Raw genomic sequence first — 57671 nt, forward strand, 5'->3', positions numbered from 1 at the left:
AAGTTTGTCAATTGAGTCAGTGGCCTTAAAAACAAAAAAGCGTTGCACCATGGCAACGCTTTTTTAGTATGTTCTCGTAACTCCATCTTAACCAACAAAGAAAGTTGATCCAGTGCAAGAAAAAATTCCAAGAAAAAATAATACTAATCTCAATATTTTGTTTTCAGGCACAGAAGGGATTTTCTGACCTGTATAAGGGGCATATATTATTTTATCAAGAATAAAAGCATATATATATCTATAAAAGTATACAAAGATGCCTAGGCATATTAACAACTTTTCAATTGGCTCGAAACCAATAACAAAAATCACTCCTAATGAGAACCAAATAACACCCAATAAAATRACTAACTTTTCTTTTAATAGCATAGTTAACGCTCTCTTATTTCGGTAAGCCCTATACTTTTGGGCTCTTGAAAGCACTGCATAAAGGGTTCTAGTTAGGTAACTTGTAGATGAACAATATACTTGTTTTAAACCTAAATTTATTCCTATTTTATCTGCTATTTATATAAGTTTGTCAATTGAGTCAGTGGCCTTAAAAACAAAAAAGCGTTGCACCATGGCAACGCTTTTTTACTATGTTCTCGTAACTCGTAACTCGTAACTCGTAACTCGTAACTCGTAACTCGTAACTCGTAACTCGTAACTCGTAACTATCAATTCTGCGCTAAATAGTCCAACACCACCTGATGATGGTCTTTGGTTTTGAACTTATCAAACACGTGTTTGATTTTACCGTCTTGGCCTACAAGGAAGCTAATACGATGAATTCCTTCGTATTCTTTACCCATAAACTTCTTGTAACCCCAAATACCAAAAGCATCAGCAATTGCGTGATCTTCGTCGGCTAGTAAATCAAAGTTAAGCTCTTTTTTGGTTTCAAAATTCTTTAAACGCTTGATTGGATCTGGGCTGATACCCACAACACGCGTGTTAAATTTAGCAAGCTCAGCTTTTTCATCACGTAAGTTCTCTGCTTGTACAGTACAACCTGGTGTTGACGCTTTAGGGTAGAAATAAACCAGTACTTGCTGCTCTTTTAAAAGATCAGCTAGCACGATAGTTTCATCATTCTGATTTTGTAAGCTAAAAGCAGGGGCTGTATCACCTGCTTGTAATGGATTAATTGTTTTCATGCTTTGCTCCTTAGCGAATGCGTCTGAAAATATAATCTACGTTCAAACTACGAGAAAGATCTTCAAAGCTCACTTTAAAGTTATCAATATCGACTTCAACAGGAATATTAAACTCGAGTTCGCAGCGCATTTTAAGCTCGTCATCTTCATCGTAAGTGTCTGACTTGAGAGAACAAATGCTGATGTTGTTATCAGCAAAAAAGCGCGTAACTTTACTTAATGTTCCTGGTGTATCAATACCTGTGTATTCGAGGGTGTAACCGGCACAAAATTCACATGCAACATGACTTGCTGTGCGTTTCATCATGGTTAAAAGGCCAAGCTCCATACCTTTAGTTGGCAATGTATGTTCAATACGGCTAATTGCCGACATATCACCTGCTAATAGCATGATAAAGGTAAATTCGTTGCCCAAAATAGCAATGCGACTGTCAATTATATTGCAATGGCAATCACTCACTAACTGAGTTAATTCGCTAACGATACCGGGTCTATCTTCGCCAATCGCAGTGAGCACTATCTGATGATTTGTAAAAGCAGTCATGGAATTTTAAATACCTAGTAAATAACAATACCAATGGATATAAGCTTAAATAAGCTTTGATTTCACGTGAGTTTAATACCGCACGGCGGCGAAGTTTAACATAATTTGCTCCGTTAACGATAGCGGCGATTAATTAAGCCGTGAATAAAGTGCGCTCTTTCTTGTTTTTAGGGGCATCAGAAAGTACCATAGTTAAAATTTTGCAAGGCGATAAGCAATCAAATACGTTACGCTAGCCCAATCTATTCGGGTTTTTTGCATAAAAACAATAAATGTAAAGTTAAAAGTGATTTTACAGTGAACCAAATCGGCATTACCCACTCATATATTTGTTAAAAAAATTAAGGGTTTGCTAAGGAGAAATATCTGTGCAGTATTGGATCTCAAAGGCGCTTGCTGTAAGCGTAATGGTAAGTTTAACAGGGTGCGGTGTTTTTACCGATGAAGCGCACCACAAACGCAATTATCGTGCTAACGAAGCGGTGAAAGCTCCAGCAGGATTAGCGCAACCAGCTCAAGATCCAACTTATAAAATGGATGTTGCGCAATACGACAACAATCCTGAAGCTAAAAACTATCGTCCGCCAGCGCAAGTAATTACCATTGCTCAAGGTACTTGGGTTGAAGAAGGTGACACAGAAGCACGTGTCTACTTTGATAAAAACGATGGTATCGAAGATTTAGATGTATTTATCTGGGACTCTATTAAAGCTGTTCTAGCAGAAAAAAATACCGCCGCTTTAAAAGAAGACAAAGCCTCAAATTCAATTGAAACAGGTTGGTATGCCATTATTAAACCTGAAGAAGGTTGGTTCTGGGAAACTGAAACTGAAGTATCACAGCAGCGCTTTATCTTCACAATTGAAGAAAAGTCGCATCAGCGTACAGCTTCGTTAACTTCTAAGCTTGCTGATTATAAAAGTGACTCAGTACCGTTAACACCATTACTACAACAACAGCTTGAAGTTCGTGCATTAAACCAAGTGATTGCTGAGTTTGATTATCGTTACCGTCAACTTGAAGTTGATATGCGTAAAAAACAAGGCATTATTTCATTAGAAATGGGCTTTGATAACAAAGGTAATGCGGCATTGGTTACAGAGCAAGATTACAACATGGTGTTTGATCGTTTCTCAGGTTTCTTAGAGCGCTTATCTTTCACTATCGTAGAGATTGACCAAGAGCGTGGTTTGATCACGGCTGATTACAAAAAGCCTGAGTCAAGCGTATGGGATTCAATTTGGGGCGAAGAATTATCTGAACTTCCGATTGAAGATGGCCAATACCAAATTCTTGTTAGCCGCACCAATGATGGCGGCACAAGTTTAACTTGGATGGACTCTGAAGGTTCGACATTAGAGCCTGGTACAATGAATGACCTCCAGCAAGCATTAGAAAATGCACTGCGTCAGCGCGGTATCAATATTTAATAATTAAAAAAGTCAAAACCACCACAAAAAGAGCTTAGCCGCTCTTTTTGTGGTTTTTACAGGTTGAAAATATGTCTAACTTAAACACAGCAAATCGCAGTGACTTGCGAACCTTGTTTACCTTTTTCGTTCCTTCACTTATAGGTGTCTTCTTGTTTATGACGCCGGTACCCATAGGTGAAGCAATGACCATTCCGATTGCTGTTATGGCAAAAGCAGTGCAAGAGTGGATTGGCCCATTTGCACTGGGGTTAATTACCAGCATTGTTTGTATCACCGGTATTTTATCTTTAGTGATAAAGTTGTTTAAACCGCAGCCATTACTTAAGTTCTTTATAATTAAACATTTATTTGATGTTAGTTGGCTGTGGCTGAGTGTTCGATTACTGGGTATGGTTTTTATCGTTCTGACCTACACTAAACAAGGGCCAGAAATGATTATTTCCGGTAATACCGGTGCACTGGTGTTAAACGACTTGTTGCCAGTATTGTTTTCTGTGTTTGTTTTAGCGGGCTTACTATTACCATTATTATTAAACTTCGGCTTGTTAGAGCTAGTCGGTACCTTATTAACTAAAGTTATGCGCCCACTTTTTGGTGTGCCAGGCCGAAGTGCGGTTAACTGTGTAGCATCTTGGTTAGGTGATGGCAGTGTGGGTATTTTGATGACCGCTCGTCAGTATGAAGATAAACATTATACGCAGCGCGAAGCGGCCATTATTGGTACCACTTTCTCAGCTGTATCAATTACCTTTTGTTTAGTTGTGATTGGTCAAGTAAAGCTTGAGCACCTTTTTGCACCGTTTTACTTAACAGTGTGTTTAGCTGGTTTAGCCGCAGCGCTAATTGTGCCTCGTTTACCACCGCTACGCTTTAAAAAAGATCTCTATGTAGATGGAACAGAGCCTGATAAAGACGCAGAGTCAGTGCCTGAAGGTAAAACATTAGTTTCTCATTCACTTGATGTGGCGCTTGCTAAAGCACGCACTGCACCGGGCTTTGCTGGTACAGTAAAAGAAGGCTTACATAACGCATTTGATATGGTATTTGCAGTATTACCTGTGGTTATGGCTGTAGGCACATTTGCCTTGATTATTGCTGAATATACGCCAATTTTTGAGTATATGGGCAAGCCGTTTGTACCATTCTTAGAGCTATTACAAGTACCAGAAGCTGAAGCTGCCGCACAAACAATTATGGTTGGCTTTGCTGATATGTTTATTCCGTCGATTCTTGCCGCTGGTAGTATCGAAAGTGATGTAACACGCTTTATCGTTGCTGCAATGAGTGTGACGCAATTGATTTATATGTCGGAAGTAGGTGCACTGCTTTTAGGTAGCAAAATCCCGGTTAATATTATCGAGTTGTTCTTCATCTTTATTTTAAGAACCTTAGTAACATTACCGGTGATTGTCTTAATGGCACATTGGTTAGTGTAAACTAAGCTGAAGTCTATAAAAGAAAAGCCCTGATTATTCATCAGGGCTTTTTTTATCTTCATTAACATCGCTTTTAGGCACTTTGAAGTCCATTTTTGCTGCATGTTTTAGCAACATAAGGTTACCAATTACTACACCAAATACGGCAACAACAATGGCTATAATTTGCCAAGTTTCCATCTTGAAATCCTGCCGATATACACAGCGATATAGTAGCACTTAAAATCGTCTTGCATAAGACAGTGAAATAAAATCAAGGCCAGGGTTAGGGCTTTTGAACCCCGCATTTGAGTAATGTAAATACCTAAGAGCTAAGGTTGAGTCTTCACCTAGGTCTGCAACCAAACCCAACCTATCCTCAAACTGATAGTGAGTACTAACGTTTTTACCTGCAAAATGGGTGTCATCTAACAGTGAAACCCCGATCCCAAACTCCACATAAACAGGCATGTTTTTCACATTAAATACAGGGTATTGGATCACCGGAGACATAGCTAACACGATATTAGTTTGATGTTTGTTGTCTTTGCCATACTGCCAAATATTAAAACTAGACTCGAAGTACAAACGGGCGTGTTGAAAGGGCAGCTTTTCATTGGGTATATGGTACTGGTAGGCCAGTTTTAAGCCTTTTACATCCCCTTCACCTTGAATGTAATCAACGGCATAGCCATGGTTTGAAGCAGCATAAGTTGGTGTTGCTAGTAGGGCGGCTACACTTAACATAAGTGCTTTTAGTGGGTGTTTTAGTTTCATCTCGGTACTTCTGATTATGACTGTGAGCAAGTAGATAAGGGCGGAGGTAAGAACTTTTCAATGTGCGTAAAAACACAGAAGCTGTGCACATTCTCATATTTTTTAGCAATTAACTGAAAACTATGGGAAAAATCGATTGGTGCTTAAATGGCATTAAAACGGTGTCGGATTGTTTCTTTTTTTATGGATTTAATATCGGTATATTAGCGAAAATTTTCGTTGAGAGGTGAACACGATGACCAAACTAGTTAACTCATTTTTGCTTATAGCTGCGCTTTTTACTGCAACTGCTTTTGCCAGTGAAGACCGCTCGCCTAAGCAACTATTAGAATCAGTCACAGCAGATTTATTTGTTGATATCGCAAATGTAAATGCAAAAGGCGATGCAAGCTCAGAAGCAATGGCGAACATTGTAGAAAAACGCTTATTGCCGCACATGGATATTAAGTTTGTATCGTATAAGCTTTTAGGTAAGCACATTAAAGGCCTACGCCGTGACCAAGCCGTTGATTTTATTGCTGCGGTTGAGCATTACTTAACAGTAACTTATGCCGGCGCACTAATGAAATACACAGGCCAAAAAGTTATTTTTGATCAATCACAACTCATCGACGATGGTTATGCAACAGTTAAAACGCAAATTGTTGATGACAATGCTCCAGCCATCGATTTGCACTTTAAATTACGCCAAGGCAAAGATAAGCAGTGGAAAGTATACGATATTGTTGCTGAAGGCATTTCACTGTTAAGCGCGAAGCAAAAAGAAGTTTTACAGCGCATCAGCCAAGTTGGCATTGATGAAGTGACACACGAATTAGCAAGTAAGTAAGTTATCTTAAAGCTCGATTACCTTCACCTCATCGAGCATTTTAGCTACTTTCAGTCTCCAACCAAGCAGTGAGTACCGTCCATGTGCCGCTGCTTTTCTATTTTCTTTAAAAATCACCTACTTTGCGCTAGCACCTGTAACCCTCTGTGGTAGAATCATGCTACTTTTCTTGTTTACCAAAGTATCTGTTCAGATACTGTGTTATTGGTCGCAATATTAAGCAAACTGTCAGTTAAATTTTGCTATAACTAGTTGCTTAATAAGACATCGAATAATGTGCAGCGGAGTTGTGTTTTTTTAATGGAAAATGTACTGATTTGGCCAAAGGAATACCCGTTACTAATCAAAGGATTAGCTGAGCAAAACGGGGCCTATATTTTAGATGCTTTAGAAGCTTGGCCGGCATGTCGTTCTACTAATGAAGATGACGGTGTGTGTACGACGGTTCTTCCGCCTATTTACTACCTTACTTGGTTGACTCCTCTTGAACCGTTTGAAGAGTGTTATTTCCAACATATTTCTGAGTTTGATGAAGCTGCGTTGCATTATATTAATGCTATGAAAACGCATTTCTTAGAAAACGATTATACCCCTGAAAGTCTTGTTTTAATGTTATGCCAGCGCTTAGAGAAGTACGCTAGCGCATTTGCTCAATCGGCCGTTAAAACCCCTATAACTCTCATCCATCAGTTATTCAATCGTCGCTATTTTACTGTGATTGAGCATGTACTTAATCACGGTGCGAAAATGTCTGCGGACGATGTATTAGAGCTGTGGACCGAAGTTGACTTTAGAGAGCGTTTTAGTGGTTTTATTCCAGATTCTGTGGCTGATCTTGAGCCATTAACAGCGCTTGCGGCTGAAAAAGTTGCTCACGGTGAAGATTACTTCACCTTACTAAAACTTGTATCACCTGATGTTGATTCAGCATCGTTACTTGAACAAGCTTTACTTGCCCACTTAAGCCACGAAAATGCTAAACAAACCATGGCAAAGCGTTTCATTGAGCAAGGCGCAACAGGTGCTTTAGCTGACGAAAACGGTAAAACAGCGTTTATGTGGGCTACTGAAAAAGGCTATGTGAATGTTGTTGAGACAATACTTGAACATCAAGATAAGAAGGCCCAAGACAACAAAGGGAATACAGCATTACATTACGCTGTATTAGCCGAGAATGGACCTTTACTGGTGTTGCTTTTAAAAGCGGGCTATGACTTTAGAGTCCGTAACAACGACGGTCTAAGTTGCTACCGACTAGCAGTTAGCATTAAAGCGGATAACTTAGTAAAGTGCCTTGAGCATGACTTTGGCATTAAGGAACTTTCGCCAGAAGGGCAGTTTGATCGCGTTAAAAAAGTGCACTTACTACATGCGATTGTAACTGTGTTACTACCTGTGCAGCTGTTCTTCTTTTTTGACGATAGCATTGCTATTAAAAGTGAGTTAACGCTGAGCTTTACGTTGGTTTCGATCTTATGCTTTTTCTTTGCCACAAGCTTGAAACGCTGTGCGCTTTACCCGCATATTCGCCATCCATGGGGGCTGTTTATTTTAAGGCTGTTCTCATTATTTAGCTTAATTGGCCAAGTGGGTCTGGCAAGTATTGTCGCACTAGCCACCTTAGCAGAGTTGGTGTGAACGCATAAAAACTATATAAAGTGACATGAAAAAAACGGCAACCTAGATTGCCGTTTTTGTTTCATTTTTTGATAAACGAATCGGTATTATTTATCGTGTTCATGAGCGGCTTTTTCTTCGGCCAGCTCTTCTTTTAATTTGCGTATCTTAAGGCCAAGCTCTTGTCCGCGATGGCGAGCATAATAAGTGCAGCCAATAAACATCAGACTCGCAAAGATTAACTCAAGTAATACCCAAATTAGCTGTTCTTGTGCGACCCACAGTAATGTAAAACCATGGATGAAATAGAACATCACGATAAAGTTCGCCCAAGCGTAGGTATAAGGCTTATCTTGAATAATGCCCTTAAGCGGTAACAGTAGAGGCAGTATATAAACAACAAAGATAAAGGCGTTACTGTGGCCTTCTCTTGGGGCAATTAAAAACAGCCAAATTGGCATTAAAACTAATAAGCCGATATAACCAATCAGTGCAAAACGTTGGAATCGTTTTGTAATTGGTTTTTTGGCAACAGGCTGATTTAGCTCAGGTTCCAAGCTCATTTTAATTTACTCGCAATCAGTGCTAAGCGTTTTCCAACGCTTTGGCAAATTTTAATTTCGTCTTTACTTAACACATTGCTGTTATTGCTACCGGCCACATGACTCGCGCCGTACGGCGTACCGCCGGTTTCAGTTGCTAATAACTCAGGTACCTCATAAGGCACGCCAAGCAACATCATGCCGTGATGTAACAACGGCAGTGATAGATTCAACAAGGTAGCTTCGTTACCACCGTGCATACTGCTTGATGACGAAAAAACGCAAGCAGGTTTATCTATCAGCTGACCTTTAAGCCACAGATCACTGGTGGTCTCCCAAAAGCTCTTAGCTTGTGAGGCCATCATGCCAAATCGAGTAGGGGTGCCAAAGGCTAAGCCATCACAATTAATTAGATCATCTTTGCTGATCACAATATCGTGTGGCTGGCGCTTAACAAACGTGCGCAATAAGGCAGTTGCACCGTGTTGCTCAATCGACTCGGCTATCTCATGTGCCATTGCTTCTACAGAGCCATGGCTTGAGTGGTATAGCACAACAATGTTTATAGCCATTAAAGTACGCTTAATACGTTTTCTGGTGGACGACCTAGAGCAGCTTTGCCGTTATTTTCAACAATTGGGCGCTCGATTAGTTTTGGATTGGCAGCCATTGCAGCAATTAATTTGTCTTCGTTTTGTTCGTTTTTAAGCTCAAGCTCTTTGTAGATGTCTTCTTTAGTACGCATTAATTCACGCGCTGAAGTAAAGCCCAGTTGGCTAATTAAAGTCGAGATTTGTTGTTCGTTAAGCGGTGTTTTTAGGTATTCAACAACACTTGGTTGTACGTTATTACTTTCTAATAGGGCAAGTGTTTCACGCGATTTTGAACAACGTGGATTATGATAAATAGTCACAGACATAGTGTGTTCTCACATTTAATAATTTGGCTTATTTTAGGGCAAGCGCCGCGAGACTTAAAGTCTCGCAAGCTCTTTTTGTAATTGGCGGTATTGTGTAAGTAGGGCTTTTAAACGTTGTTGTTTAACTAGCTCTTCAGGCTCAACAAAGTTTAGTGCTTTTTGAATTTCATCAGCTGCTTTTAAATAAGCGCCATATTGGGCAAGCACATCGGCATGCGCTTCATGGTAGGAAGCCATATTTTCTTGCTTTTTATAGACATCAGCAATGAGCTCTTTGGCAAGATTGTTCTCAGGTTTTGCTAATAAATAAGATTTTAAGATACGTTCAGCAAGGTCAAATTGTTTAGCTTCAATAGCGGCATTTGCATAGTTTAAGGCAATCACCTGATTGTTAGGTCTATCGATATCTAGCTTAGCTAAAAACTCTACTGCTTCATTCGCTTTACCTTGCGCAATGAGTAAGTCTGTGTGGGTATCAATATAAAATAAGTTCTTTGGATCTTGCTCAAGCAATGGATTCAAAATGCTGGCTGCTTCATCAAGTTTTTTTTGGTCCAACAAGCTAATACCCAAGCCATATTTAAGTGCAGTGTCGTTATGAACGGTATTTTCACGCATTAATTTACGAAATAAATCTTCTGCAGCTTTTGACTTTTGCTGATATCGAGCAATTACACGGCTCTTAGCTAGGTTAAACTCTAGGCTATCGGAGTAGTGTCGTTTTGGATACTGCTCGGCACGTAAGCGTACATCAGAAACACGGCTTTCAGGCAATGGGTGAGTTAGCAAAAAGGCTGGCGGCTTATACTTGTAGCGAATTTGTGCAGCAAGTTTAGTTAAAAACTCACTCGATTGGCGAGGATCAAACCCTGCATTATTTAAGGTCTGCATACCAATACGGTCTGCCTCTTGTTCTGCAGCACGACTATGAGTTAATTGACTAAACGCCGCTTGTGTCTGGTTTGCTGAGATAATTGCAATACCAGCGTCAGGTGCAACAACGGTAGCTAAAATACCCGCAATCATACCTGCTATAGTTAACGCGCTGTTATCTTGCTGCTGTTGAATACGGCGGGCTAAATGGCGCTGTGTTACGTGAGCTATCTCGTGCCCAAGTACAGAGGCAAATTGGCTTTCGTTATCGGCTTGTGCGATAAGACCCGTATGCACACCCACATGGCCACCATAAAAGGCAAAAGCATTAATTTCAGCGTTGTTTAACCAGAAAAATGAAAATGGGAAACGCACATCGTTGGCGTTTGCGACTAAACGACGGCCCAAAGTGGTCAGGTACTCATCAAGAACAGGATCACTTACAACGGGTGATGAGCCACGAATTTGCATCATCATCACTTCACCGATCGCTTGCTCTTTTTCAATCGGCAAAGCCTGTAAAGCTGAGGTCCCTAAATCGGGCAGCTTAAAGTTTGTTTGTGCCTTCAACGGCTCACTATGCAGTATTGAAAACGTCAGTAATGCACTGCACAGTGTAATAAAGGCTGATTTTAGTCGCATCTTATTCCTTGTTGATTTGCTCACCTAACATGACTTTTGCTAAGTCTATTTCGTCGCTGCATGCTCGGCTGTCTTTTTCGCACAATTGATAGAAATCTTTTATTGTGACTCCATCTAGCTTAACAACGTTCAACTCTCGTTGTAAAAAAGTTATGATTTTATGCGCTACTTTATGGGCATGAAGAATTAAAGCTTTGTCAGCTTTATCGCCTCTTTCAAAGTAAAAAGCGATGAATTTATGAAGCTGGTTAAAGCGAATAAGGTTTTTCATGGTGTGCGGGTCCCACACCTTAAACTCCATAAAGCGATTGTCTTTGATGTATTGGTCTACCATAACATCTTTAGCATAAGGGTAGGCCCATAATTCGAAACCTCGGTCCGTAAAGCTTTGATGCAAAGCAATGCGCGGTTTTTGCTTACAAACAATTTCGCCCATGTCGGTTTCATGACCACCTAATAAATCAAGGTTCCAGTTGCGTGGATCAATTAATTGTTTAATGGCATTATCAAAACCGTGGTCTAAAATCCCTTCAGATTCGCTAACCGATGATGCCACCATATGATAAAAAGGCGGCAGCTCGCCCCAGTTTATTTGTTTTTTATACCAGTTTATCTCTTTAAGAGTTGGATTCGCAGGTAATTGCGCTTTATTATGCGAGCCAGGCATGGAGTTTCCTTTACTACCAGTTATAGATTAAGGATAAACTATTGTTTTGCGTGTTTTAAGAAAAAAATGAGTTGTTTCTCGTTATAAAGACTTATTTTCGCAAACGGCCTACACCTTATACTTATTATTCATATTAATAACGCAGTTGATTCGCTATGTTAACGGTTGATTTAAGAGGCTATAAGTGCCCTCAACAATTTATTCAGTTTAAATTAGGGTTGAATAAGGCAACATCAATTAAACAACCCGTGACTTTTACATTTAATGCTGCTGAGGCAACGGACGATATGCAGCGATTTTTAGAAAAACATCATTACCATTTTAAAATTGACCTAGAATTAGGTGTACTAACTGTGGAGCCCATTCGTGTTTGAGTATGTAAAAGCCTGGTACGAAAATAAATTTTCAGATCCCCATTCAGTAACCTTGTTGTTACTGCTTATTGCAACCTTTGCATTTTTCTACTTTTTTGGTTCGTTAATCGTGCCTGTTTTGGTTGCCTTGGTGATTGCCTATTTACTTGATTGGCCTGTTGCTCACTTAGAAAAGCTGGGTTTAAAGAGGTTTACCGCAACGATTCTTGTTATGTTGATATTCAGTGGCTTGATGATCATGATTATTGTCGGCATGGGGCCCGTGCTTTGGCAGCAAACCAGCAATCTAGTTCAAGAAACCCCTTACATGATTGAAAAAGGTAAAGCGCTGCTTTTACATCTTCCTGAAGATTACCCAAGTTTGATTACTGAAGATCAGGTTAAATCAATTGTTACCAGTGTAGAGACCAAAGCGATTGAGTTTGGTCAGTTGGTGCTATCGGTGTCATTAACTTCGATAAAAGATGTGGCAGCTTGGCTGATTTATCTGATCTTAGTGCCGCTCCTGGTGTTCTTTATGCTTAAAGATAAATTAGAACTCACACAAAGTGCCGAACGCTTATTGCCTAAGCAGCGCCGCTTGATCATTCAAGTATGGCAAGAAATGAATCAGCAAATCATGAATTATATTCGCGGTAAGGTATTTGAGATTTTAATTGTTGGTACAGCATCTTTTATTGCTTTTGCTGTGCTTGATCTTCGCTATGCGGCTTTACTCGGCGTGTTAGTTGGCTTATCTGTGCTTATTCCATTTGTAGGGGCGGCATTGGTGACTATTCCAGTTGCTGCGGTGGCGTTATTCCAGTTTGGTTTAGAAACACAATTTTGGACTATTTTAATCATCTATGGCGTGATCCAAGCACTTGATGGCAATGTGTTAGTGCCGTTACTGTTCTCTGAAGCGGTCGATTTAAACCCAGTGTTTATCATCGTTGCGGTATTGTTTTTTGGCGGTTTATGGGGCTTTTGGGGGGTGTTCTTCGCAATACCGCTGGCTTCATTAGTAAAAGCGCTTATAAATGCCTGGTCTTCTAAGCAGGTTGAGCTAATAGAGAGTTAGCTTAGTCTTAAAAAGTATAGAAAACGCACTTTACTGACTAATTGATTATTATAATTTAGCCGTGAAAAATGTAAAATAGGTTATAAGATATATCTTTTAGTAATATGGTGCGTTTTACATGGCAAATTTTTACCTTCCTGACGATGCTAATCAGCAAATTTATTTAGATGCGAATGCAACGACTCCTGTACTTCCTGAAATTGCCGATGTGGTTTCGCACACGATGCAAGTCTGTTTTGGTAATCCATCAAGCTCTCATATTACGGGTATTCAAGCAAAACACTTATTAGAACAAACGCGTAACAAAGCGCGTGAAGTCATTGGCGCAACCGATGGTGATATTTTATTTACCTCTGGTGCAACAGAAGGTATTCAAACGGCGGTTGTTTCTACGCTTATTGCTGCAAAAAATCACCAAATCGAAAACCCTGTATTACTTTATGGGGCAACTGAGCATAAAGCGGTGCCAAATACCCTAAAACATTGGAACAGCGTGCTTGATATAAACGCACAGGTATTAGCTATTCCAGTAGATAAAAACGGTATTTTAGACCTCGAGTTTATTCGTAAACATGCTGCGAATGCACTGATGATCTGTACTATGGCAGTAAACAACGAAACCGGTGTATTCCAAGATTTAAGCGCTATTGAGCAAGTCATTCGTAGTGAAAACAGCCATGTGGCTTGGATGGTTGACTGCGTACAAGCATTAGGTAAAACCAACTTAGCGCTAAGCCAAACAACCATTGATTACGCTCCATTCTCTGGCCATAAATTGTATGCCCCTAAAGGTATTGGCGTACTTTATATTCGTAAAGGCAGTGCGTATACACCATTTATTGCTGGTGGCGGCCAAGAAAGCGGGATGCGATCTGGTACAGAAAATTTACCGGGCATTGCCGGTTTAAATAAGTTGTTCTCGTTATTACTTGATAAACAAAACCAAACATTCAAGCCAATTGAGCAGCTACATGCTTTTCGCGAGCAATTATTAGCTGCATTAACAGACACCTTTGGCAGCATCACGTTCAATCACAGTTTTGAGCATTCAGTGCCAACAACATTAAACTTTGCTGTGAACGAATTAACCAGTAAAGAGGTGATGGATTTATTTGATGCGGCGGGTATCCGTGTTAGTGGCGGTTCTGCATGTAGCTCAGGCGCAAATCGTAGTTTTGTTTTAGATGCGATGGGAGCCAGTGATTGGCAAAGTGAAAACGCGATACGTATGTCGTTTGGCCCAGCTGTTAACCAACAAGAGATTGACTTTGCTTGCGATAAAATCCGTTCTTTAAAGCCGATTCTAGAAGCAAACTGCTTAGTTGTATCTGATAGTACATCGCCTCAACACGAAGTTTGTGCGATTGGCTTAACACAGCTACGTCATCAAGCCGCGTGCTGTTGGCTATATGTAGACAGCGATAAAAACGCAGTGGTGATTGATCCTATTATCGAGCTTATTCCGCGTATGGCGAAAATTGTCGCGACACAAGGTCTATCAGTAAAAGCGATTTTAGATACCCATAATCACCAAGAGCGTTTATCGGCTCGTTGTTTATTATCAAAAGAGCTCGCAAAACGTTTTGTTGCTAATGAAATAGATGAACTTGGCTGGCCTAAAGATTCAGCAACCATCGAATTAAGCGATGCACGCTTAACTAAAGTAGCGACACCGGGTCATAGTGACGATAGTGTTAGCTATTTATTGTCAGATACACAAAGCGGTGATATCAGCTATTGCTTCTGTGGTGATTTAATCCTACCAGGTGGCTTAGGTAACACAGCAATTAGCGGTGGCGATGCTGCGAAAATGGCTCAGTCATTAAAACAGCTTGCTATGGCAGTGCAAGATTCTACGGTAATTTGTTCAGGGCATGATTATCAGCAATGTTTTGCTATGGATTGGCATGCACAAAAGGCAACGACACCGTTATTAGCAAAACTATTAAGTGAACAAGTATCAGATGATGAGTTTGTTGAATTAAAGCAACAAGCTGATGAGCAAAAGCATACTGTAAGTCATTCTCTATGTGGCTATGTTGAAACACTTGAAAGTGCACCAATGAAACAGCTTGCTGCAAGTGATGCTAAAGTAATGCTAAACGATAAAGCCACTTACTTAATTGATACTCGCGAACCGTATGAACATGGTGCGAATAATTTGGCTGAGATATTCACAGTTGCTGATAGCAAAGTGATCAACATTCCACTGAGCCGTATGGCAAACGCTATCGTGCAAGGGCAGCTTGATAAAGACCATAGCTACATTTTGGTTTGCCGAAGTGGTAATCGTTCTAAACAAGCGGCAAATAATTTGTCGCAGTTAGGGTTTGAAAACGTTTATAACTTAAATGGCGGTTTAGCATTGCTTTAATAAGTAATATCAATTCAGTCATTAAAAAAGCCGCTATAGAGCGGCTTTTTCGTAACTTGTATAAACTAGGCCGTTGTAGGGCCTGAGCTTTCCCGTACCACTAATGAAGGGGTAAAGGTCGTGATGATGTCTTTATCTTGATTACGTGCACCACGGGTTTTTCTAAACAGTAAACGCGCTGCATGTTGCGAAATCACATCATTCGCCTGATGGGCTGTAGTGAGTTTAGGCCAAGTCTGACGAGAGAACGGTGAGTCCTCGAAGCCGGTGATTGATAACTGCTGTGGAATTTCAATTCCCATTAAGCGTGAGGCGAATAACGCGCCAGCTGCCATTTCATCGTTACCGCCAAGAAGGGCAGTTATGTTTTTCGGGTTATTCTCACCTAATAATGCTTTTGCACCTTCTACACCTGATTCGAAAGAATACTGGCCTTCGTAGATCAGCTCATCATTCATCGAGATGCTGTGATCTTTTAATGCAGCCTGGTAACCCTCTAAGCGTTCAGTTGTTGATTTATGCTCTTTGTCACCACATAAAAAACCAATGTTTTTGTGGCCAAGGGAGAGTAGGTGAGAAGTAATTTCGTACGCAGCGGCGTAGTCGTTCACATAGATACAAGTGTCTTGGTCTTCTTCTGTAGGGCGACCCGAGAGTACGCGTACATAATGGATGCCCATTTCATCAAGCATATCGATAATGCTATTTTGCTCTGACAGCGGTGGCGTTAATACAAGGCCTGCTAAGCGAGAGCGCTTGATCATGGTTTTAAAGTCTTCTTCCATGTTGCCATCAAGGTAGTTACATGGATGAATCACCAGCTCATAGCCTTCTTCTTTACAGCGCGACAACACACCATTTTGCATATCGATGACATAATAAGCATTCGGGTTGTCATAAACTAAACCAACAGTAAAAGACGATGTGCCTGCTAGGTTACGAGCTGCAAGGTTTGGTTGATAATTCAACGTGTTAACAGCGTCCATCACTATGTCGTACGTTTTTTTTCTGACCGATGGCTCTTTATTAATTACTCGCGATACGGTTTTCATTGAAACACCAGCGAGCTTGGCTACATCATTTATGGTTACTTTCATACTGTTACTTTATAGTTAGTTATATTTGTATTATAATAATATCGAAAAGTGTTCACCAGAGCGCTTTTTCTTAATAGGTACATTAATATTTAATATAAGTTGGTTAGTGTATCTAATGTTCTACCAAATTAGCAGTAAAATAATTGAGATAATTTTTATGATACCGGTGTCAAAAGAGAAAAATTGCGCTATTATCTCGACTATAAAATGTAAAAGTAGAACATTGACAGCGTTGTCATTTTAACTTAGTGTTAATTTTCATCGTATTTTTAATTGCTGTCTTTATTCAACATTAATAAAAAGATAGTTAAAAATCAGTTTGTTGCAAGTTTTGAGGGGATTATATATATGAGCAGCCGTTCGCAATTAGCTAGTTGGCAAGCACTATCTGAAAGTGCCAAGAAGATGAAACAAATTCATCTTAAAGATTTATTTGCCAAAGATAGCACGCGTTTCGAGCAATTCTCTGCTCAGATCCCAGGTGTATTATTCGATTACTCAAAACAACAAATTGATAAAACTGTTTTTGAACAATTAATTGCTTTAGCGAAAGAGTGCGATATCAGCGCATGGCGCGACAAGATGTTCAGTGGTGAGAAAATTAACATTACTGAAGACCGTGCTGTACTTCATACTGCTTTACGTAACCGCGCTAACACAGCTGTAATGGTTGATGGTGAAAACGTAACAGACGCTGTTAACGCTGAGCTTGCTAAAATGAAAGCCTTTGTTGGCAAAGTACGCAGTGGCGAGTGGTTAGGCTACACAGGTAAAGCTGTAAAAGATGTTGTTGCTATTGGTGTAGGTGGTTCAAACCTTGGTCCGCAAATGGCAACCGAAGCACTTGCTGCTTATGCTGACGACACATTAAATGTTCACTATGTATCAAATGTTGATGGTGTTCAAATTGCATCTGTTTTACAGGGGTTAGATGTTGAGACAACATTATTTGTTATCTCATCTAAAACATTTACAACCTCAGAAACCATGACTAACGCTAAATCGGCTGTTGAGTGGTTTTTACAAACAGCACAAGCGCAAGAACATATTGCTAAGCACTTTGTAGCTGTAAGCACCAATTTAGAAAAAACAGCGGCATTTGGTATTGCTGATGAAAACGTATTCACAATGTGGGATTGGGTAGGCGGTCGCTTTTCTTTATGGAGTGCGATAGGATTACCAATCGCCCTGTACCTAGGCTTCGACACGTTCGAAGAGATCCTAGAAGGTGCGTTTGAAATTGATGAGCATTTTAAAAATGCTGAATTTGAAAATAACGTACCATTGTTAATGGCGCTTTTAAGTGTTTGGAACACTAGCTTTTTAGGTTATACGGCACAAGCTATTTTACCGTATGACCAAGCACTACACATGTTACCTGCGTATTTACAGCAAGGTGAGATGGAAAGTAACGGTAAACACGTTACTTTTGCTGGTGAAACGGTTCCTTACACGACGGTTCCAATTATTTGGGGGATGACAGGTATTAATGGCCAACATGCTTTTTACCAATGTCTGCACCAAGGTAATGTAATTGTACCTGCTGACTTTATTGCCTCAATTGAGCCGCAAGTCAATGTTGGTAAGCACCATGATATTTTATTATCAAACTTCTTTGCACAAACCGAAGCGATGATGGCTGGTGTTGATGCAGAGCAAGTAACTGCAGATTTAACCGCAAAAGGTAAATCTGAAGCAGAAATTGCAGAATTATTGAATCATAAGATTCACCAAGGCAATCGCCCAACAACGTCAATGTTGTTAGATAAAGTTGATGCGAAAACGGTAGGACGTTTAATTGCGCTTTATGAGCACAAGATCTTCTGCCAAGGCATTATCTTAGAAATCTGTTCATTTGACCAATGGGGTGTAGAGCTAGGTAAGGGACTTGCCTCTAAAATTGAAGCTGAATTATTTGATGACGAAGTAAGTCATCCACACGACAGCTCAACCAACGGACTGATCGCTTACTATAAAACACATCGTAAGCAGTAATAGATTCGCAGCAACAGCTGCAAACCGAATACCTTTGAACGGGTAGCGCTGGAGTTCTTAGGGCCTGTATTTTTGTGAGAGGATTTACAGAGCCCCTAAGACTCATTTACTTCAGCCAACATAAGAATAATGAGTAAACTACTTACAACAAATTCAACAGGCTTTGTTAAAGGGATCATCTAACACAGCCAATCAACCAGATAACAACACGCACTGCCATACTGCATGAGTCGATTAACATGGCATTGCCAATGTAGAGAGTGATATATGTTAAATCCATTTGATATCGTAATTTTTGGGGGCGGCGGTGATCTTGCGTTACGTAAGTTACTTCCTGCAATGTATCGCGCTTATCAAGAGGGCAACCTTCCTCAAGGTTCTCGTATCCTTCCTACGGTACGTGAAGAAAGCAAACGCAAAGAATACATCGAAACAGCACATAAAGCGTTACAAGACTTTTTAGGTAAAGGTGAGTACAACGCAAAAGATTGGAAAGCATTTTCAGCTTATCTTGTGCCGGTTGTAACGAATGTAACCGAAGCCGATGATGACTGGGATAAACTAAAAGATATCCTTGATGAACACGATGCTGATAAGTCTCGTGTTTTTTACCTTTCATTACCACCTGCAGTGTACGGTAGCTGTTGTGAAATCTTATCTAAGAAAGGTCTGATCACAGAAACGTCACGCGTTGTTGTTGAAAAACCGATTGGTTACTGTGGTGAATCTGCTGAAGCAATCAATGCAAAAATTGCTGAATACTTCAAAGAAGAGCAAGTATTCCGTATTGACCATTACTTAGGTAAAGAAACAGTACAAAACTTAATGGCACTGCGTTTTTCAAACTCACTGTTTGAAAACCTTTGGGATGCTAAATCAATCGATAACATCCAAATCAGCTTATCTGAAACTGTGGGCCTAGAAAGCCGCGCTGGTTTCTACGATAAAGCGGGTGCATTACGCGATATGGTACAAAACCACTTGTTACAATTACTTTGCTTAGTGGCAATGGAATCACCAAACAAATTAAACGCGAACAGCATCCGTACTGAAAAATTAAAAGTACTTGAGTCGTTACGTCCGTTAGTGGCTGAAGATGTTGATGCAAACATTGTACGTGGTCAGTATGTACCAGGTAACTTAGACGGTAAAATCGTCCCAGGTTACTTAGAAGAATTAAACGAAGGTGCGAGCAAAACAGAAACTTTTGTTGCTATTCGTGCGCACATCGATAACTGGCGTTGGGCAGGTGTTCCTTTCTATCTTCGTACTGGTAAACGTATGAAAAAGCGTTGTGCTGAAATCGTTGTTGAATACAAAAAAGTATCTCACAACGTTTATACCGACAACGTAGGTAACATTGAGCCAAATCGTCTTGTTATTCGTCTGCAACCAGAAGAAACAATTCAATTAACACTGATGTCTAAGCGCCTTGATAACCTTGAGATGCAATTAGAACCAGTAACCATGAACATTGAGTTATCGCAAGCGTACAGTAATGGTTTCCATTCAGATGCTTACAAGCGCTTAATGTTAGATGCCGCAGCAAATAACCCATCACTGTTTATTCACCGTGATGAAGTGCGTCAAGCATGGAAATGGATTGACCCAATCATTGAGCGTTGGCAAGAAAAAGGTGCACCATCGTTATACCGAGCTGGTACATGGGGCCCTGAAGATGCAGATGAGCTTTTAGAAGAAAACAACCACGTTTGGTTTAACACAGGCGATAAGGCGTAATTAAGATGGCAACAATTGTTGAAAAATTCTTTGCAAACAAAGACGAATTAACAGCTGAGCTTTCTTCAAGCCTTGAACAAAGCCTTGTTGCTGGTATTAAAGAAGATGGTCGTGCGGTACTAATGGTATCGGGTGGCTCATCGCCAGCACCTGCTTATAAGCACTTATCGAACCTTGAACTTGATTGGGCAAACATTGATGTTGCTATGGTTGATGAGCGTTGGGTTGATGCTGATCATGAAAAAAGTAATGAAGCATTTATCAAAAGCACGCTATTACAAAACCATGGTGCAGCAGCTAATTTCGTAACAATGAAAAATGATGCATTAACGGCACAAAATGGTGTAGCTGAATGTGAAGCTGCATACAAAGCATTAAAGCGTCCTTTTGATGTGACAATTTTAGGCATGGGTCCAGATGGTCATACGGCTTCTCTTTTCCCTCATGCCGAAGGTCTTGAACACGGTCTTGCGACAGATGATTTAGTATGTGCAATTAACGCTATTGAAAGCGATGTAACAGGTAAAATCACTGAGCGTATGACGTTAACTTTATCTGCGATTGCAGATTCTAAAGTTGTGAAGCTTTTAATTAGCGGTGAAGAAAAACTGGCTGTTTACAAGCAAGCGAAAGAGGGCGGTGCAGTTGCTGACATGCCTTTACGTGCAGTATTGAATCACCCACATATCAATATTGAAGTTTATTGGGCGCCTTAATCGCCTGATCAAACTCAATGTCAAAAGCGAGCTATTATGCTCGCTTTTTTGTTTTTAAATTCTCATCTTTAACAAACGATTTTGCATAAATACGCTTTTTTTAAATAGCCCGATAAAGTGTTAGACAAGTACAAAATGGCTCTATATAATTAAAAATGACAACGCTGTCATTGTTATTGGTTATTATTCTCAACATCCCCTTTAACTCATTCTGCCCAGAAAAAGTTAAAAATAATTTGTACATGACAGCGTGCTTTTAGGAATAGGTTAGTTTTTTAAGCTAATTTATTGTTAGATAACAGGTTTTATATAACTTTTAGTTATGGTTAATAAACGCCCAATGGAAACTAAAGCTTACAAAAACACATGTAAATTTTAGCAAATTTCAAAAACTCATCCTTTTGCTCTTTTCATCTGCAATATCACTCATGCTATATTTGCGCCGTTTATTTGTAACAATTCTTAAAAACTCAATATTAAATATTAGTTATATCAATAACTTGATTATTTCGTTGTAAATTTTTTGCACAAATTAACCAAAAAGATGTAGCACAAATGTAATTTAGAGTGTATGGTTTGTTACTAGATGACAGCGTTGTCATCATCACTGGGCAGAAGTGATATAAAAAACCAACAAAATGATTCAAGGGGAATCCTGTGTTAGCTAAAAATTTTAAGAAAAGCTTATTAGCAGTTAATATCGGCCTCGTAATGAGTGCTGGGTTCACTGGCGCTGCATACGCAGCAGATGAAACTAAAGTTCAAGAAGATGTTGAAGTAATTGAAGTTCGCGGTATTCGCCGTTCACTTGAAGCTTCAATGAATACTAAGCGCTTTGCTGACAGCGTTGTCGATGCTGTTTCTGCAGAAGACATCGGTAAGTTTCCTGATGGTGATGTAGGTGAAGCACTTGGTCGTATTTCAGGTGTTGCTGTTAACCGTCAATTCGGTCAAGGTCAGCAAGTGTCTATTCGTGGTGCTTCAAGCCAATTAACACGCACACTTTTAAACGGTCAAACTGTTGCATCAACAGGTTGGTATGACCAACAATCAATCGACCGTAGCTTCAACTACACGCTTTTACCACCTGAATTAGTTGGTGAAATCCAAGTTTATAAATCTTCTCAAGCTGACGTTGTAGAAGGTGGTGTTGGTGGTACTGTTATTGTTAACACTCGTAAGCCACTTGATCTTGACGCTGGTACAACTTTCTTAAGTGCAAAAGCCGACTACGGCACAATCTCTGAAGAAACAGACCCTCAAGTTTCTGGTTTATTTAGCTGGAAAAATGACGAAGAAACATTCGGTCTACTAGGTTCAGTATCTTGGGCTGAAACAAACTACCAACGTAACGGTATCGAATCACTGATCGGTTGGGGTGATATTGTTCCTACTACGTTCCAACAAGAGCGTGAACGTACAGCATTAAATGCAACTTTCCAGTATCGTCCTACAGAAAACCTAGAGCTAGGTTTAAACATCATGAGCCTTGAGTTAGATGCAAACAATGCAAATACCTCAAACTTTGTAATGTTCCCTGACGACAAAGAAGCAGCTTGTGAGCAAACAAATGCATCAGGTACATGTACTTTCTACCGTCGTACTGGTGAAGGTGTAAATCCAGGTTGGACTCAAACTTGGGCACGTATCGCAAGCATGTCATCTGATACTGCTGATTTCAGCCTTAAATACGAAGCTGACTACTTCACATTAAAAGGTCGTTTCGGTACAACTGAATCAGAAGGTGGTACAGACCTAACAGCAAACTACGGTAACTTCATCGGTGTTCCATCTGATTACGCTGGTACTTATGATGCTACTGGTGATGTAATCAAAATTGATATCAATAACAAATACTTTGAAGCATCAGATTTTGCGGGTCCATTATCTCCAGCTGGTTGGGCACTTAAAAAGCAACCTAACACAGATGAAGAAACTTACGCACAGTTAGACCTTTCATTCCCTGTTGATTTTGGTGCTATCACAGCAATCAAAACAGGTTTCCGTTGGGCTGACCATGAAGTAAAACAAGAGACTTACTCAACTACTTTAGTTGATACATTACCAAGTGGTGATGGTGAGACTTACTACTCAGGTACAATGTCATCAGGTGCAGGTTTCACTTTACCTGAGCCAGATTTTGACAAAATGGTATCTGATGCACGTGCTGCAATTGCAAGCTTCGATAATGATTCAGCTGTATACCGCTCAGGTTACGGTACAATCGAAGAAGAAAACTTCGCAGTTTACGCAATGGCAGAGTTCTCTGCAGAATCTATCCGCGGTAACTTCGGTTTACGTTATATCTCTACAGATGCAGAATCAGATTACTACGGTTTTGCAAATGGTGAGTACGAAAGTTCACTAAGCACAGATAAAGCGAGCTACAACGACGTATTACCTAGCATCAATATCGCATTCGATTTAGCTGAAGATGTAATTTTACGTACCTCTGCTGCACAAGTTATTGCACGTCCTAACTACACAGATATGTTCTCTGCATCATCTTTTGCAGGTTACGCTGATGGTACAGCAAATAACGAAGTACTAACTAAAGGTAACGTAGGCCTTAACCCATTCAAAGCAACTCAAGCTGATTTAGGTATCGAGTGGTACTTTGATGGTGACGGTATGGTAAGTGCAACTTACTTCTTCAAAGACATCACATCATTTGTTACTTCAAGCCAAATCTTGAATCAACAAATCGGTGTTGTAGACCCAGATACTCAAGGTGATAACTGGACGCTATCTACTAAGCTTAATGCAAGTGGTGGCCAAATCGAAGGTATCGAGCTACAAATTCAAGATGGCTTTGACAGTGGCTTTGGTTACTCAGCAAACTATACATTCGTAGATGCACCATCAGAAGCTGAAAACTACCCAGATATGATCCCATTATTCTCAGATTCGTCTAAGCATACTGTGAACTTAGTGGGTTACTATGAAACAGATACTTACTCAGCACGTTTAGCTTATAACTGGCGTTCAGAGTACATGATCCGTGAGCTACCTGGTTTCTACGGTAACCGTGAGCATCAATCATACGGTACACTTGATTTCAGTGCTAACTACAGCGTAACTGATAACATTGACGTAACGTTTGAAGCTGTTAACTTAACTGAAGAAGACAGCGTACAAATCGGTGTTGCTCCTTCTGATGCGGAAGTAGTTCCTGAGCTTCGTAACGGCTACCCAGCATGGAGCTTTGAAGGTGAAGCACGCTACAAGCTAGGTGTATCACTACGTTTCTAATTTGATTTAGATAACGAAATTAAGAAAGCCCAGCTCGCACTGGGCTTTTTTGTGAGTAAAAAGTGGGCGAGTAAAAATGATAAAAAAAATCGCAATTGTTGGTGGCGGAACAGCAGGTTGGTTAGCCGCTAACCATTTGGGTCATGCGCTTTTGCAAAGTGGCATTGAGATCACGTTAATCGAGTCTCCTAATATTGCCAGCATAGGTGTCGGTGAAGGTACTGTTCCTTCGATGCGCAACTCTTTGCAAAAATTTGGTATCAGTGAAAGTGACTTTATCAATGAATGTGATGTTACTTTTAAGCAGTCAATCAAGTTTGTAAATTGGCTAGATAAACACAAACATGGTGCTAACTTTTACCATCATTTATTTGATCACCCACATATATTCGGTGAGGAGTTAACGCAGCAGTGGCTTGCTGAGGGTAACGGTAATGATTACGCAGACTTTGTTTCTAAGCAACATGCGTGTTGTGAAAATAACCTAGCACCGAAAACAATTGCGACACCTCAATATGCAGGTATCAATGGCTATGCCTATCATTTTGATGCTAAAAAGTTTGCTGCTTTCTTAGGAAGCCATGCCACGCAACATTTTGCTGTAAAACACCTGTTTGCAGAAATTAAAGATGTCAGCTGTGATGAGCAAGGTTTTATTACACACCTAATCGACTCAGAAGGTAACGCCTTAGAATTTGACTTTATTATTGATTGCTCCGGTTTTTCGGCTGCCTTTATTGGGCAAAAACTAGGGGTGGGCTTTGTTGATAAGTCAGATAGTTTATTAACTGATACTGCAATCACATTGCAAGTACCTACACAAAGCGATGATGAAATACCGCCTTACACTATTGCTACGGCACACCAAGCTGGTTGGATCTGGGATATTGCGCTCACAGAGCGAAGAGGAGTGGGGTTTGTTTATTCATCTAAGTATATGAGCGATGAGCAAGCACACGCTAAATTGCATCATTATTTAGGTAATAAATTTGAGCACTTAACGCCAAGAAAGATCCCGATGAAAGTAGGGCATAGAGAAAAAATGTGGCACAAAAACTGTGTCGCTATAGGCTTGTCACAAGGGTTTGTTGAGCCACTTGAAGCAACTGCCATCTTAATTGCAGACTTTTCTGCGGGGTTATTAGCAAAGCGTTTTCCGCGTACCCGAGATGACATTAACTTAGTTGCTGGTGATTACAATCAGCAGGTGAATTATGTATGGCAACAAACGTTCGATTTTATAAAAATGCATTACTGTATTTCGGATAGAACTGATTCAGCCTTTTGGCGTGATAACAAAAAAGCCGACCAGTTATCAGAAAAACTAAAAAATAACCTAGCACGCTGGCAGCGCTTTACACCAGTACGCGAAGACTTTGCCAGTAAGTTCGATTTATTCGACTTAGAAAACTACTTATATGTATTGTTTGGTATGCATTATGTACCCACTAAGCAGCAATATAAGCAGAGCGACAATCAACAAGTTGCTAAATTTAAACAGCAGCGCGTCAAGCAGTTATTAAATGAGCTACCTAAGCACAAAGAGCTGTTAAATAAAATAAAGAAATTTGGCTTACAGAAAAACTAACTTTATTAACTGAGCTGGCTAAAAAGGTATTAGTCAGCTTAGCTAATTCTAAAAAATGAAGAGATAGATAAACGACTGTTGCTTAGATCATTGCTGTACTTTTTGTGATTAAAAAGAGCTGCGCTGTGCAATAGGTTACTCTTATAAATTACGAGCCTATTTACCTTGGCTTCAATATCCACCACTTTTTCAAAAAGCCCTGTTGTTTCATTTAAATAGCCTTGATGAGTTGCGCTGTATTTTTCAGTATCAGCAATCATGTTATGCACGCTATTTTGGTTATCAGCTGTCACTTTAATAATATTCTCAGGCAGGTATTTGTATATGCCTGTGCCGCCCCATTCTTTAGGAGACAAATAATGCACTGCTGCAAATGTTTTATCATCCGTTGAATCAATATGTGGCATACGCTGCAAGGTATTTAATTCATTCGCATTTTGAGTAACTAATGAAAGCTTACAGCGGTGAAGATATAAATTATTTTCACCGCTTGTAATGATTTCTTGCTCTAAAAGTTCGTTAAGTAGCTGCTCACAAGCTCGGTAGTAAGGCGCAGGCATTTCATCTCGTTTTCCTGGGTAGAGTGTGCCATCGCTGCCTAAAGGCTGGAAATAGGCCGTTTTTGTAGCAAATTGATAAACTGGCGCAAGGCTGTGTAAAAAGTCATCAACAATAATGACAGTCTCATTAATTTCAGCAATGAAAACGCTGCTTACTTTATAGTCTTTATTTAATTGATAGCTTTCCATTGTTTGCCTCAGTCTCTCCATAATTGTTGAATATACTAACAAAAATAGTGGCTTATGCGTGATAATATTTACTTGCTTATAGCTTGTTTTTTCATCATTTGGGGTTGATTGGTAATGTAGGTAAATTTGTTAATTTATAATGTACAAACTGCCACAAAATTTTCACTTCCTTTTTGTTGCCAAAACCTATAGGCTTTGGGCACTAACAGCAAAAACATATTATAAAATTAATGGAGCAGTATCATGGCGGAGCAACAAGTACAGCCTTTACATAACGAAAAACATGCCAACACTAAAATTCAAAATGGCATCAACATTGAGTTCATGAAAACTCAGCACTTAGTACCTGTGGTTGCACACGAATTTGCACGCATCGCAAATGAATTCCCAATGGCATTTGTTAAAAACAACGAATCAGGTCAATTCCAAGCAGTTGCTTTATTTGGTCTAGAGCCAGGCGAGAACCTTTTCATTCAAGACGACAAATGGACAGCTGCATTTGCACCTATGTCTATGACTCGTTACCCACTAGGTCTTGTTAAGCACCCAGAAGCTGACCAATTTGGTATCGTAATCGACGAAGCAAGCCCACTTGTAAGCGAAGAAACAGGTAATGCACTTTTCGAAAACGGTGAAGAAACTGAGTACCTTAAGCGTCGTAAAGAAGCACTTGTTTCTTTCATCGAGTTCTCTCAGGTAACTGAAGCATTCACTAAGTACCTTGCAGACAAAGAACTACTAGTAGCTCAAACGCTAACTGTAGAAATCAAAGGTGAGAAAAAAGACATCAACGGTATCTACCTTGTTGATGAGAAAAAACTTAACTCACTAAGTGATGAAGAGTTCTTAGACCTTCGTAAGCGTGGCTACTTAGCACCTATCTACTCTTTCTTAACGTCTACTCACCAAGTAGCACGTTTAGCACGTTTAAAAGCAGCTCAAGCTTAATTTTAAACAGCTGAAAAAAAGCGCCATTTGGCGCTTTTTTTGTTTCTTTCGTCGGTTAAAGCTTGAAATGCAGCGCCTAATTATTCACATTGGGCTTACAAACTAAAATAAATATAAGTGCCCCTATGTTAAAAACATTACTCACCTCAGCCATTGCCCTTAGCGCATTATCATTTAGTACTTTAAGCCACAGTAGTGATCAACCTTTTGCTATCGCCATTCATGGTGGTGCAGGAACGATTGAAAAGAGCCGCTTCACGCCAGAGCAAGAAAAAGCTTACCGTGCAAAACTAAAAGAAGCCGTTGAAACAGGCTATGCCGTGCTTGAAAAGGGTGGTGAGAGCCTAGATGCTATCACTGCGGCAATTAATGTGCTGGAGAACTCGCCGTATTTCAACGCTGGTCGCGGTGCTGTATATACTTATGACGGGGCACATGAGCTTGACGCATCGATTATGGATGGTCGTACACGCCAAGCTGGAGCTGTTGCTGGGGTTAAACACATTGAAAACCCAATTAACTTGGCGCGCTTAGTGATGGAAAAATCAGTGCATGTTATGCTCAGCGGCCAAGGTGCTGAAGAGTTTGCAAAAACTCAAGGTATGCCGCTGGTTGAAAACAACCTATTTGATACTGAGCACCGTTATAAAGCGTTATTAAAAGCAAAAGAAAAGCTCGATAAACAAAAAGTAACTAGCAAAGACTACCAAGCTGCACACAAAGCCCTGCCGGTTAATTACAAAATGGGCACTGTCGGTGCAGTTGCACTTGATAAAAACGGTAATATCGCTGCAGGTACTTCTACAGGTGGTATGACAGCAAAACGTTTTGGTCGTGTAGGTGACTCACCAGTGATTGGTGCGGGGACCTTTGCTGAAAACGAATCATGTGCAGTATCTGCGACAGGCCATGGCGAGTACTTTATTCGCTACAATGTGGCAGCTGATATTTGTGCTCGCGTAAAATACCAAGGTAAAACTATTGTAGAAGCGGGGAACGAAGTGATCCACGATGTATTAATGCCTATAGGTGGCACAGGCGGTGTGATCATTATTGATGCTAAAGGTAACATTAGCTTGCCGTTTAACACCGCTGGTATGTACCGTGCGAGTAAATCAAATACATCACCAACGTATGTGGGTATTTTTAAAGACGAGTAATTATCTGTAACGGATCTTCAGACAATAAAAAACCGAGTTCACAACTCGGTTTTTTATTGTCACCAAAGTTATTGGCGATTAATTTTTACCTTGAAGGGTGTTTCATCTTGATTCGTTGAGCGATAAGGGTTGATATCTAAACCACCACGGCGTGTATAACGGGCATACACTTCTAACTCTTCGAGGTTTAACTGCTGCATTAAATCGCAGTAAATACGCTCTACACATTGCTCATGAAATTCGTTGTGAGTTCGAAATGAAATTAAATATTTTAATAAGGCTTCATTGCAAATCGCTTGGCCTTTATAACGAATAATCACACTCGCCCAATCAGGCTGTGAGGTGATCAAACAGTTCGATTTTAGTAAGTGACTGTGTAGGGTTTCTGAGACAATCTCATCACCATTATGGCGAAGTGAGCTTGCATCAATATCATAGCTGGTGATTTCGATATCCAGATCATCAATACATTCGCCCGGTAACGCTGAAAATGGCAAACAATTGAAATCATCTGCTTGGTATAAAGTAACGACCACCGGTGCATTAACTGCATCTGACAAGTCTTTGCTAAGCGCTTGATGTACGCCATCTAGCGTCTCAAAACGTGTTTGATTAAAGCTATTTAGGTACAGTTTGAATGACTTAGACTCAATGATATGGCTGCTCTGACAAGGAAATACAAACGTTGCCACAGCGACCATTGGCTTACCCTTGCTATTTAGCCACGATAATTCATAGCCAGTCCAAATATCTTGGCCTTTAAACGGTAAGTTATCTTCGCTAACACCTAATGCATCACGGTTTAATTTACGGGCAATAGGAAACAGTAAACTTGGTGTGTAGGTATCTACATACTCTGTGCTTTTACCAAGAACACTGTTTTTCAGTTCGGGTGAGTTGCTGTAATCTGTCATCTTTACACTTTTGTAGTTACAATGGCGGCATTATACCTAAAGCCAATGAGTTTCGCAGTATGTCTGTTTCTACAAAACTAGATAAGTTACATCAAGCATTTAGTGAAAAATGCCTCGAACGCACAGGAAAGCTTCCTGTTATTGAACATGATACAGCATGGCCAAGTCCATGTGAGCAGGGCGAAGTAGATGAGCAGGGGCTTATTCAGTGGTGTGCAGTTCCACAACAACCTGCTGGCAGTTTAGAAGACTTAGCCAAGGCACTAGAGTTATCGTTTCCTGAAGATTTAAGCCCATTGTTTGGTCATGTCTATGCGGGTAATTTGTTATTGAGTATTGATGATCATCACATTGAACTGCTACAAGCATGGAATGAAGATGATTTTAGCCGCTTACAGCAAAATATTACCGGTCACGTGTTAATGAAGCGCAAGCTAAAGCAGCCAGAAACCGTATTTATTGGTCTTACAGAGCAAGATGATCTACTGATCACTGTATTAGTCGAAAGCGGTGAGGTTTGCTTAGAGTATGTGGGTAAAAAACCACATCATGTGCTAGCGAATAGCATCAGTGAGTTTTTAGACAAAGTAACGGTGTAAATTTAATAAGTAAAAAGGGGCGGTTGCCCCTTTCGTGTATTTAGTTTTTGCCTTTTTAATTTATTGCCTTTATTAAGCTATTGAAAGTCCCACGAGATATTCGAAACAATGCCACAGGGCTCACAACGAAAATCAAATAAGCCAAACCATGGCTCTGGTAATTTCCACTCGCCATCGCAGCTTGGGCAGCGACGTTTAAGCTCTGACTCTTTGTCAACGCCGCCTACACGATATAAATAGTAATAAACCGGCTTCTTGGTTAGAAAACTAATACGTTTCGTGATATCGCGACCACGGCGGTATAAGTCACTCTTGATGCTAGTTAGCTCTTCAAGCGCAGGAAATTCACAACGGGTTGCACCATTGATCTGAATTTGATCGCACGCTTGCCAGTCTTCTTGCCATTTAATGAGTGTTTTGTAATCGCCATTGGCAATTGCTGGAATGCGAAATAACGGCACAGGCAAAAAGTCATCACCACAATAAAGCGGGCTACAGGTGTGCACGTAAGTAGTATACAAAATATAGCACGACGGATCATGACACATGTCTGCGCCATTTGAGTGAATGTCTTGGCCGACCACTTTAACTTTTGGTGCCAGTAAGCCTGCAGTGTTTAATTGCTCAATGCTATGTTTTACAAACGGGCTATGGTTGAGCGGATGCATCGCATCTTCGGTTGGGCACATTACACGAGTAATGAAAAATCCATCTTTTAAAACCGTTGGGAATTCATCACCAATTATTTGGCCGTTAAAACGAAGCGCATTCACTAGGCGGTTTATCGCCTGCTCAGCAAGCTCTAAGGTAGTATCTTGGTAGCAATCAAAAGTCAGATCGACAACAAACATTATTTTTTCTCAAGCAGTGCTAATAACCTATCTAATTTAGCTTCAATACGATCCAATTGACTTTCTTTTGGTGTACTCAGTTGTTCATTTGACGGGTTATTGATGAAATTATTAATTGAATCCGGATTGTTTTTATATTGGCTAACCGCAGCGATGATCACAGGCATCGGCATTGGTTGGGTTAGCTTACTTTTAGTTAAGGCAACTGTCGGGGTTTTACCTTCATCAAGAAGGGTTTTAATTGCATCAAATACAACGGCATTCATTTTTGTATAAACTCTTTTATAAAGACTAAAAAGCACCGCAGTATATGGGCTGCAGTGCGCGCGTATGGTAGCAATAATAGATGAGGAGTGAAATTACTTTCCTAATTTACGAGCTAAAAGAATGTTATTTAAGCTCGTAAATTAGGTCGCAGCCGTTACTGGCGTAACCTTGCGTCTAATTCATCAATCACCTCGCTCCAAGCACCATCTTCTGCAAGTGATTCTGCTAAAAAGTGTTGCTGAGCTTCATCCCAAAAAGGCGCTTCCTGCAATAGGGTTGTATCAGACAGTTGATGGGATGCTATAAAAGCATCTATTTCACTTTCTTTGCTCGGTAAACCAAGTTGTGCAAATAGGGTCGAAATATCATGTTTTGTCGTATCCATAGTTCTGCTCCTTGTGTATGGCGATAATTATTACTGCTTGAACTTAATGATGATGAACCGCAGTTTAACTTACGCTGAATTTGTCTTTAATCGCTGTTGGGTATATACCTTATAGTCTAGTACGAAAATAATAAAACAAATAAAAGGATGAGTATTTTGACAGTTGCTGAACCCGAAACCTTAAGTGTGCAATACCTGAGTGCTGAAGATATCAGCACTGCCGCAAGCCTTATTTATCAAGCCTATCATGATGATCCCGTTCTTCAGAATGTATTAGGTTTTCAACAAGATAACCCAAGTAAATATGAAACTAAATTACGTGCTTTAGTACGTGAAGAGCTAGCAAGTTTCTGGCAAGAAAAGCAGCCTCTAATAGGTCTTTACTCACAAAGTAGATTAAAAGCCATTGCCTGTGTATTTGATTCGGCAAGTGAACTGCAAGCTGAACGATACTGGCATTGGCGCTTAAAACTGATGCTTAGTGCGGGTTACTTGCAAACCAATCAGCTTATAGAAAAAGAGCGCACTATTCGTGAAGCGCTCTCGAGTAAAGGCCATTATCTGTTTTTAGCCTTTATAGCCGTTGACCCACATTTTCAGGGGCAAGGTTTAGGCAGATATCTGCTACGAGGGCTTGATGATTTAGTTGAGTCAAGCAATCAAGCAAGTGGTTTAGCCGTATTTGTTACTCGCTCTGAACAGCGCGAATTCTTTAGCTCTGAAGGGTTTGAAGTGTTCAAAGCCTTGAGCTTTAACCAAGTTGAAGGTGACTTGATGTTCAAAGCAGCAAATTGACAAAAGGACGTTTTGGAAATAGCAATGTGAGATAAATCTCACATTGCTGTGCGTTTTATCAGTTTAATGCCTTTAAATTTGTACCCATAATTGCTTATTGTGATGATTTTAAAGGATTTATTGTTTTTGTCATTTTTGTGACTTAGAAAAAATTACTTTTTATGCCTACCAAGATATCCGCATTTCTCTAAACTTAATCATGTCAAGAAGACGCAGGTTCAACGATTGAACTGATGCCAAGGATTAGGATTATGGCAACAAAGCAAGAAGCTTAGCAGGAAGCAAAGGGACAAGAGCTAGGGAAGCAAGGAAGAACGAGGACACTGCCAGGATGCAGTACAATCGCGGAGCGATTGAAAAGGACTGACCAAAGGATGATTTTAGCAGGAAGCTAAAGGAGCGTTTGGAAAACGAAGTGGATAGCCATTGACGGCAAGAGGACGGCACTAGGATGTGTTAAATGTTACATGAAGTAGCATGGTGGGTGTATCGGATGTATACCCGTTCAGGGGAAAGATAAAAAGGCAGCTTCGGCATAAGTAAGGATACTTAATCATGGAAGTAGCAAGATTGGGGCGTGGCTATTAGCTACGCCTTAGTTCTTTCTGGAGGTTGCACTTCTCGCACTTGCAATTATTCTTGTATAACTCGCAACTCGCAACTTGTAACTTAAATCTTATGCGGCGGTATTACTACGCTTTTAAGTAATTCGTTTTCCATGATCAAAACGCCTTGATACACGTTTTGTCCATCACTAGAAAACTCAAAAATAAATTCGCTTTTTATACCTGGTTTACCGTTTTTTAAAATGCCAAGTCGGCGCTTATTGCAAGCAACACTCATCAATTGCACATTTAATTGCTCAATTTGTCTTTGTGCATGAAGATTAGCTGCTTCGGCCACTTTTCTGTTTAACCAAAAAAAGTAGATGATGCTGCCAATGATGATGAGTGTCCACAAGCCTGCCATTTACGAAAATAACCTTCCAATTGCTCGAGCGAGTGTTTCGCTACGATTTTCTTTTCTTAATAAACCTAGTAGGTGAGGGCGAATACTAGGAATTGCAACTAAATCGGTGAAAATACTCACAAACAGTTGTTCAATTTCAGTGTGGTGTGCACAGCAATCCATAAACACGTGTAAGCGTTCTGGGTCTTCAAGTGTGCTAAAACAGCGCCCCGCAATCGTTAGTAGTACATCTGACTGGGTGTTCATATCAGAGCGTAATACAGTATCAACAAGTTGCGCAGTTAAACCTTGTGCTGGTGTTTTTGATAAGCTTCTAAGAGCTGCGACAAGGGCGATGTCGTCTTTATTCTCTATGGCGTTTAAACCATAGGCTAACAATTGCTCTGCAAACACGGGTTCGATTGCAACATGTTCAAGCATTGCACTTAGCGGCTGTAATACTTCGACTGGTAATTGCCCCCAAGCGGCTTGTAGATTTGCTAAATTGTTGTCGTTATCTAAACGCATCGCAAAGTCTGCAATACCTTGTACTGCAACACTTTGCCAATTATCAAAACCGAGTTTGCCTGAAAAATACAGCTGCGCATATTCGTAATACTGTGAAGCACTTTGTTTAAGTAAACATTTAACCTGTGCATTAAATGCTGCTAGCTTGTTGGCGTTTGGCGTAAATACATACGGGTTGTTGTCTAATTTGCCTTCGGCATTTTCACCGGTAATTTCTGTACCAAGCGCTTCAATTACCATATTTGCGAAATGATCGCGGCTTGCGCTTACAAGACGGCTTTGCTCATCTAGGGGGAATTTTAAAAACCATACATAAGGTTCTTTAGACGCTTTTACATCCCAAAATTGAATAGCAAGCCAAGCATGACCAGCAAGCGGGTAAGGGTAAGGGATTTTTGTTTCTTCAATGGCAATAAATTGTTTTTTGTCTAATTTCGTGATGTGTCTGCCAATATCGAAGGCACGCCAAGTGGTGCCTGCTGCATCCAGAAGTTGCCCTAAAGTGGCGATCTGCTCAGTCATAAAATCTCAATTACCGTTTTTAATCTATATCAGCCGTGAATTATACGCCATACCATGGCGCCTTGGAACAGGGTATACTAAGCACAAAGGTATTAAGAGTTTTACAATGCATCAACAGACTTTGGCGCTGCTGCGCGAATTAGAATCCACATTACAACGCCATTCACTTTGGCAAACAACACCGATTGACCCAAGTGCACTCAATTCTAGTGTGCCGTTTTGTCATGACACCATGGCTTTTGAGCAATGGCTGCAATTTGTTTTTCTTGAAAAAATGCATACCCTCATTGCACATGCCCAGCCTTTACCCCGTAATTTTGCAATTGCACCTATGGCTGAAATGATGCTGGCACAACACAGCGGCGGTAATGATGTGATTAACGTTTTACAAAAACTCGATCAACTTTTGAGTGATAACTAAGATGCAAGAGAGTGTTAAGCCACAATTTGATGAGTTATCGATTCTGTACCGCGATGAAAATTACATTGCGATTGATAAACCATCCGGTTTATTGGTTCACCGTTCGTTTTTAGACAAACACGAAACCCAATTTGCAATGCAAATGCTGCGTGACCAAATAGGCCAACATGTGTTTCCTGTACATCGTTTAGATAGACCAACCTCAGGCGTGTTACTGTTTGCGTTAAGCTCAGAAGCAGCCCGTGACATGAACCAGTTGTTTATTGATGGGCAAATTGAAAAACGTTACTTAGCTTTAGTAAGAGGCTTTTTAAACGAATCAATCTTCTTAGATAAACCTTTAAAAGAAGAGCTTGATAAAATTGCCGATAAGTTTGCTGATCAAAATAAAGCACCGCAAGAAGCACAAACGCAATTTCATTGCCTGCACCAAGCAAGCTTGCCTATTCCAATTGGTAAATACCCAACAGTTCGTTACTCGCTGGTGGAGTGTTTTCCAAAAACTGGCCGCAAACATCAAATTCGTCGTCATTTAAAACATTTATCATTGCCAATTATTGGTGATGTAAATCATGGTGATAATCAGCATAATCAATTTTTTAGAGAGCATTTTAAACTTCGTCGGTTAATGTTATTTGCCTCTGAATTAAAGTTTGTGCACCCTTATAGCAAGCAACCAATAACAATTAGAGCGCCTTTAGGCGATGCAATGTTAACGATTTGCCAGCAACTTGGCTGGCCAACAGAAGAAAAGGATTATTATGGCAACCATTAGTATTTTTGTCGGCAGTGTTTACGGCGGTGCTGAGCGTTTAAGCGAACAAGTTATTGAAGTCATTGAAAAGTCTGAGCATCAAGCGCAATTAGTTGAAAATGGCACGGTTGATGACATGCTGGCTGCGTCACATATTTTAGTGATCACTTCAACGACGGGTCAGGGCGATATTCCTGACAATTTAATCGCTTTATATAGCCAATTAAATGATCAATTTCCTATGTTAACAGGCAAGCAATACGGCATTATTGCTATGGGCGACCGCAGCTATGGCGATACGTTTTGTGGTGCAGGTCGCAGTTTTGATGAGCTGTTTCGCGATTTACAGGCAAAACCTGTTGGTCATCGTTTAGAAATTGATGCCTGTGAAGATTTTGAGCCTTGGCCTGTTACTGAGCCATGGTTAAATGAATGGCTGACAAAAATTAGTTAATGCCTCCTATCAGCTAGTGTCTCTTAAAAGTGCTGATTGAATAAGCAATTGGTACTTTCCCCTTGGTTTTTCGAGTACAGAATCTGTGACCTTGGTGATATACTTAACCATCATTTTATGAGGCTGTTATGATTTCAAAAAACCAACTGAAACTAATTCGTGCATTAGGTCAAAAGAAATACCGTAAGCAATATAACCAGTACCTTGTCCAAGGCGAAAAAAATGTACTTGAATTACTAAACAGTGGTTTAAGTATTGCTCATATATTTGCGACTCCTGCATTTATTTCTGCGCATCAATCAGCACTTGCAGCCCATCAAGTCATTGAAGCAGATGAAGACAGCCTTACCAAAGCTAGTACGCTTGTTAGTAACAACGCCGCAATTGCTGTTGTTGATATGCCAAGTGAGCAAGCATTACCAACATCGGGACTTATTTTAGCCCTTGATGGCGTGTCGGATCCGGGGAATTTAGGAACGATTATTCGTGTTGCTGATTGGTATGGTATAAAGCATATTGTTACCAGCAAAGACAGTGCGGATGCTTATAACCCGAAAACTATTAGCGCCACAATGGGTTCATTTGCTCGCGTGTGTGTCTCACAAACTGATTTAACCAGTTACTTACCAAGCCTAAACCTCCCAGTGTATGGTGCATTTTTAGAAGGTGAGAACATCCACAAAACTGCTCTTAAACAAGATGCCGTATTACTAATGGGCAGTGAATCTCATGGTATACGTACTGATTGCGAAAGCTTAGTTACTGATAAAATAACCATTCCGGCTTATGGTCAAGCAGAATCGCTCAATGTAGCGATGGCAACGGGTATTATTTTAGATAATTTTAAGCGCCACGCTTAACCTTTTACCCTAAAATGGGTTAAATTGAAGAATAACAATAAAAATCGGTAAAACAATTAGATGCGCTTAAGCACCATAAAATTAGCGGGTTTCAAATCGTTTGTTGAACCCACTAAGATCCCATTTCCTGATCAGATGACGTGTGTTGTCGGCCCGAACGGCTGTGGCAAATCAAATGTCATCGATGCAGTGCGTTGGGTGCTCGGTGAAAGCTCAGCTAAAAACTTACGTGGCGATGCCATGACCGATGTTATTTTTAACGGCTCAACTAATCGAAAACCTATTTCACAAGCCTCTGTTGAGTTGGTGTTTGATAACACCAGTGGCCATTTACCGAATACCTTTGCTGATCGAAACCAAGTGGCGATCAAACGTTTAGTGACTCGAGATGGCCAGTCAATTTATTTTCTAAATGGCAGCAAATGCCGTAAGCGTGATATTACCGATATCTTTCTAGGCACAGGTCTTGGCCCGCGCAGCTATGCAATTATTGAGCAGGGCATGATCTCGCGTTTAATTGAGAGTAAACCGGCTGATTTACGTGTTTTTTTAGAAGAAGCTGCGGGGGTTTCAAAATACAAAGAGCGTCGTCGTGAAACGCAAACCCGCATTAAAAGCACCCGCGAAAACCTTGAGCGACTGCTTGATGTAAGGCAGGAGTTGCAAACACAGCTCGATAAACTTGCAGTGCAATCAGTCGATGCAAAAAAATACCGAGAGCTAAAAGCCACTGAGCGCACCTTAAAAGGGCAAATTGCGGTTTTAAAGTGGCAGAAGTTACACCAACAACAAATTGATAAAGCTGAGCAAATTAATAAACTTAAAGAGCAAATCCAGTTCTTTAGAGAAGCGCACTCTGGCCACGATGATGTTTTAGCAAGCCTTGAAAATCAAGTGCAGCTTGAGCAGCAAAAACTGCAAGACGCACAGCAGGCTCAGCATCAAACACACACTGATTTAACCCGCAAAGAGCAGCAACAGATCAGCTTAAAGCAGCAACAGCAAACACTTAGTCAAAACCTCATCAAACAGCAACAACTGCAGTTACAAAATAAAGAGCTGCAAGAAGAGCAACACGCCTCAGCCGCCATTTTACAAGAGCAGCTACAAGAAGCGATTGAGCAAAGTTTACTGTGCGCTGAGCAAGTTGCAGAGGTTGAAGAACAAGTCGCACAGCAACAGCAACAAACGCAAAGCGCCAATGAGCAATATCAAAGCACCTTACAGAAAAGCCAAGCTCATAGCAGTGATATTAATGTTGCAAAGAATCAACAGGCTCACTTTGCCCAGACTGTTGCGCAACTCGAGTCTCAGCAGGCACAACTTGCCGCTGAAATTAATGAACTTGAAGCGACTCCAGTTGCAGCGCAAATTGCAGAGCAACAACAGCAAATTCAATCACTGACGAAAGAGCTTGCGCAGCAACAAAGTGCGCTGAATAAGCTCACTCAAAATCTAGAACAAGCGGATAAAGAGCAACAGCACTTAGAGCAGGACTTAAAGCGGGTTCAGCAGCACAGTAATGAAAATAGAGCCAGCATAGCTGCGCTTAATTCTGTGTTATCAGAGCAAACCAACAGCGAGAGTGTCTCTCTATTGGCGCAGTTAAAGGTGGCTTCTGGCTTTGAGCCGCTAATTGAACAAGCCCTACTTGGCCTTGAGCATCTAAAGGTCAGTCAACATAAAGAGCCTAACAGTGTTTGGCCTGCATCTGATGATGAGTTACCAAAAGAGTCATTAGCTAATTATATCGAATCGGGTGCTTACCCTGATTTATTAGCACGGTTTGCATTTCAACCTTGTTTTGATGACGCTATTTTGGCGGATACATATTGGCTGGCTGTGATTGATGAAGAGGGCTGTATGCATGGTCGTAACTTTCATACCGATGCCAATAAAGACGCCGACAATTCTTTGCTTTTAAAGCATGCTCAGCTAAGTGATGCTCAGCAGTTAGATGAAGAACTCAACGAGCAATTAGAAACTAAGCAGCAATTGCTAAATGAGCATCTAGCTCACAAGAAAACACTTATCGCCGACAAAGAGCAATACAGAGAACGAATTCACCAAGCAGCTCAGCAGATTGCATCGGCCAGCACTCGACGCGATATGTTATTAGAGCAGCAAACCCAGTGGCAAAACCAGCTTGTTAAGTTGCAACAGCGTCAAACCTTACTCGCTGAGCAAAAGCAAAATGCTGACCAACAGCAACAAACTCAGCAGTGTTTACTTGAACAACTGTTAGAGCAGCAATTAGAACTTGAAACTGAGTTAGAGCAAGCAAAACACCTACAAGCTGAGGCAAATAACCGCTACCGCCAAGTGGCTTCTATGCTTGAGCAATATAAAACGCAAGCACATCAAGCAAATTTGGCTGAACAAAAGGCTCGCAGTGAATGTCAACTTAGCGAAACCAAACTACAGCATGCTAATGCCGCCCAAAGTGCTGCCAGTGAAGCTGTATTAGAGCTCAACGAGCAACTAGAAGAATTAGTGATTCCGCTTGAAGAAGTAGCAGAGCAAATTATGCTATTGCTTGAAAAGCATCAACAAAGTGACGTTGAGCTGAAAAACTTGCAAGCGGCCTTGAGTCAAGCTAAAAAGGAGCTTGCTGATAAGCAAACAGCGTTGAAATCATCGCAATCTGAGTTGGTGGCGTTACAAGAGCAGTTGCAAGCATTAGCATTGGATGAGCAAAGTTTAATCGTGAAGGCGCAAGCTGCGTTAGAGCCACTTGAAGAACTGGAACAAAATTTAAAAACAGTACTTGAAGAACTGCCTGACAATGCCAATTTAAATAGCATGCAAACGAGGCTTACAAAAACCACGCAAGCATTAAATGAACTTGGCGCTGTGAACTTAGCGGCAATAGATGAGTTTGAGCAGGCTAAACAGCGCAGCGATTATTTAAATCAGCAGCTTGATGACTTAACACAAGCATTAAATACCCTTGAAGGGGCGATTCAAAAAATCGACCGAGAAACAAAAAATCGTTTCAAGGCGACCTTTGAACAAGTAAATACAGACTTTGGGGAGTTATTCCCAAAAGTGTTTGGTGGCGGTAGTGCTTACCTTGAATTGACCAGTGATGATCTACTTGAAAGTGGGGTGAGCATCATGGCAAGGCCACCAGGCAAGAAAAATTCGACAATTCACCTGCTTAGTGGTGGAGAAAAAGCGCTGACCGCATTATCATTGGTGTTTTCAATATTCAGGCTCAATCCAGCTCCATTCTGTATGCTAGATGAAGTGGATGCGCCATTGGATGATGCGAATGTGGGTCGTTTTTGCCGTTTGGTAGAAGAGATGTCACAATCAGTACAATTTATTTATATCAGTCATAACAAGATTGCTATGGAAATGGCAGGCAGATTGACCGGTGTAACTATGGCTGAACCAGGTGTATCACGTATGGTCGCTGTAGATATAGAACAAGCTGTGCAAATGGCACATGCATAAAATTTAGGCATATCAAATAATAAAGGTGAGGGGATGGCCGAAGAATTAAGATGGGCTTTAATCGTAATCAGTGTATTTGTCATTGGTGGTTTATTAATTCACGGCTTATGGTCGGTGCGTAAAAAGGACAGCCCAGATACGCCTTCAGTTGAACGGGTTGAACCGAACGAAACAACCAGCGAGGTTCAAGAGCCTGCGACTGTAAAACCGCAGGAGCGTGATGAGCCAGAGTTTGGTGATTTAAGCTTTTCAGCAGAAAGTCACGACGAGCCGTCTGTTTCAGAACAGGTTGTTGAAGAGCCTGAAGCTGAGCAACAAGAAGTTGAAGAAGAACCTGCTGATGCACAAGCTCCAACCGATTTTATTATCGTGCATTTACAAATGCCAGAAGGTTTAACAATGGATGGCAGCCAATTATTGCCAGCTGTTAATATGTTAGGCTTTAAGTATTCTGAAGAAGGTTTCTTTAACCGTCATTTAGACCCAGCTGGCACAGGCCCGGTGTTATTCCGTTTAGTGAATATGTACAACCCAGGCACGTTCGATATTGATAATATGGAACAGTTTAGTACGGCAGGTGTTAGCTTATTTATGACCTTACCATGTGATGGCGACGGTCTAAGTGCATTCAACATGTTGCACAGTGCAGCTAAAAAGCTAGCCGATGAATTTGGTGCAACGATTTTAGATAGCAACCGTGAAGAAATGACGGTTGAAAGCGTTCGTGAGTATGTTGAGAAAGTTCGCAGCTTTTCATCGTAATCGCACACACAGAGTATAAGTATTAGGCCACTTGGCGTTAAGTCGTCTAAGTGGCTTTTTTATGTAGATTTTTGAGGTTTTCATGTCCAGCCCTATCTTTGAGCAAATTAGCCAACTTCGTGCCCAGTTAGAAGAGCATAACCATAATTATTATGTGCTGGATGCACCTAGCATTCCTGATGCTGAATATGACCGTTTAATGCGCGAATTAAGCGCCCTTGAGCAAGCTAATCCTGAGTTTCAAAGCCCTGACTCACCAAGCCAGAAAGTCGGTGGCGCCGCACTTGATAAGTTTGAGCAAGTTACTCACCAAGTGCCAATGCTGTCACTTGATAATGCGTTTTCAGAAGAAGAGTTTGCCGCCTTTAACCGCCGTATCAAAGAGCGTCTAATGGACAACAATGAGCTGACTTTTTGTTGTGAGCCAAAGCTTGATGGTTTAGCGGTATCGATTATTTATCGTGATGGTGTTTTAGTTCAAGCAGCCACCCGTGGCGATGGTATGGTGGGTGAAAACATCACTCAAAACGTGAAAACAATTCGTAATGTGCCGCTTAAGTTACGTGGCGATGACTTCCCAGCAGAGCTTGAAGTGCGCGGTGAAGTATTTATGGATAGCGCCGGTTTTGCCAAACTAAACAGTGAAGCCGAAAAACGTGGCGACAAAGTGTTTGTTAACCCACGTAATGCTGCGGCTGGTAGCTTACGTCAGCTTGACTCTAAAGTAACAGCAAAGCGTCCACTGATGTTTTATGCCTACAGCACTGGGCTTGTTGCCGATGGGCAGTTACCAGAAGATCATTACCAACAGCTAGCTAAACTCACCGATTGGGGTTTACCACTTTGCCCAGAAACAAAACTGGTTGAAGGTCAGCAAGCTGCACTTGATTACTACCAAGATATCTTGACGCGTCGAAGTAGCCTTGCCTACGAAATTGACGGTGTGGTTATTAAAGTAAATGACAAAAAACGACAAGAGCGTTTAGGCTTTGTGGCACGAGCACCACGCTGGGCAATTGCTTTTAAATTCCCGGCGCAAGAAGAAATCACCCAATTACTTGATGTTGAGTTTCAGGTAGGGCGCACTGGCGCAATCACCCCTGTAGCACGATTAGAGCCGGTATTTGTAGGTGGCGTAACGGTATCTAATGCAACACTTCACAACGGCGATGAAATTGCCCGTTTAGGCGTTAAAATTGGCGATACCGTGATTATACGTCGTGCGGGTGATGTTATTCCACAAATAACCCAAGTGGTCCTTGAACGTCGCCCTGACGATGCAAAAGACATTGAATTTCCAGCTACTTGCCCAATTTGTGACTCACATGTGGAGCGCATTGAAGGTGAAGCGGTTGCCCGTTGTACGGGTGGCTTAGTGTGCCAAGCGCAGCGTAAGCAAGCAATTAAACATTTTGCGTCACGTAAAGCACTTGATGTTGATGGCTTAGGCGACAAAATTGTTGACCAACTAGTTGACCGTGAACTGATCAAAACGCCTGCTGATTTATTTATCCTTAAACAAGGGCATTTTGAATCACTAGAGCGAATGGGTCCAAAGTCAGCTAAGAACTTAGTTAATGCACTACAAGATGCGAAACAAACAACCTTAGCTAAATTCCTATATTCGTTAGGTATTCGTGAAGTCGGTGAAGCAACCGCGCAAAACTTAGCAAACCATTTTTTAACTCTAGAAAAAATCACTCAAGCAAGCGTTGATGCGTTAACTGAAGTAAGTGACGTAGGTGAGATCGTTGCTAAGCATGTACGTGGCTTCTTTAGCGAAGAGCACAATATGGCAGTTGTAAATGCGTTAGTTGAGCAAGGTATTCACTGGCCAGAATTAACAGCACCGAGCGCCGATGCGCAGCCATTAGCTGGCTTAACTTACGTACTGACCGGCACATTGAGTGAGCTTAATCGTAATGATGCAAAAGCACGTTTACAAGCGTTAGGTGCAAAAGTGTCGGGTAGTGTATCGGCTAAAACAGATGCACTGATTGCGGGTGAAAAAGCAGGCTCAAAATTAACCAAAGCACAAGACTTAGGCATTGATGTGTTAACTGAGGCTGACCTCATTGCACTTTTAAGTGAGCACAATGGATAGTCTATTGCAGGCATTGTCGTCAGTTGCTTTAACAATTGGCAACTGGCTGCAACCACACCTTTACAATATTTCATTATTGCTGGTGGTGTGTTTTATATCCTTGTATGCAAACGATATTATTAAAGTGACCAAGCGCTTTGTCGTGCGTCGTCACTTTATTATTCGCGTGCTTTGCTTTGTGTTGGTTACTGGGTTTGGTATGGGCTTACTTGTGGTGTTTGTAACTCCATTTTTAAGTAAGTTGCTACTGCTACTCGGTGTTAAATGGCTGGCGCTTACACTTACAGCTGCGTTTTTTGTACTTGGCATCATTGCCGATAAGAAGAACCAAATATGAATCGCTACGGTCCAGAATACTGGGATAAACACGGCGCTTATCGAACCCCAGTAGCGTTTCATTTAACTTTGTTAGTGTTGTTACGCAGTTACTTTATATGGATTATGGCGGCGCTGAGTCGGCGCCCTGATTTAGATATCATGTCGCTGTTTTTTAAATCGAAAAGCGATTTCTTTACAGCCATTGCCATTGCGGCAATCGCCTTATTACCGGCGGTGATCTTTTGTTTACGCCGACCTCAAGAAAATGCTGAAAGTGCGAAACGTCTCGCATCTATATGGCGTTTTATGCGCTGGCCATTAATTTTGTGTGCCATCACAGATTTAAGTTGGTTAACCTATCAGGCTGCGCACAGTCACTATCAGTTTTCGTTTTTCTTAGCGTGTCAAATGGTGCTGGTGTTATGGGTACTGTTATATTTATTAAAAAGCAGATATCTGTCGGTCTTTTTTAATGATTGGCCAGATCCAATTGAAAAGAAATAGGGCTGCAATATGTTGGCAATTAATAATCTTTTAGCAAAAATTTCACTCACTATCGCGCTGGTATTAATTGCTTTGTGGGTATTTACGCCACTTTGGCACAGTGCTGCATTTTCGTTGTTTGTGATGTTATGGGGCTTTATTACTTTATCAAGCCTTTATCGGGTAACTCCGTTATTTGTAGCGCGTAATCCCATTACTGATTTACTAAAGCGTGATGTAAATCAGCTAGCGCTGATAAGTCTGGCTGGTTTATTCGATTTTAAACGCAAAGCTGAGTTTGTATTAATTGGCCAAATTAAGCAGATTGAAATCGGCGAAGGGATAATCCATGTAACTGATGTCAATGACCAGTTGATAACAGCCGTATTAAGTGTTAACAGCAGCCAAATAAATAGTCATTTAGCACAGCTACTTTCTGAGCGTGAACGTGCACAAATAGATATCAGGTTACAAACACAGTAATTACTAGACGCACGTTGCTTGCCCTTAGTAGTGCTTGTGATGTACTGTGCAATTGTTGTATTCAACCCTGAGGGAGCATTATGTTAACTTGGCAAGATATTTTAGAGTTTGCCCATAACGGTAACCCAACACCTTCACGTCGAGTCGAAAAATCGCCATCTGAATGGCAAGCTGAGCTCGAACAAGATGCATTCTATGTAACCCGCTTAAAAGGCACCGAACGTCCGCATAGCTCTGATTCATGTACGATATTTGAACCAGGTCAATATGCGTGTGTGTGTTGTGACAACTTACTTTTTGATGGCGATGAAAAGTTCGATAGTGGCACAGGCTGGCCGTCATTTACCCAGCCTAGCAGTGTTGAAAGCATTGCCTATATCGCGGACTCTAGCCATGGTATGCAGCGCATTGAAGCCGTATGTAATGTTTGCGATGCACATTTAGGACATGTATTTCCTGATGGTCCACCGCCAAGTGGCTTACGCTATTGCATGAATGCTATAGCGATGAAAAAACGCGACTAATGCGTGTTTAATCTCTATCTAATCATTACCTAATCTAAGTATTGAGCAATGATAAAAATAAGGTGCTCACGGTGAATTGGCTTACTGATTATGTAGTCTGTCAAAATACTTGATTGCGCCTTATCATCTTTTAATACCGATGCTGTAACCGCAATGATTGGAATATGCTTGAAGCGATCATCACTACGAATTAACTGACTTGCTTCTAATCCGCCCATCACCGGCATTTTTAAATCCATGATGATTAAATCAGGCTGATGCTGCTCAATTTTTTTGAGGGCATCTTCACCATTGATAGCCGTGTCTACGGTAAAGCTCCAGCGCGATAAGAAGGACTCTAAATAGTCACGGTTGTAGGGAATATCATCAACAATCAAAATGCGAGCAGGATTAAAGTGGTAGCTCGAAATAGCGGGGTAGTTACGATGTTTCACTTCATTTTTAGATTCAGCTAATTCAATATTTGGTAACGACACGATAAACTCACTGCCTTTATCTTTATCGCTGATCACCGATAACTCACCACCCATTAGCTTGATAAAACGCAGTGAAATCGCAAGACCTAACCCCGTTCCACCAAACTCAGAACTACGTTGGCCTTGTACTTGTTCAAAATCATTAAAAATAAGATCTTGTTGATCTTTAGGAATACCCTTACCTGTGTCTGTGACATGAATTTTGATATCAATATTGCTGTTGTCATCGTGTGCTTTAAAATCAAAATACACTTTAACACTGCCTTGTGCTGTGAACTTAATAGCATTACTGATTAAGTTGGTTAGTACTTGGCGAACTTTATTGCTATCAAGTAACACTGGAGTTGTTAACTCAGGGTGAGAGGTTATTTGTAAATCGAGATCTTTTTGCGCACTGAGCTGTAAAAACATCATATTAAGCTCATGGCACATTTTAGGGATTTCTACACGCTCAATATCGAGTTGCATTTTACCAGCATCGATTTTTGATAAATCGAGAATGTCATTCAAAACATTAAGCAGTGAATTTCCAGAGATTGATATTGCTTCTAAATAACGACGCTTATTTTTATCTGTTTCGCTATCTTGTAGTAATTGGCTAAAACCTAGCACTGCATTGAGCGGAGTTCTTAACTCATGTGACATATTAGCTAAAAAGCGACTTTTGGCCTGATTTGATTGCTCAGCTTGTTCTTTAGCATCAAGGTACTCTTGAGTGCGCTTTGCAACCGTGTCTTCAAGCAAACTATGTTGTTCATGCATGCTGTTGATCTGCTGTCTAACCGCAGCGCGCATCATTTTAAAGCCACTGGCGAGAGTACCTATTTCATCTTGGCTTTTTATATTAATAGGGCAGTTTAAATCACCCGTGGTCACAGCATGAGAAAACTCTACGAGCTGATCAATGGGCTGTAAAATAATACGGCGAATAATGATATAGGCGATGATAAGTGCGGTTAACAGGTAAATAGCAAACAGCGAAACCGCATTACTAATAATCGATTTAGTCTTTAACGCTAAGTCTTTATCTGAAAAGCTTACGATAACGTAACCGATGTTTTCCCCCTGAAAATTGCTAATTGGCACAGCAACAGCATATTGCTGATCCATGGCTACAATGGCATTTTGCTCAGGGTTGAGCTGTTTTAGCAGCACTTGGTTAGTTTCTAGGGTATCTACTTTACTGTTATCCGGGTGGGCGGCGATAAAGTTATTTTGGTCGATAAAGTAAATCGTCTTTAAATCATCAAAGGTATTATTTTTTAAAATGTTCTTTAATGTAATACCCTGAATTTTAAGCACCCAACTTCCCACGGTATTGTCTTGTGTGAGGCTGTTTATTTCTGACAACATGGGCGAGACAATCGCATCGGCTTTTTCACTCATGTTCAAAAGTGTTTGCTCTTTAAGCTCCATTACATGCAACGACGTACTTGCCCCTAAAATAAGGGTAATGGTAAAGCCAATGATCATTAAAATTTTGTGGGCAATACTAATTCTCATTGCTCAATATTACTCCGTACTTTTAATGCTTGCATATTAGCGTTGATTTTTGCGTCTGTGCTTTTGATTGATTGTTTTATATCTGCACCATAGAAAATTTGGCTAAAGGTTTGCGAAATAATTTCGCCAATAACCGGAAACTCGACCATGCCAGCCTGAAGGCGATCAGGCGTTGCATGCTCAAACACCCATAACATGGCTTTATTAAAGCCAGGTTTGTTTACTAGAGTAAACAGCTTCTCGTGCCACACTTTTTGTCTAGGCGGTGAGCCACCTGTACTAAGTAGTGCGGCGGTCTGCTCACTGGTTGCCCATTGAATAAATAACCATGCAGCATCTTTGTTAGTTGATTTGCTATTAATTGCAAATGCCCATGCCCAAGGAGATGTTTCTCTGGCGATTGGACCAGCAGGCAAGGGGGCTGCTTCCCATTTATTCCAAATATCTGACTCTTCGGCGGTATCTATTTCATTATAAAAATGAGAAGCCAAAAAGGCCGAGGCAAGGCGGCCTTCTTTAAACAGGCGACGAATTTCATAAAAATGCAGTAAGCGGCTGTTATCTGGATTGCCGAACCCTGTTACTAGGTCGCGATACACTTGTAGGCTTTGTGCCGTTTCAGGGCTATTAAAAACTGACTGGCCCTGCGCGTCGATAACTTCAGCGCCATAAGCACGCATAACAGGTAATACAGTCCAAGTGTTTAATCCTGCACCGGGCAATGTCCGTGAGGCAAATGCATGCATACCATTTAAAGAAGGGGTGCGGTCGATTTCCCGTTGTAACTTAACCTTGGTTGCTTGTAGTTGCTCGTAGGTATCTGGAACTGCTAAGTTAAAACGTTCGAAAAGATCTTTGCGATAAAAATAAATCGGCGCAGAAAAATCAAATGGTAACGAATATAGCGTGTTATCAATTTTACAAAGCGCTAGGCTACGCTCACTAATGTCTTCTAACTGATACCAAGTTTTGTCTGTCAGTTTTGGGTTATCAATGTAAGGCTGCAAGGGCTCAATCCAGCCTTGGCTTTGCGCTTCACCTAAAAAGGTAATCCCCATCGGCAGTACATCATAAAGCCCTGAAGCCTCGCTTAAATCTTGATGGCGACGAACACGCATTTGTGATTGTTCTAAAGCATGAAAGCCAACAGAAATCCCTGTTAGCTGCTCAAATAAAGGAATGTAGGGTTTTAACGCCATAAATGCAGGCTGCTCATCAGCCAAAATATTGATATGGCTACCTGCTTTACTTTGCCAATTGATACTGGCTTGTTGCCAATGTTGTAATGTTGCTGAGGCAAAGCTGTATTGGCAAAAGATTAAAAGCGCAACGCTTAGGAGGGGCTTTTTAAATTTAAACAAAGAAAATGCCATACTCGATTACTCAGCAAGCTTAATTTTTAACTTTGCAGCCAAGGCTTTAATTTTTTCAAAGCGGATTGCTTGTTCATCTTCTAATGTTTGCGCATCTAGCAAGGCAAAACATTTTTTCGCGAGCGCTAAATTAAATGATTGGCCTTGGTTATTTGTATCGAATAAACATTGCAGTAGGTTTAAAGCGATGCTGGCATTTTTAGGCATGATCCTAAATGCTTGGGTGAAGGCTTCAAGTGCCGTATTGAGCTGACCTTTATTAAATTGTGTTACAGCGTGATTATTGAGCTCTTTCGGACCGAGCTTGATATCTCGTCGTTCAGTTTGTTGTTGTTGAATATAACGTAAATACACCGGATCGCTAACTGATGGGTGGCGTTCACAGTGAGTGATAATTTGGTTAAATAGCATCTGTGCTTTGTGGTGAAAACCAAGCTCATGAAACGCTTTCGCTTTATCGAGCGCACCATCTACTGAACGAATTTGAGTGTCACTTTCATCAAGCTGATTGATAAGTGCTTTAGCCTTTTGATGTTCATCCTTTAAATAATGCAAACGCGCATTGAGAACATCAATTTGTGTTTGATTATTACTATTCGGAAACTGCTTTTTTAAATCACTTAAGTACTGGTTTGTCTGTCTCGAAATGCGATTAACTTGATCGGTTTGATCCGTCGTTAAAGCAAAATCAATCCCTGCGCGCGCCGCATTTAAATATATATCAGGGTTATCGTGAATTGAGTGCTTTGCGTAACTGGCAATATCTTTTTGAGTTAAATAGTTTTTTTCATAATCATGATTAAGCAATGATACATGACTCAGGGCTTTTTGGCGGTCAATGTTACGTGGGGCAATCTCAACAGCTTTACTAAAAAAGTCCTGAGCCTCATCAAACTTATTGAGTTTAATTTCTAATCGACCTAGTAAATCAAGCGCAACTAGTCTCGTTTCACTGCGCTGCAACATCGTCTTAAGCATGCGGTGTGCTAGGGTATGTTCATTATTAGCAATAAGCGCTTCGACTAAACCAACTTTTGCCCAAGTAAATTTTTGAATATCGAGCACTGATTTAAAAAATGTTTTGGCCTCTTCAAAGCGCTTAAGGCGAAGAAGGGCGTCGCCTTTTAATCTCAACAGAATGGCACTGTAACTATTACCTTTGTTTTGCAGCAAGGCATCAATTTGTTTAATTGCTTTGGAGTCATTCCCATCATCAATAAGTTGATAAATTTGATGTAGGTTACTTTTGCGCAATAACACTTTTTCAATACGATTTTTTAATTCGTTAATTGTAAAGGGTTTAACTAAGAAATCATCTGGTTGTAGCTCGAGTACACTGTGAACTAACGAGCCGCTTGTTTCAGCTGAAATAAAAATAAAGCCGGTAGAGTTTTTTATAAGACGCTTCATTTTCAGCTCTTCATAAAGCTGATAACCATCTTGATGTTTACTAAGGTTAAATGAACAAACGATGAGATCAAATTGCTCAATTTGACATTGTTCTTTTGCTGCAATTGCATGCTCAGCAAAACGCAACTGACGAAACCCCAATCCCTCTAAGGACTGTTTCATATAGCTTTGAGCAAGTGGCTGCTCTTCAACTATTAAAATTTTGGCTTTCGAAAAAATCTTTGCAGGCATTGGACTTGCGACTAAGTGACATTAACGATGACTATAATAAACAGTCTAGCTGCTGACAAGGCAAATTACAGCTTTTGCAATGATTTAAAGTTTAGCTTTGGGTTATATCAATAAATGGAGTAGTGAGTGATAGATATTAGAAGTCAGATATTAGAAGTGATTGTTATATGTGGTGGGTCGTACTGGACTTGAACCATCGAGCCTGTGTTTTGTAAAGGGTGGCGATGCTTTTGAAAACTAGAGATAAAATAAGGAGGTTTTATATGTGGTGGGTCGTACTGGACTTGAATCATCGAGCCTGTGTTTTGTAAAGGGTGGCGATGCTTTTGAAAACTAGAGATAAAATAAGGAGGTTTTATATGTGGTGGGTCGTACTGGACTTGAACCATCGAGCCTGTGTTTTGTAAAGAGTGGCGATGCTTTTGAAAACTAGAGATAAAATAAGGAGGTTTTATATGTGGTGGGTCGTACTGGACTTGAATCATCGAGCCTGTGTTTTGTAAAGAGTGGCGATGCTTTTGAAAACTAGAAATAAAATAAGGAGGTTTTATATGTGGTGGGTCGTACTGGACTTGAACCAGTGACCCTCGCCTTGTAAGGGCGATGCTCTCCCAACTGAGCTAACGACCCACATATAAATTTGTTTTAGATTAAATGGTTGGTCTTACTGAACTTAACCACCGAGCCTTTTCGTTGTAAAGAGTTGCGATGCTCTTTGCTTCAAAAAGTAATGGTGGGTCGTACTGGACTTGAACCAGTGACCCTCGCCTTGTAAGGGCGATGCTCTCCCAACTGAGCTAACGACCCATATAATCTTTTTCTTCGCTACCATTTTAATTAAATGGTGGGTCGTACTGGACTTGAACCAGTGACCCTCGCCTTGTAAGGGCGATGCTCTCCCAACTGAGCTAACGACCCGCGAAGAATCATCTAAATGAAAACACCATCAAAGTTTGTTTAATGGTGGGTCGTACTGGACTTGAACCAGTGACCCTCGCCTTGTAAGGGCGATGCTCTCCCAACTGAGCTAACGACCCATTTAGATTTTTGTAATATGAAACACCATTTTAAAATGGTGGGTCGTACTGGACTTGAACCAGTGACCCTCGCCTTGTAAGGGCGATGCTCTCCCAACTGAGCTAACGACCCATATTACATACAGCATATTTTCTTAATGGAAGGACCACCGAAACTTTCTTTATAAAGAGAAAGTAAATGGTGGGTCGTACTGGACTTGAACCAGTGACCCTCGCCTTGTAAGGGCGATGCTCTCCCAACTGAGCTAACGACCCATTAAGAATTTAGATATGAACACCATTAGGGAATAATGGTGGGTCGTACTGGACTTGAACCAGTGACCCTCGCCTTGTAAGGGCGATGCTCTCCCAACTGAGCTAACGACCCATATCTAAAACAACTCATTGCTGCGTTGTTGTGGGGCGCTATTATAGATAGAGTTGTAAATGTGTCAACACTTGAATGAGTAAAAATGTGTTAGATGCAGCTTTTATAAACAATGACATGGCATTTAAGCATTTTTTGGCGAACAAATATGCAATTTATATTCATAAGCTTATATTTAGACTTGGATCTATAGCTTTATGACCTAGGTAAATCATTCCAAATGATATGAATACAGTAAATTTTTAAAACAGTTTTTTCATATCGATAAATTTGCATTAGTTAATTGCACTCTAGTTAGCACTATTAAAAACAAAGCAGGGGAGGGGAAAGTCGTTTTATTTAAAGCTTTAAATAACGAACTTTATTTTGCATATAAATGTATACCCTTTTTTTAGAGAGTAAACTCAAAAGCAGAGAGTCTTTGATAACAAATCAACAATGCAATTAGCCCAAAATAGCTAATTTGATAGCGCTTTGTATAAAATACCTCCGCAACGGATTGATATTTAGTCAGCTTGTTGAAATTTAAATCATTTAAATAAACTTAGATAAAAAACTGTTGACTTTATTTGGGGGGCTGCATAGAATGCGCCCCGCACTCAGCGATACACAACCAACATTAATTGGCGGTGTGTATGCAAGTCGGGGCTATAGCTCAGCTGGGAGAGCGCTTCGCTGGCAGCGAAGAGGTCTGCGGTTCGATCCCGCATAGCTCCACCAGATTTGCATAGTGTTTGTCCTAGGGTTGCAGTTTTCTGCGTCCCCATCGTCTAGAGGCCTAGGACACCGCCCTTTCACGGCGGTAACAGGGGTTCGAATCCCCTTGGGGACGCCACTTACTCTTAGTAAGTGAGCAATTGCCAAGAGAATAAATATGTTGGTCTCGAGTACTTACATGTTATTTTAGTAACCTTAACTCCGATATGAGTCAAACTATCATTTAATGTCCTAGTGACACATTATGTGTCCCCATCGTCTAGAGGCCTAGGACACCGCCCTTTCACGGCGGTAACAGGGGTTCGAATCCCCTTGGGGACGCCACTTAGTAAAAGTGTTGTGTTATTAAAAGCTCGTCTGAATCGAGTCTAACTATTCAGTTGTCCTAGTGACACATTATGTGTCCCCATCGTCTAGAGGCCTAGGACACCGCCCTTTCACGGCGGTAACAGGGGTTCGAATCCCCTTGGGGACGCCACTTASTWWAAGTGTTGTGTTATTAARARCTCGTCTGAATCGAGTCTAACTATTCAGTTGTCCTAGTGACACATTATGTGTCCCCATCGTCTAGAGGCCTAGGACACCGCCCTTTCACGGCGGTAACAGGGGTTCGAATCCCCTTGGGGACGCCACTTACTTTAAGTAAGTAATGTGTTGGAAAGACTATCTTTTAAATATCATTTCGAATATAACTAAGATTTTTCAACTTAAGATTCCTTATTCTCCATATATCTTTACGATATAGACTCCATATATTTCTAAAACTTTAATTCCTATAGATCACTTTTACAGATCATTTTAATACTTTATAGTATCTAGCAACTCATCAGCTAACCATAAGGAAATTAAAATGTTAGCTAAACGTGTTGTACTCATTCTAATTTCTTTAGTCATTACTGCTTGCTCAGACTCAAATGAGGGAGTAGCGCTAGGAACGCTTGAGCGTGAGCGTGTGATCCATCCTGCAACAACTAACGAAATACTGATCGATTTACCCGTTTCAGCAGGCCAGTTGGTCGAAAAAGGGCAGGTGATTGCAAGGTTCGATGCCGAACTACAACAAGCGATTGTTGCTAAAGCACAAGCTCAACTAGCTCAAGCCACTGCATTTCTTGAAAAAACCTTGAATGGTGCTCGCCCCGAAGAAGTTGCTGGTGCATCAGCCAAAGTAGCAGCAGCTAATGCTGCATATACGCAAAGCGAAGCTAATTTTCGCCGTGCAAAAACCTTAGTTAAAGATAAACTCGCAAGCCAAGAAACCTTAGACAGTGCAACCGCTGCACGCGATGAGACTTTCGCTAATTTAGAATCAGCAAAGCAGAACTTAAATGAATTAACAAATGGTTCTCGCGTTGAAGATATTAATAGTGCGAAAGCGCAAGTTCAGGCGGCAGAAGCAGAACTAAAAGTACAGCAAAAATACCTCTCAGATCTGACAATTAAAGCGATGCGTGCTGGCAGGGTCGATAACTTACCTTGGCACGTAGGTGAGCGAGTTACTAAAGGCAGCCCAGTCGTTATTATTCAAGCAAACAGCGCACCTTATGCGCGCGTATATATCCCTGAACCATATCGTGCCAAGCTCAATCAGGGCATGACACTTAAAGTTCGTGTCGATGGCATAGATAAAGATATTCAGGGTGAACTGACCTGGATTGCCTCAGAGCCTGCGTTCACGCCTTTTTATGCCCTTAATCAGGAAGAGCGTGCGAGATTAATGTACCTTGCTGAGGTAACACTACCGGTAAGTGAAAATAATTTACCGACAGGCGTACCTGCTCAAGTGATTATGCCATGACTGAATCGGTGATCCATGCCAAAGGTTTGGTAAAACAATTTGGCGATTTAAAAGCGATTGATAACCTTGATCTAGACGTTGAGCAAGGGCAAATTTATGGCTTTTTGGGCCCTAACGGCTGTGGTAAAACGACTGCAATCCGTATGCTTACGGGTTTATTGAAGCCAACCTCTGGTGATATCAATGTGCTTGGCTTGAGTCTGCCAAAAGATGCTGAAAAGCTCAGAACGCAACTTGGTTATATGACACAAAAGTTTTCACTTTATAGTGACCTGACCGTGCTTGAAAACCTAAAGTTCATGGCGGCGCTTTACCCGTTTAAAAAGCAACAAAAACAACAAAGAATTGACGAATTGCTCCATACCTATGGTCTTGATCAAAGAGTAGATCAAATGGCCGGAAGTATGAGTGGGGGCCAACGGCAGCGCTTAGCATTGGCTGCTGCAGTGATTAATAAACCGAAAATTTTATTTCTTGATGAACCAACATCGGCAGTCGATCCACAAAATCGCCGTGATTTTTGGGAAACACTGTTTGATTTAAGTAATGCCGGTACCACGATATTAGTCACCACCCATTACATGGATGAAGCTGAGCGTTGTCATCGTTTAGCCATTTTAGAATCTGGTATTAAACGCGCGGATGGCTCTCCAAAGCAATTAATGACAGACATGCACGCTCATGTTGTAGAAATCGCAGGGGCGCAAACCAGAGAATTAAAAAAACAGCTCGCAAAAATCGACCATGTTATCTCAGCCACTCAATTAGGTACACAGCTGCGAGTATTAGTAAAAAAAGGTGTTCAAGACCCCGTTGAGTTCATAAAACAGCAATCATTTTGTCAGGATACGTGGCAAGTAAATAGTGTGCGCCCAAGCCTTGAAGACGTGTTTGTCACCTGCACAGGGCAGGGCAGACAATGAGTATTATGACTTCATTAAGCCGGATAAAAGCAATTGTAAACAAAGAATTATTACAATTACGCCGCGATAGAATGACCTTTGCGATGGTGGTGATGATCCCCCTTATCCAACTGATTCTATTTGGTTACGCTATTAACACCAACGTTAAAGATATCCCTGTTGCAGTGGTCGATCATAGTCAAACTGCGCTCAGTCGCATTTTAGTACAAACAGTATCGGCGACAAATGTGGTTAAAGTGACGGATTATTACGACAGTATTGAACAGGCACAAACAGCAATCGCGAGCGCGAAAGTGCGGGCTGTGCTGTTTATACCCCACGATGTGGCAAACCGACTTGCCCAGCACCCAACAGTGGGTTTTGGTTTGCCTGATGGCAGTAATGAGTCGTTAGTCAGGCCAATTGCGCATTGGTTAGTTGATGGCTCCGATACAATGGTCGCTTCGAGCATAAAATCGCTGCGTAATATGCCGCTTGCAGAGCTTCTCGATAAACCTGCGAATCGAACTTACCCTACCTTTGAGACGACCTTATTTTATAACCCAGAGCAACGCTCTGCAGTGAATATTGTGCCAGGTTTAGCTGCTGTTATTTTAACTATGACGATGATTATGTTTACCTCTGCAGCCATTGTTAAAGAGCAAGAGCGAGGTAATATGGAGCTCTTAATCACCTTACCGTTAAGCTCACTTGAATTAATGATTGGTAAAGTGGTGCCTTATATCTTCATTGGTTTTATTCAGTTATTTATTATACTAGGTATGGGTAAGCTCTTGTTTCATATTCCTTTTGGAGGTGGTTTAGTCGCATTGGTTGTCGCAACCTTTGCGTTTATATGTGCCAGTTTAGTGCTTGGCTTAGTGCTTTCAACCATCGCTAAAAATCAGCTTCAAGCAATGCAAATGACAATTTTCATTCTGTTACCCTCGATATTATTATCAGGTTTTGTATTTCCTTATGAAGGCATGCCAAAGGCAGCGCAATGGCTTGCTGAGTGCTTACCCGCAACGCATTACCTAAGGTTAATACGTGGAATCGTGCTAAAAGATGTCAATCTAATAAGCATGAGCAGTGATTTACTTTGGCTGTTAGCCTTTACAATTTTGGGCTTGGCTGTGGCTGCATTTAGGTTTAAGAAAACCCTTGATTAGGCTGGGCAATTTAGGGCATATGTGCTTAACTAAAAAGTAATTTTAATTCATTTTGAGTAGACATTAGCGTGTGGCGAGTATTTTGGCTGGCGGTGCTATTAGTTACGTTTGATGGCTATGCAGCAACGATAAACCTAGCCCATACCATGAAGCATGAACATTTTAACCAATTGCTTAGTGAGTTTGCAGAGCAAAGCGGTTTGACGGTTAACTCTGTATTGGTTGACCAAAAGGCGCTAAAGGTAAGGTTGGTACAAAATACTAGTACCAGCACCTCAACAGACGTTGTTATTGTACCCGCTGATCACTTAGGCCTTGATAAATATGCCAACTACAGCGTTATTCCACACTCACTCATAGCTGACACCACAGACAAGCGAACCTTAGAAACTGCAAAGCTCAACAATAAGCTCTTAGGTATACCCATCATTCAAGGCAATCACTTGTTACTTTTTTATAATAAGCAGTTTGTTAAACAACCAATAGAAAATTGGCAGGATATATACCAAATTCAACCAACACTGCCTGAAAAAGTGAAACTCGTTACATGGAGTTTTATGGAGATGTATTGGTTTATCCCGTTCTTATCGGCTTTTAATGGCGACCTAATTGTAGATAACCATGTTCAGCTTAATACACCGGCAATGCAATTGGCTCTCAAATTTGTTTGGGATTTAAATAAACAAAACCTGGTTGATAGGCAGTGCGATTACACTTGCTCAAATAATGCATTTAAAGCGCAGCAAGCCGCTTTCACCATTGATGGTGCATGGGCATTAAAAACGTATGAAGAGGCATTGGGTAATAATTTAGGAATACAACAATTACCGAAACTCAATGGTGAGTATATGCAGCCTTACTACTCAACCTTTGTGCTGGCATTTCCAAACCATGCTTTAAATGGTGCAAATAAAGAGAGCTTGATCAAATTTGCTAAATTGGTTCAAGCGGAAAAATTCCAAACACTGGTTTGGCAAAAACTTCAAGATATCCCAGTTAACACTGAGGTTTTAAATAACCTAAAAGCACAACAAGGCACTGAGTTATCAACCTTAATTGATGCTATACAATTCACAAAACCTATGCCCTCTACCGCATCTATGATCATCGTATGGGAAGTATTAAATAAAGGATTTATTCGCTATGGCAGTGGTGCCTTAACTGCTGAGCAAGCGGGGCTTTTTATGCAAGGGTTGGCAGAGCGTTCGATTGCCAATGAAGGGGATGAATGAGTAGTCCACGCTTTAGCCGCGCCTTATTTATCAGTGTATTACTACTGGTCATTATTCCCCTACTGATCCTTGCAGGTTTGATGATTGGGCGTTTCTATTTAAGCTCAATTGACCAAGCAAATACGAGTTTGCAATGGCAAGCTAGAAATAATGCAGCCAGTCTTGAACAACTCTTATTTAAGCTTGAGAAAAATAGCCAATTACTTAGTAGCACTAAGGCGATAACTGAGCTGCCAAATAAAGTGGTGTACTCACAGTTCGCGCTTGTGCAGCTACAAGAGTTTGTTGCCCAAAATCCACAGATAAAAGCATCGATAGTAATTGATAATCAAGGGTTTATAGTTGAAGGGTATCCCATCACTTCTTTAAATTTGAATTTTAAACTCACTAAAAGCATTCTCGACAGCGCTCAAACATCAACAGAGCAAAACACAATTCAAATTATTGATAATCCACAAGTTACTGAGCTACTAGCACCTTTACAGGCAAAACAAAATGCTTTACTGGCAATTACATCTACATTGCTACATGAGCAAGATTCTCTCAGTGAGCCAATAATTAAAACGGGCGTG

51 protein-coding genes, 12 tRNA genes and 2 pseudogenes (1 of these 65 running past the window's edge) are annotated in these 57671 nt (G+C 40.8%); 37 read left to right on the forward strand and 28 right to left on the reverse strand.

Annotated elements, in window-relative coordinates; translation table 11 throughout:
- Positions 1 to 659: 659 nt before the first annotated feature.
- Positions 660 to 1139: a thioredoxin-dependent thiol peroxidase gene (gene bcp, locus AOG26_RS16955; RefSeq protein WP_054563594.1), complete on the reverse strand. Its 480-nt coding sequence runs from the start codon at positions 1137 to 1139 to the stop codon at positions 660 to 662.
- A 10-nt stretch (positions 1140 to 1149) separates the two neighbouring features.
- On the reverse strand, positions 1150 to 1683 hold the full coding sequence (locus tag AOG26_RS16960; protein WP_054553746.1) for a glycine cleavage system protein R: 534 nt from the start codon (positions 1681 to 1683) through the stop codon (positions 1150 to 1152).
- Between the two features lie 368 nt (positions 1684 to 2051).
- Between AOG26_RS16960 and bamC the strand changes: the two genes are divergently transcribed.
- A complete protein-coding gene (bamC, locus tag AOG26_RS16965) occupies positions 2052 to 3113 on the forward strand; it encodes an outer membrane protein assembly factor BamC (protein ID WP_054563595.1) in 1062 nt (353 codons plus the stop codon).
- A 71-nt stretch (positions 3114 to 3184) separates the two neighbouring features.
- Positions 3185 to 4552, forward strand: a complete 1368-nt coding sequence (locus AOG26_RS16970; RefSeq protein WP_054563596.1) for a YjiH family protein — start codon at positions 3185 to 3187, stop codon at positions 4550 to 4552.
- A gap of 33 nt (positions 4553 to 4585) precedes the next feature.
- On the opposite strand, the gene AOG26_RS20605 is transcribed toward AOG26_RS16970, so the two are convergent.
- Both AOG26_RS20605 and AOG26_RS16975 read right to left on the reverse strand, forming a co-directional pair.
- Complete coding sequence (locus tag AOG26_RS20605; RefSeq protein ID WP_082401729.1) at positions 4586 to 4732, reverse strand: DUF2897 family protein; 147 nt, start codon at positions 4730 to 4732, stop codon at positions 4586 to 4588.
- A gap of 39 nt (positions 4733 to 4771) precedes the next feature.
- Positions 4772 to 5308, reverse strand: coding sequence for an acyloxyacyl hydrolase (locus AOG26_RS16975; RefSeq protein WP_054563597.1), 537 nt, complete (start codon positions 5306 to 5308; stop codon positions 4772 to 4774).
- 235 nt (positions 5309 to 5543) lie between these two features.
- On the opposite strand from AOG26_RS16975, the gene AOG26_RS16980 reads away from it, so the two are divergent.
- Both AOG26_RS16980 and AOG26_RS16985 read left to right on the forward strand, forming a co-directional pair.
- Positions 5544 to 6137 (forward strand): MlaC/ttg2D family ABC transporter substrate-binding protein, encoded by a 594-nt coding sequence (locus AOG26_RS16980; protein WP_054563598.1) that lies wholly within the window; start codon positions 5544 to 5546, stop codon positions 6135 to 6137.
- Between the two features lie 300 nt (positions 6138 to 6437).
- On the forward strand, positions 6438 to 7775 hold the full coding sequence (locus AOG26_RS16985; RefSeq protein WP_054563599.1) for an ankyrin repeat domain-containing protein: 1338 nt from the start codon (positions 6438 to 6440) through the stop codon (positions 7773 to 7775).
- Positions 7776 to 7861: 86 nt separating this feature from the next.
- On the opposite strand, the gene AOG26_RS16990 is transcribed toward AOG26_RS16985, so the two are convergent.
- Genes AOG26_RS16990 through AOG26_RS17010 form a run of 5 tightly spaced genes read right to left on the reverse strand, consistent with a single transcriptional unit; the run spans position 7862 to position 11397 of the window.
- Positions 7862 to 8317: a DUF2069 domain-containing protein gene (locus AOG26_RS16990; protein WP_054563600.1), complete on the reverse strand. Its 456-nt coding sequence runs from the start codon at positions 8315 to 8317 to the stop codon at positions 7862 to 7864.
- Positions 8314 to 8868, reverse strand: coding sequence for an NAD(P)H:quinone oxidoreductase (wrbA, locus tag AOG26_RS16995; RefSeq protein ID WP_054563601.1), 555 nt, complete (start codon positions 8866 to 8868; stop codon positions 8314 to 8316). Before wrbA ends, AOG26_RS16990 begins: the two co-directional genes overlap by 4 nt.
- On the reverse strand, positions 8868 to 9215 hold the full coding sequence (gene arsC / locus AOG26_RS17000) for an arsenate reductase (glutaredoxin) (protein ID WP_054563602.1): 348 nt from the start codon (positions 9213 to 9215) through the stop codon (positions 8868 to 8870). The genes wrbA and arsC overlap by 1 nt, the downstream gene beginning before the upstream one ends.
- 54 nt (positions 9216 to 9269) lie before the next feature.
- On the reverse strand, positions 9270 to 10730 hold the full coding sequence (locus tag AOG26_RS17005) for a M48 family metalloprotease (RefSeq protein ID WP_054563603.1): 1461 nt from the start codon (positions 10728 to 10730) through the stop codon (positions 9270 to 9272).
- A 1-nt stretch (position 10731) separates the two neighbouring features.
- Positions 10732 to 11397, reverse strand: coding sequence for a hypothetical protein (locus tag AOG26_RS17010; RefSeq protein ID WP_054563604.1), 666 nt, complete (start codon positions 11395 to 11397; stop codon positions 10732 to 10734).
- Between the two features lie 155 nt (positions 11398 to 11552).
- On the opposite strand from AOG26_RS17010, the gene AOG26_RS17015 reads away from it, so the two are divergent.
- The 3 genes from AOG26_RS17015 (at position 11553) to AOG26_RS17025 (ending at position 15205) form a co-directional block, all read left to right on the forward strand.
- Positions 11553 to 11771 (forward strand): hypothetical protein, encoded by a 219-nt coding sequence (locus tag AOG26_RS17015; RefSeq protein ID WP_054563605.1) that lies wholly within the window; start codon positions 11553 to 11555, stop codon positions 11769 to 11771.
- Complete coding sequence (locus AOG26_RS17020; RefSeq protein ID WP_054563606.1) at positions 11764 to 12831, forward strand: AI-2E family transporter; 1068 nt, start codon at positions 11764 to 11766, stop codon at positions 12829 to 12831. Before AOG26_RS17015 ends, AOG26_RS17020 begins: the two co-directional genes overlap by 8 nt.
- Before the next feature lie 118 nt (positions 12832 to 12949).
- The gene (locus AOG26_RS17025) at positions 12950 to 15205 is read left to right on the forward strand and encodes an aminotransferase class V-fold PLP-dependent enzyme (RefSeq protein WP_054563607.1); all 2256 of its coding nucleotides are present in this window, start codon (positions 12950 to 12952) and stop codon (positions 15203 to 15205) included.
- A 65-nt stretch (positions 15206 to 15270) separates the two neighbouring features.
- On the opposite strand, the gene AOG26_RS17030 is transcribed toward AOG26_RS17025, so the two are convergent.
- Positions 15271 to 16302 (reverse strand): LacI family DNA-binding transcriptional regulator, encoded by a 1032-nt coding sequence (locus AOG26_RS17030; RefSeq protein ID WP_054563608.1) that lies wholly within the window; start codon positions 16300 to 16302, stop codon positions 15271 to 15273.
- A gap of 348 nt (positions 16303 to 16650) precedes the next feature.
- On the opposite strand from AOG26_RS17030, the gene pgi reads away from it, so the two are divergent.
- From pgi to AOG26_RS17055, 5 genes are all read left to right on the forward strand, one after another.
- A complete protein-coding gene (pgi, locus tag AOG26_RS17035; RefSeq protein WP_054563609.1) occupies positions 16651 to 18297 on the forward strand; it encodes a glucose-6-phosphate isomerase in 1647 nt (548 codons plus the stop codon).
- A 267-nt stretch (positions 18298 to 18564) separates the two neighbouring features.
- Positions 18565 to 20037 carry a glucose-6-phosphate dehydrogenase gene (gene zwf / locus AOG26_RS17040; protein WP_054563610.1) on the forward strand — a complete coding sequence of 491 codons (1473 nt, stop codon included), beginning with the start codon at positions 18565 to 18567 and terminating at the stop codon, positions 20035 to 20037.
- Positions 20038 to 20042: 5 nt separating this feature from the next.
- Positions 20043 to 20753, forward strand: coding sequence for a 6-phosphogluconolactonase (gene pgl / locus AOG26_RS17045; protein ID WP_054563611.1), 711 nt, complete (start codon positions 20043 to 20045; stop codon positions 20751 to 20753).
- A 711-nt stretch (positions 20754 to 21464) separates the two neighbouring features.
- A complete protein-coding gene (locus AOG26_RS17050) occupies positions 21465 to 24005 on the forward strand; it encodes a TonB-dependent receptor (RefSeq protein ID WP_054563663.1) in 2541 nt (846 codons plus the stop codon).
- 76 nt (positions 24006 to 24081) lie between these two features.
- Positions 24082 to 25593 carry a tryptophan halogenase family protein gene (locus tag AOG26_RS17055; protein WP_054563612.1) on the forward strand — a complete coding sequence of 504 codons (1512 nt, stop codon included), beginning with the start codon at positions 24082 to 24084 and terminating at the stop codon, positions 25591 to 25593.
- Positions 25594 to 25631: 38 nt separating this feature from the next.
- Here AOG26_RS17055 and AOG26_RS17060 read toward each other — a convergent pair whose 3' ends face one another.
- Positions 25632 to 26342 (reverse strand): DUF6445 family protein, encoded by a 711-nt coding sequence (locus AOG26_RS17060; protein ID WP_054563613.1) that lies wholly within the window; start codon positions 26340 to 26342, stop codon positions 25632 to 25634.
- 243 nt (positions 26343 to 26585) lie between these two features.
- On the opposite strand from AOG26_RS17060, the gene AOG26_RS17065 reads away from it, so the two are divergent.
- A complete protein-coding gene (locus AOG26_RS17065) occupies positions 26586 to 27290 on the forward strand; it encodes a SapC family protein (RefSeq protein ID WP_054563614.1) in 705 nt (234 codons plus the stop codon).
- Between the two features lie 125 nt (positions 27291 to 27415).
- Positions 27416 to 28450 (forward strand): isoaspartyl peptidase/L-asparaginase family protein, encoded by a 1035-nt coding sequence (locus AOG26_RS17070; protein WP_054563615.1) that lies wholly within the window; start codon positions 27416 to 27418, stop codon positions 28448 to 28450.
- A gap of 68 nt (positions 28451 to 28518) precedes the next feature.
- Here AOG26_RS17070 and queF read toward each other — a convergent pair whose 3' ends face one another.
- A complete protein-coding gene (queF, locus tag AOG26_RS17075) occupies positions 28519 to 29364 on the reverse strand; it encodes an NADPH-dependent 7-cyano-7-deazaguanine reductase QueF (protein WP_054563616.1) in 846 nt (281 codons plus the stop codon).
- A 59-nt stretch (positions 29365 to 29423) separates the two neighbouring features.
- Between queF and syd the strand changes: the two genes are divergently transcribed.
- A complete protein-coding gene (syd, locus tag AOG26_RS17080) occupies positions 29424 to 29963 on the forward strand; it encodes a SecY-interacting protein (RefSeq protein WP_054563617.1) in 540 nt (179 codons plus the stop codon).
- A 77-nt stretch (positions 29964 to 30040) separates the two neighbouring features.
- Here syd and AOG26_RS17085 read toward each other — a convergent pair whose 3' ends face one another.
- The 3 genes from AOG26_RS17085 to AOG26_RS17095 form a co-directional block, all read right to left on the reverse strand.
- On the reverse strand, positions 30041 to 30814 hold the full coding sequence (locus AOG26_RS17085; RefSeq protein WP_054553724.1) for a Zn-ribbon-containing protein: 774 nt from the start codon (positions 30812 to 30814) through the stop codon (positions 30041 to 30043).
- Positions 30814 to 31080: a hypothetical protein gene (locus AOG26_RS17090; protein ID WP_054553723.1), complete on the reverse strand. Its 267-nt coding sequence runs from the start codon at positions 31078 to 31080 to the stop codon at positions 30814 to 30816. Before AOG26_RS17090 ends, AOG26_RS17085 begins: the two co-directional genes overlap by 1 nt.
- 155 nt (positions 31081 to 31235) lie before the next feature.
- On the reverse strand, positions 31236 to 31466 hold the full coding sequence (locus AOG26_RS17095; protein ID WP_036969581.1) for a DUF2789 domain-containing protein: 231 nt from the start codon (positions 31464 to 31466) through the stop codon (positions 31236 to 31238).
- 147 nt (positions 31467 to 31613) lie between these two features.
- Here AOG26_RS17095 and AOG26_RS17100 point away from each other — a divergent pair, with 147 nt between their 5' ends.
- Positions 31614 to 32261, forward strand: coding sequence for a GNAT family N-acetyltransferase (locus tag AOG26_RS17100; RefSeq protein ID WP_054563618.1), 648 nt, complete (start codon positions 31614 to 31616; stop codon positions 32259 to 32261).
- A gap of 669 nt (positions 32262 to 32930) precedes the next feature.
- Here the strand turns inward: AOG26_RS17100 and AOG26_RS17105 are convergent.
- Positions 32931 to 33230 (reverse strand): DUF3301 domain-containing protein, encoded by a 300-nt coding sequence (locus AOG26_RS17105; RefSeq protein ID WP_054563619.1) that lies wholly within the window; start codon positions 33228 to 33230, stop codon positions 32931 to 32933.
- A complete protein-coding gene (locus tag AOG26_RS17110) occupies positions 33231 to 34259 on the reverse strand; it encodes a DUF3549 family protein (protein WP_054563620.1) in 1029 nt (342 codons plus the stop codon). It abuts the gene before it with no gap.
- Positions 34260 to 34365: 106 nt separating this feature from the next.
- Here AOG26_RS17110 and AOG26_RS17115 point away from each other — a divergent pair, with 106 nt between their 5' ends.
- From AOG26_RS17115 to AOG26_RS17160, 10 genes are all read left to right on the forward strand, one after another.
- On the forward strand, positions 34366 to 34680 hold the full coding sequence (locus tag AOG26_RS17115) for a YqcC family protein (RefSeq protein ID WP_054563621.1): 315 nt from the start codon (positions 34366 to 34368) through the stop codon (positions 34678 to 34680).
- Position 34681: 1 nt separating this feature from the next.
- Positions 34682 to 35455 carry a tRNA pseudouridine(65) synthase TruC gene (gene truC, locus AOG26_RS17120; RefSeq protein WP_054563622.1) on the forward strand — a complete coding sequence of 258 codons (774 nt, stop codon included), beginning with the start codon at positions 34682 to 34684 and terminating at the stop codon, positions 35453 to 35455.
- The gene (locus AOG26_RS17125) at positions 35442 to 35888 is read left to right on the forward strand and encodes a flavodoxin (RefSeq protein ID WP_054563623.1); all 447 of its coding nucleotides are present in this window, start codon (positions 35442 to 35444) and stop codon (positions 35886 to 35888) included. The genes truC and AOG26_RS17125 overlap by 14 nt, the downstream gene beginning before the upstream one ends.
- 128 nt (positions 35889 to 36016) lie before the next feature.
- Entirely contained in the window at positions 36017 to 36748 is a 732-nt protein-coding gene (locus tag AOG26_RS17130) for a TrmH family RNA methyltransferase (protein WP_054563624.1), read from the forward strand.
- A 60-nt stretch (positions 36749 to 36808) separates the two neighbouring features.
- Positions 36809 to 40207: a chromosome segregation SMC family protein gene (locus AOG26_RS17135; RefSeq protein ID WP_054563625.1), complete on the forward strand. Its 3399-nt coding sequence runs from the start codon at positions 36809 to 36811 to the stop codon at positions 40205 to 40207.
- A gap of 33 nt (positions 40208 to 40240) precedes the next feature.
- On the forward strand, positions 40241 to 40969 hold the full coding sequence (zipA, locus tag AOG26_RS17140; RefSeq protein WP_054563626.1) for a cell division protein ZipA: 729 nt from the start codon (positions 40241 to 40243) through the stop codon (positions 40967 to 40969).
- Between the two features lie 82 nt (positions 40970 to 41051).
- A complete protein-coding gene (gene ligA, locus AOG26_RS17145) occupies positions 41052 to 43073 on the forward strand; it encodes an NAD-dependent DNA ligase LigA (RefSeq protein WP_054563627.1) in 2022 nt (673 codons plus the stop codon).
- A complete protein-coding gene (locus AOG26_RS17150; protein ID WP_054563628.1) occupies positions 43066 to 43410 on the forward strand; it encodes a DUF3392 family protein in 345 nt (114 codons plus the stop codon). The genes ligA and AOG26_RS17150 overlap by 8 nt, the downstream gene beginning before the upstream one ends.
- Positions 43407 to 43895: a DUF2919 domain-containing protein gene (locus tag AOG26_RS17155; protein ID WP_054553711.1), complete on the forward strand. Its 489-nt coding sequence runs from the start codon at positions 43407 to 43409 to the stop codon at positions 43893 to 43895. The genes AOG26_RS17150 and AOG26_RS17155 overlap by 4 nt, the downstream gene beginning before the upstream one ends.
- Positions 43896 to 43904: 9 nt before the next feature.
- A complete protein-coding gene (locus AOG26_RS17160; protein WP_054563629.1) occupies positions 43905 to 44357 on the forward strand; it encodes a hypothetical protein in 453 nt (150 codons plus the stop codon).
- Between the two features lie 61 nt (positions 44358 to 44418).
- Here the strand turns inward: AOG26_RS17160 and AOG26_RS21110 are convergent.
- A pseudogene (locus AOG26_RS21110) lies at positions 44419 to 44499 on the reverse strand (hypothetical protein); the annotation flags it as partial.
- A gap of 19 nt (positions 44500 to 44518) precedes the next feature.
- Between AOG26_RS21110 and msrB the strand changes: the two are divergent.
- A pseudogene (msrB, locus tag AOG26_RS17165) lies at positions 44519 to 44881 on the forward strand (peptide-methionine (R)-S-oxide reductase MsrB); the annotation flags it as partial.
- A 29-nt stretch (positions 44882 to 44910) separates the two neighbouring features.
- Here msrB and AOG26_RS17170 read toward each other — a convergent pair.
- The 10 genes from AOG26_RS17170 to AOG26_RS17215 all read right to left on the reverse strand — a co-directional run bounded on the left by AOG26_RS17170 (position 44911) and on the right by AOG26_RS17215 (position 51278).
- Entirely contained in the window at positions 44911 to 46860 is a 1950-nt protein-coding gene (locus AOG26_RS17170; RefSeq protein WP_054563631.1) for an ATP-binding protein, read from the reverse strand.
- Positions 46857 to 48233 carry an extracellular solute-binding protein gene (locus AOG26_RS17175; protein WP_054563632.1) on the reverse strand — a complete coding sequence of 459 codons (1377 nt, stop codon included), beginning with the start codon at positions 48231 to 48233 and terminating at the stop codon, positions 46857 to 46859. The genes AOG26_RS17170 and AOG26_RS17175 overlap by 4 nt, the downstream gene beginning before the upstream one ends.
- Before the next feature lie 6 nt (positions 48234 to 48239).
- On the reverse strand, positions 48240 to 49874 hold the full coding sequence (locus AOG26_RS17180; protein ID WP_054563633.1) for a response regulator: 1635 nt from the start codon (positions 49872 to 49874) through the stop codon (positions 48240 to 48242).
- Positions 49875 to 50428: 554 nt separating this feature from the next.
- Positions 50429 to 50504: transfer RNA gene (locus AOG26_RS17185), tRNA-Val, on the reverse strand.
- A 101-nt stretch (positions 50505 to 50605) separates the two neighbouring features.
- Positions 50606 to 50681 (reverse strand) — tRNA-Val (locus AOG26_RS17190).
- A 35-nt stretch (positions 50682 to 50716) separates the two neighbouring features.
- Positions 50717 to 50792, reverse strand: a tRNA-Val gene (locus AOG26_RS17195).
- A gap of 43 nt (positions 50793 to 50835) precedes the next feature.
- A tRNA-Val gene (locus AOG26_RS17200) sits at positions 50836 to 50911 on the reverse strand.
- Between the two features lie 36 nt (positions 50912 to 50947).
- A tRNA-Val gene (locus tag AOG26_RS17205) sits at positions 50948 to 51023 on the reverse strand.
- Between the two features lie 67 nt (positions 51024 to 51090).
- A tRNA-Val gene (locus AOG26_RS17210) sits at positions 51091 to 51166 on the reverse strand.
- Between the two features lie 36 nt (positions 51167 to 51202).
- A tRNA-Val gene (locus AOG26_RS17215) sits at positions 51203 to 51278 on the reverse strand.
- Between the two features lie 644 nt (positions 51279 to 51922).
- Between AOG26_RS17215 and AOG26_RS17220 the strand changes: the two genes are divergently transcribed.
- The 10 genes from AOG26_RS17220 to AOG26_RS17265 all read left to right on the forward strand — a co-directional run.
- A tRNA-Ala gene (locus tag AOG26_RS17220) sits at positions 51923 to 51998 on the forward strand.
- Between the two features lie 39 nt (positions 51999 to 52037).
- A tRNA-Glu gene (locus tag AOG26_RS17225) sits at positions 52038 to 52113 on the forward strand.
- Positions 52114 to 52243: 130 nt separating this feature from the next.
- Positions 52244 to 52319: transfer RNA gene (locus AOG26_RS17230), tRNA-Glu, on the forward strand.
- A gap of 78 nt (positions 52320 to 52397) precedes the next feature.
- Positions 52398 to 52473: transfer RNA gene (locus AOG26_RS17235), tRNA-Glu, on the forward strand.
- A 78-nt stretch (positions 52474 to 52551) separates the two neighbouring features.
- Positions 52552 to 52627, forward strand: a tRNA-Glu gene (locus AOG26_RS17240).
- A gap of 218 nt (positions 52628 to 52845) precedes the next feature.
- Complete coding sequence (locus AOG26_RS17245) at positions 52846 to 53793, forward strand: HlyD family secretion protein (protein WP_054563634.1); 948 nt, start codon at positions 52846 to 52848, stop codon at positions 53791 to 53793.
- Positions 53790 to 54716, forward strand: a complete 927-nt coding sequence (locus AOG26_RS17250) for an ABC transporter ATP-binding protein (RefSeq protein WP_054563635.1) — start codon at positions 53790 to 53792, stop codon at positions 54714 to 54716. Before AOG26_RS17245 ends, AOG26_RS17250 begins: the two co-directional genes overlap by 4 nt.
- A gap of 5 nt (positions 54717 to 54721) precedes the next feature.
- The gene (locus AOG26_RS17255; RefSeq protein WP_054563664.1) at positions 54722 to 55867 is read left to right on the forward strand and encodes an ABC transporter permease; all 1146 of its coding nucleotides are present in this window, start codon (positions 54722 to 54724) and stop codon (positions 55865 to 55867) included.
- 68 nt (positions 55868 to 55935) lie between these two features.
- On the forward strand, positions 55936 to 57099 hold the full coding sequence (locus AOG26_RS17260; RefSeq protein ID WP_054563636.1) for a sugar ABC transporter substrate-binding protein: 1164 nt from the start codon (positions 55936 to 55938) through the stop codon (positions 57097 to 57099).
- Positions 57096 to 57671, forward strand: partial view of an ATP-binding protein gene (locus tag AOG26_RS17265; protein ID WP_054563637.1) — the 5' portion only. 1662 nt of this gene lie beyond the right edge of the window; only the first 576 of its 2238 coding nucleotides appear in the window; the start codon lies at positions 57096 to 57098; its stop codon lies beyond the right edge, outside the window. Before AOG26_RS17260 ends, AOG26_RS17265 begins: the two co-directional genes overlap by 4 nt.

It is taken from the genome of Pseudoalteromonas sp. UCD-33C, assembly GCF_001306895.1.
In the GTDB taxonomy this organism is placed as follows: domain Bacteria; phylum Pseudomonadota; class Gammaproteobacteria; order Enterobacterales; family Alteromonadaceae; genus Pseudoalteromonas.

Bases quoted from the DNA above. Each gene is read 5' to 3' on its own strand.
- AOG26_RS17175 (WP_054563632.1), bottom strand. From the start codon at position 48,233: ATGGCATTTTCTTTGTTTAAATTTAAAAAGCCCCTCCTAAGCGTTGCG.
- AOG26_RS17170 (WP_054563631.1), bottom strand. From the start codon at position 46,860: ATGAGAATTAGTATTGCCCACAAAATTTTAATGATCATTGGCTTTACC.
- AOG26_RS17150 (WP_054563628.1), top strand. From the start codon at position 43,066: ATGGATAGTCTATTGCAGGCATTGTCGTCAGTTGCTTTAACAATTGGC.
- truC (WP_054563622.1), top strand. From the start codon at position 34,682: ATGCAAGAGAGTGTTAAGCCACAATTTGATGAGTTATCGATTCTGTAC.
- AOG26_RS17060 (WP_054563613.1), bottom strand. From the start codon at position 26,342: ATGGAAAGCTATCAATTAAATAAAGACTATAAAGTAAGCAGCGTTTTC.
- queF (WP_054563616.1), bottom strand. From the start codon at position 29,364: ATGACAGATTACAGCAACTCACCCGAACTGAAAAACAGTGTTCTTGGT.
- zipA (WP_054563626.1), top strand. From the start codon at position 40,241: ATGGCCGAAGAATTAAGATGGGCTTTAATCGTAATCAGTGTATTTGTC.
- AOG26_RS17065 (WP_054563614.1), top strand. From the start codon at position 26,586: ATGGCGGAGCAACAAGTACAGCCTTTACATAACGAAAAACATGCCAAC.
- AOG26_RS17255 (WP_054563664.1), top strand. From the start codon at position 54,722: ATGACTTCATTAAGCCGGATAAAAGCAATTGTAAACAAAGAATTATTA.
- wrbA (WP_054563601.1), bottom strand. From the start codon at position 8,868: ATGGCTATAAACATTGTTGTGCTATACCACTCAAGCCATGGCTCTGTA.
- AOG26_RS17105 (WP_054563619.1), bottom strand. From the start codon at position 33,230: ATGGCAGGCTTGTGGACACTCATCATCATTGGCAGCATCATCTACTTT.
- AOG26_RS17180 (WP_054563633.1), bottom strand. From the start codon at position 49,874: ATGCCTGCAAAGATTTTTTCGAAAGCCAAAATTTTAATAGTTGAAGAG.
- AOG26_RS17085 (WP_054553724.1), bottom strand. From the start codon at position 30,814: ATGTTTGTTGTCGATCTGACTTTTGATTGCTACCAAGATACTACCTTA.
- AOG26_RS20605 (WP_082401729.1), bottom strand. From the start codon at position 4,732: ATGGAAACTTGGCAAATTATAGCCATTGTTGTTGCCGTATTTGGTGTA.
- AOG26_RS17015 (WP_054563605.1), top strand. From the start codon at position 11,553: ATGTTAACGGTTGATTTAAGAGGCTATAAGTGCCCTCAACAATTTATT.
- AOG26_RS17005 (WP_054563603.1), bottom strand. From the start codon at position 10,730: ATGCGACTAAAATCAGCCTTTATTACACTGTGCAGTGCATTACTGACG.
- AOG26_RS17135 (WP_054563625.1), top strand. From the start codon at position 36,809: ATGCGCTTAAGCACCATAAAATTAGCGGGTTTCAAATCGTTTGTTGAA.
- AOG26_RS17055 (WP_054563612.1), top strand. From the start codon at position 24,082: ATGATAAAAAAAATCGCAATTGTTGGTGGCGGAACAGCAGGTTGGTTA.
- AOG26_RS17245 (WP_054563634.1), top strand. From the start codon at position 52,846: ATGTTAGCTAAACGTGTTGTACTCATTCTAATTTCTTTAGTCATTACT.
- ligA (WP_054563627.1), top strand. From the start codon at position 41,052: ATGTCCAGCCCTATCTTTGAGCAAATTAGCCAACTTCGTGCCCAGTTA.
- AOG26_RS16985 (WP_054563599.1), top strand. From the start codon at position 6,438: ATGGAAAATGTACTGATTTGGCCAAAGGAATACCCGTTACTAATCAAA.
- AOG26_RS17130 (WP_054563624.1), top strand. From the start codon at position 36,017: ATGATTTCAAAAAACCAACTGAAACTAATTCGTGCATTAGGTCAAAAG.
- pgi (WP_054563609.1), top strand. From the start codon at position 16,651: ATGAGCAGCCGTTCGCAATTAGCTAGTTGGCAAGCACTATCTGAAAGT.
- AOG26_RS17095 (WP_036969581.1), bottom strand. From the start codon at position 31,466: ATGGATACGACAAAACATGATATTTCGACCCTATTTGCACAACTTGGT.
- AOG26_RS17125 (WP_054563623.1), top strand. From the start codon at position 35,442: ATGGCAACCATTAGTATTTTTGTCGGCAGTGTTTACGGCGGTGCTGAG.
- bcp (WP_054563594.1), bottom strand. From the start codon at position 1,139: ATGAAAACAATTAATCCATTACAAGCAGGTGATACAGCCCCTGCTTTT.
- zwf (WP_054563610.1), top strand. From the start codon at position 18,565: ATGTTAAATCCATTTGATATCGTAATTTTTGGGGGCGGCGGTGATCTT.
- AOG26_RS17025 (WP_054563607.1), top strand. From the start codon at position 12,950: ATGGCAAATTTTTACCTTCCTGACGATGCTAATCAGCAAATTTATTTA.
- AOG26_RS17155 (WP_054553711.1), top strand. From the start codon at position 43,407: ATGAATCGCTACGGTCCAGAATACTGGGATAAACACGGCGCTTATCGA.
- syd (WP_054563617.1), top strand. From the start codon at position 29,424: ATGTCTGTTTCTACAAAACTAGATAAGTTACATCAAGCATTTAGTGAA.
- AOG26_RS16960 (WP_054553746.1), bottom strand. From the start codon at position 1,683: ATGACTGCTTTTACAAATCATCAGATAGTGCTCACTGCGATTGGCGAA.
- AOG26_RS17070 (WP_054563615.1), top strand. From the start codon at position 27,416: ATGTTAAAAACATTACTCACCTCAGCCATTGCCCTTAGCGCATTATCA.
- AOG26_RS17050 (WP_054563663.1), top strand. From the start codon at position 21,465: ATGAGTGCTGGGTTCACTGGCGCTGCATACGCAGCAGATGAAACTAAA.
- AOG26_RS17110 (WP_054563620.1), bottom strand. From the start codon at position 34,259: ATGACTGAGCAGATCGCCACTTTAGGGCAACTTCTGGATGCAGCAGGC.
- AOG26_RS17115 (WP_054563621.1), top strand. From the start codon at position 34,366: ATGCATCAACAGACTTTGGCGCTGCTGCGCGAATTAGAATCCACATTA.
- AOG26_RS16990 (WP_054563600.1), bottom strand. From the start codon at position 8,317: ATGAGCTTGGAACCTGAGCTAAATCAGCCTGTTGCCAAAAAACCAATT.
- AOG26_RS17250 (WP_054563635.1), top strand. From the start codon at position 53,790: ATGACTGAATCGGTGATCCATGCCAAAGGTTTGGTAAAACAATTTGGC.
- AOG26_RS16980 (WP_054563598.1), top strand. From the start codon at position 5,544: ATGACCAAACTAGTTAACTCATTTTTGCTTATAGCTGCGCTTTTTACT.
- AOG26_RS17030 (WP_054563608.1), bottom strand. From the start codon at position 16,302: ATGAAAGTAACCATAAATGATGTAGCCAAGCTCGCTGGTGTTTCAATG.
- AOG26_RS17010 (WP_054563604.1), bottom strand. From the start codon at position 11,397: ATGCCTGGCTCGCATAATAAAGCGCAATTACCTGCGAATCCAACTCTT.
- pgl (WP_054563611.1), top strand. From the start codon at position 20,043: ATGGCAACAATTGTTGAAAAATTCTTTGCAAACAAAGACGAATTAACA.
- arsC (WP_054563602.1), bottom strand. From the start codon at position 9,215: ATGTCTGTGACTATTTATCATAATCCACGTTGTTCAAAATCGCGTGAA.
- AOG26_RS16970 (WP_054563596.1), top strand. From the start codon at position 3,185: ATGTCTAACTTAAACACAGCAAATCGCAGTGACTTGCGAACCTTGTTT.
- AOG26_RS17160 (WP_054563629.1), top strand. From the start codon at position 43,905: ATGTTGGCAATTAATAATCTTTTAGCAAAAATTTCACTCACTATCGCG.
- AOG26_RS17100 (WP_054563618.1), top strand. From the start codon at position 31,614: ATGAGTATTTTGACAGTTGCTGAACCCGAAACCTTAAGTGTGCAATAC.
- AOG26_RS17090 (WP_054553723.1), bottom strand. From the start codon at position 31,080: ATGAATGCCGTTGTATTTGATGCAATTAAAACCCTTCTTGATGAAGGT.
- AOG26_RS16975 (WP_054563597.1), bottom strand. From the start codon at position 5,308: ATGAAACTAAAACACCCACTAAAAGCACTTATGTTAAGTGTAGCCGCC.